This window comes from Nafulsella turpanensis ZLM-10 (assembly GCF_000346615.1).
Classification (GTDB): Bacteria; Bacteroidota; Bacteroidia; order Cytophagales; family Cyclobacteriaceae; genus Nafulsella; species Nafulsella turpanensis.
Genome location: NZ_ANNU01000061.1, coordinates 1 through 42898 on the forward strand (window position 1 = coordinate 1; position 42898 = coordinate 42898).

38 protein-coding genes and 1 pseudogene are annotated in these 42898 nt (G+C 46.8%); 21 read left to right on the forward strand and 18 right to left on the reverse strand.

The genetic code is table 11. From position 1 onward, the window contains the following. Positions 1–1253 (reverse strand): annotated as a pseudogene (locus tag F752_RS27060) (transposase); the annotation flags it as partial. 223 nt (positions 1254–1476) lie between these two features. Between F752_RS27060 and F752_RS0119890 the strand changes: the two are divergent. The 5 genes from F752_RS0119890 to F752_RS0119910 all read left to right on the forward strand — a co-directional run bounded on the left by F752_RS0119890 (position 1477) and on the right by F752_RS0119910 (position 4787). Next, entirely contained in the window at positions 1477–2379 is a 903-nt protein-coding gene (locus F752_RS0119890; RefSeq protein ID WP_017733503.1) for a CPBP family intramembrane glutamic endopeptidase, read from the forward strand. Positions 2380–2510: 131 nt separating this feature from the next. Further along, entirely contained in the window at positions 2511–2810 is a 300-nt protein-coding gene (locus F752_RS0119895) for a hypothetical protein (RefSeq protein WP_017733504.1), read from the forward strand. Between the two features lie 151 nt (positions 2811–2961). Further along, positions 2962–3441, forward strand: coding sequence for an ASCH domain-containing protein (locus F752_RS0119900; RefSeq protein ID WP_017733505.1), 480 nt, complete (start codon positions 2962–2964; stop codon positions 3439–3441). A 152-nt stretch (positions 3442–3593) separates the two neighbouring features. Beyond that, positions 3594–4145, forward strand: coding sequence for a hypothetical protein (locus tag F752_RS0119905; protein WP_017733506.1), 552 nt, complete (start codon positions 3594–3596; stop codon positions 4143–4145). Positions 4146–4175: 30 nt separating this feature from the next. After that, positions 4176–4787, forward strand: coding sequence for a hypothetical protein (locus F752_RS0119910; protein WP_152425228.1), 612 nt, complete (start codon positions 4176–4178; stop codon positions 4785–4787). Between the two features lie 74 nt (positions 4788–4861). Here F752_RS0119910 and F752_RS0119915 read toward each other — a convergent pair whose 3' ends face one another. After that, the gene (locus F752_RS0119915) at positions 4862–5905 is read right to left on the reverse strand and encodes an LLM class flavin-dependent oxidoreductase (protein ID WP_026135866.1); all 1044 of its coding nucleotides are present in this window, start codon (positions 5903–5905) and stop codon (positions 4862–4864) included. Between the two features lie 149 nt (positions 5906–6054). Between F752_RS0119915 and F752_RS0119920 the strand changes: the two genes are divergently transcribed. Then, positions 6055–6969: a pirin family protein gene (locus tag F752_RS0119920; protein WP_026135867.1), complete on the forward strand. Its 915-nt coding sequence runs from the start codon at positions 6055–6057 to the stop codon at positions 6967–6969. A 99-nt stretch (positions 6970–7068) separates the two neighbouring features. On the opposite strand, the gene F752_RS0119925 is transcribed toward F752_RS0119920, so the two are convergent. Next, positions 7069–8046, reverse strand: coding sequence for a lytic transglycosylase domain-containing protein (locus F752_RS0119925; RefSeq protein WP_236614041.1), 978 nt, complete (start codon positions 8044–8046; stop codon positions 7069–7071). Between the two features lie 182 nt (positions 8047–8228). Between F752_RS0119925 and F752_RS25595 the strand changes: the two genes are divergently transcribed. The 5 genes from F752_RS25595 to F752_RS0119945 all read left to right on the forward strand — a co-directional run bounded on the left by F752_RS25595 (position 8229) and on the right by F752_RS0119945 (position 14434). Then, complete coding sequence (locus tag F752_RS25595) at positions 8229–8540, forward strand: flavodoxin family protein (protein WP_017733511.1); 312 nt, start codon at positions 8229–8231, stop codon at positions 8538–8540. Beyond that, on the forward strand, positions 8541–8735 hold the full coding sequence (locus F752_RS25600; RefSeq protein ID WP_017733512.1) for a hypothetical protein: 195 nt from the start codon (positions 8541–8543) through the stop codon (positions 8733–8735). Between the two features lie 300 nt (positions 8736–9035). Continuing rightward, positions 9036–12083, forward strand: coding sequence for an amidohydrolase family protein (locus F752_RS0119935; RefSeq protein WP_026135868.1), 3048 nt, complete (start codon positions 9036–9038; stop codon positions 12081–12083). A 7-nt stretch (positions 12084–12090) separates the two neighbouring features. Continuing rightward, complete coding sequence (locus tag F752_RS0119940) at positions 12091–13395, forward strand: amidohydrolase family protein (RefSeq protein WP_026135869.1); 1305 nt, start codon at positions 12091–12093, stop codon at positions 13393–13395. A gap of 118 nt (positions 13396–13513) precedes the next feature. After that, positions 13514–14434, forward strand: coding sequence for a YihY/virulence factor BrkB family protein (locus F752_RS0119945; protein ID WP_017733515.1), 921 nt, complete (start codon positions 13514–13516; stop codon positions 14432–14434). Here F752_RS0119945 and F752_RS0119950 read toward each other — a convergent pair whose 3' ends face one another. Then, positions 14435–14812, reverse strand: a complete 378-nt coding sequence (locus F752_RS0119950; protein ID WP_017733516.1) for a hypothetical protein — start codon at positions 14810–14812, stop codon at positions 14435–14437. 292 nt (positions 14813–15104) lie between these two features. Here F752_RS0119950 and F752_RS0119955 point away from each other — a divergent pair, with 292 nt between their 5' ends. The 5 genes from F752_RS0119955 (at position 15105) to F752_RS0119985 (ending at position 21646) form a co-directional block, all read left to right on the forward strand. Continuing rightward, entirely contained in the window at positions 15105–17819 is a 2715-nt protein-coding gene (locus F752_RS0119955) for a hypothetical protein (RefSeq protein ID WP_017733517.1), read from the forward strand. Positions 17820–17951: 132 nt separating this feature from the next. Continuing rightward, entirely contained in the window at positions 17952–19091 is a 1140-nt protein-coding gene (locus F752_RS0119965; RefSeq protein ID WP_017733519.1) for a cystathionine gamma-synthase, read from the forward strand. A gap of 228 nt (positions 19092–19319) precedes the next feature. Beyond that, the gene (locus tag F752_RS0119975) at positions 19320–19883 is read left to right on the forward strand and encodes an RNA polymerase sigma factor (protein ID WP_017733521.1); all 564 of its coding nucleotides are present in this window, start codon (positions 19320–19322) and stop codon (positions 19881–19883) included. After that, a complete protein-coding gene (locus tag F752_RS0119980; protein WP_152425229.1) occupies positions 19867–21342 on the forward strand; it encodes a hypothetical protein in 1476 nt (491 codons plus the stop codon). The genes F752_RS0119975 and F752_RS0119980 overlap by 17 nt, the downstream gene beginning before the upstream one ends. A gap of 58 nt (positions 21343–21400) precedes the next feature. Further along, positions 21401–21646, forward strand: a complete 246-nt coding sequence (locus tag F752_RS0119985) for a hypothetical protein (protein ID WP_017733523.1) — start codon at positions 21401–21403, stop codon at positions 21644–21646. A 166-nt stretch (positions 21647–21812) separates the two neighbouring features. On the opposite strand, the gene F752_RS0119990 is transcribed toward F752_RS0119985, so the two are convergent. The 3 genes from F752_RS0119990 to F752_RS0120000 form a co-directional block, all read right to left on the reverse strand. Continuing rightward, the gene (locus F752_RS0119990; protein WP_017733524.1) at positions 21813–22730 is read right to left on the reverse strand and encodes an alpha/beta fold hydrolase; all 918 of its coding nucleotides are present in this window, start codon (positions 22728–22730) and stop codon (positions 21813–21815) included. 12 nt (positions 22731–22742) lie between these two features. Beyond that, entirely contained in the window at positions 22743–23291 is a 549-nt protein-coding gene (locus tag F752_RS25605) for a TetR/AcrR family transcriptional regulator (RefSeq protein WP_017733525.1), read from the reverse strand. A 126-nt stretch (positions 23292–23417) separates the two neighbouring features. After that, positions 23418–24359 (reverse strand): DUF697 domain-containing protein, encoded by a 942-nt coding sequence (locus F752_RS0120000; RefSeq protein ID WP_017733526.1) that lies wholly within the window; start codon positions 24357–24359, stop codon positions 23418–23420. Between the two features lie 236 nt (positions 24360–24595). On the opposite strand from F752_RS0120000, the gene F752_RS0120005 reads away from it, so the two are divergent. Beyond that, the gene (locus tag F752_RS0120005; RefSeq protein WP_017733527.1) at positions 24596–25831 is read left to right on the forward strand and encodes a pyridoxal phosphate-dependent decarboxylase family protein; all 1236 of its coding nucleotides are present in this window, start codon (positions 24596–24598) and stop codon (positions 25829–25831) included. 36 nt (positions 25832–25867) lie between these two features. Here F752_RS0120005 and F752_RS0120010 read toward each other — a convergent pair whose 3' ends face one another. The 3 genes from F752_RS0120010 to F752_RS0120020 form a co-directional block, all read right to left on the reverse strand. Then, the gene (locus F752_RS0120010; RefSeq protein ID WP_017733528.1) at positions 25868–26809 is read right to left on the reverse strand and encodes a hydrogen peroxide-inducible genes activator; all 942 of its coding nucleotides are present in this window, start codon (positions 26807–26809) and stop codon (positions 25868–25870) included. A gap of 414 nt (positions 26810–27223) precedes the next feature. Beyond that, entirely contained in the window at positions 27224–28057 is an 834-nt protein-coding gene (gene yaaA / locus F752_RS0120015) for a peroxide stress protein YaaA (RefSeq protein ID WP_017733529.1), read from the reverse strand. Positions 28058–28108: 51 nt separating this feature from the next. Beyond that, positions 28109–31816 (reverse strand): T9SS type B sorting domain-containing protein, encoded by a 3708-nt coding sequence (locus F752_RS0120020; protein WP_017733530.1) that lies wholly within the window; start codon positions 31814–31816, stop codon positions 28109–28111. A 210-nt stretch (positions 31817–32026) separates the two neighbouring features. On the opposite strand from F752_RS0120020, the gene F752_RS0120025 reads away from it, so the two are divergent. From F752_RS0120025 to F752_RS0120035, 3 genes are all read left to right on the forward strand, one after another. Further along, positions 32027–33094 carry a PorP/SprF family type IX secretion system membrane protein gene (locus F752_RS0120025; RefSeq protein WP_081604619.1) on the forward strand — a complete coding sequence of 356 codons (1068 nt, stop codon included), beginning with the start codon at positions 32027–32029 and terminating at the stop codon, positions 33092–33094. Positions 33095–33234: 140 nt separating this feature from the next. Continuing rightward, the gene (locus tag F752_RS0120030) at positions 33235–34473 is read left to right on the forward strand and encodes a M48 family metallopeptidase (protein WP_017733532.1); all 1239 of its coding nucleotides are present in this window, start codon (positions 33235–33237) and stop codon (positions 34471–34473) included. 42 nt (positions 34474–34515) lie between these two features. Further along, on the forward strand, positions 34516–36837 hold the full coding sequence (locus F752_RS0120035) for an OmpA family protein (protein WP_152425230.1): 2322 nt from the start codon (positions 34516–34518) through the stop codon (positions 36835–36837). 65 nt (positions 36838–36902) lie between these two features. Here the strand turns inward: F752_RS0120035 and F752_RS0120040 are convergent, their stop codons facing one another. From F752_RS0120040 to F752_RS0120070, 7 genes are all read right to left on the reverse strand, one after another. Continuing rightward, positions 36903–37466, reverse strand: coding sequence for a hypothetical protein (locus tag F752_RS0120040; protein WP_017733534.1), 564 nt, complete (start codon positions 37464–37466; stop codon positions 36903–36905). A gap of 85 nt (positions 37467–37551) precedes the next feature. Continuing rightward, a complete protein-coding gene (locus F752_RS0120045) occupies positions 37552–37944 on the reverse strand; it encodes a RidA family protein (protein ID WP_017733535.1) in 393 nt (130 codons plus the stop codon). 10 nt (positions 37945–37954) lie between these two features. Next, positions 37955–38347: a (deoxy)nucleoside triphosphate pyrophosphohydrolase gene (locus F752_RS0120050; RefSeq protein ID WP_017733536.1), complete on the reverse strand. Its 393-nt coding sequence runs from the start codon at positions 38345–38347 to the stop codon at positions 37955–37957. Continuing rightward, positions 38344–38712 carry a DMT family protein gene (locus F752_RS0120055; RefSeq protein ID WP_017733537.1) on the reverse strand — a complete coding sequence of 123 codons (369 nt, stop codon included), beginning with the start codon at positions 38710–38712 and terminating at the stop codon, positions 38344–38346. Before F752_RS0120055 ends, F752_RS0120050 begins: the two co-directional genes overlap by 4 nt. A 194-nt stretch (positions 38713–38906) precedes the next feature. After that, the gene (locus F752_RS0120060; protein WP_017733538.1) at positions 38907–39614 is read right to left on the reverse strand and encodes a hypothetical protein; all 708 of its coding nucleotides are present in this window, start codon (positions 39612–39614) and stop codon (positions 38907–38909) included. Positions 39615–39900: 286 nt separating this feature from the next. Further along, complete coding sequence (locus tag F752_RS26865; protein WP_017733539.1) at positions 39901–40032, reverse strand: hypothetical protein; 132 nt, start codon at positions 40030–40032, stop codon at positions 39901–39903. A 279-nt stretch (positions 40033–40311) separates the two neighbouring features. After that, positions 40312–41499 (reverse strand): phosphoglycerate kinase, encoded by a 1188-nt coding sequence (locus tag F752_RS0120070; RefSeq protein WP_017733540.1) that lies wholly within the window; start codon positions 41497–41499, stop codon positions 40312–40314. 274 nt (positions 41500–41773) lie between these two features. Here F752_RS0120070 and F752_RS0120075 point away from each other — a divergent pair, with 274 nt between their 5' ends. Next, positions 41774–42070 (forward strand): hypothetical protein, encoded by a 297-nt coding sequence (locus F752_RS0120075; RefSeq protein ID WP_017733541.1) that lies wholly within the window; start codon positions 41774–41776, stop codon positions 42068–42070. 37 nt (positions 42071–42107) lie between these two features. Here the strand turns inward: F752_RS0120075 and F752_RS0120080 are convergent, their stop codons facing one another. Further along, positions 42108–42761, reverse strand: a complete 654-nt coding sequence (locus tag F752_RS0120080) for a hypothetical protein (protein WP_017733542.1) — start codon at positions 42759–42761, stop codon at positions 42108–42110. Positions 42762–42898: the final 137 nt, after the last annotated feature.

The window sequence follows — 42898 nt, forward strand, 5'->3', positions numbered from 1 at the left end:
TGCCCCTTGAGGAATTTACCCGCTCAATGGCCCGTGTATATTCATCCATAAAGTAGGTAATGTCGATTCTTTTTTCATGCTGCTTTCCGATGCAGCTTTCCTTAAAAGGACAGCCTTTACAATCACTTCTGCGGGTGAAATACTGCCGCTGCTTTACCATGTTAGCAGCGAACTTAATCTTGTGGAAAGTAACTTTCCTGTTATTCGGACACAGCCAATAATCCTCTTCTCGGTGGTAGGTGAATCCTTCAGGGCCTCCTTTGTAGGTGCCATGCACGGAAATAAAAGGTTCAATCTTTTGCTCTTCCAGTAGGTGAAGATTCTCTCCAGAGCAGTAGCCGGCATCGGCTGCTATGGCCCCGCAGCACAAGCCCAGGTTAGTTAGCCTACCTTTCATTGCTTCGATAATTCGCGGCAGGCACTGGCTATCTTTCTGCTCAGCCAAGTCAGCCTGGGTGTGGGTAATAACATGGTGAGCTGTATCAACAGAGAGCTGATTAAAATAGCACAGCTGACAAGGCTTTCCTGGTTTTACAGCGATACGTGCATCAGGGTCTACAGGGGAGTAGTGGGTTTTATTGCTGGTAAACCTGTGCTCCTTACTACCTGCTCCGGGTCTTTTATCCTTGCTCCACTTCTTTTGCCTGCTGGCTATCTCCTGAAGCTCCTCTTTTCTGGCAGAGATGCTTCGTTGCTGCCTGCTGGATTTATCCTCCCTTGCAGGCCTGTGGGCTGTGCTTAGCTGATGACCCTGCTCCAACTTCTCCTCTGGCACCTTTAGCTCTAAAGAACTCATGGAAGCATTGGCTTTGATGTAGGCTGAATCGATTGCCTGCACGTTTCCTGTTCCACAGCGGCAGCCACCATACCAGCATCTACACAAAGGGAAAGGATGTGAGTGAAGAGTTTATCGAAGAGGTCTTTGCTCAGCCTTTGTCTGGTTCTGGAAACGGTGGAATGCCATGGCAAAGCTTCATCTAAGTTGTAGCCAAGGAAGTAGCGCAGGTCCAGCCTTAGACTGCATACTTCCATCAGCTTCCTGTCGGAGTCGATGTTCTCCAGGTGCTTAATCAGGCAGAGCTTGAAAAAGACCTCAGGGTCTATGCTCTTCTGTCCGCAGCTTTGGTACGTTCAGAAAGGAAATCCAGCCTGAGGAACTCCTTTAGCCGGTAATAGAGGTTGTGTTTTGGAACAGCCTCTGAAAGCGAAAAGCGAAACTGCTTCCGCTCCCGAAAAATCTTCCTGCCCTGCATCGCTTAAAAAGTTGTTCCTTACCTGCTAAACAACTACTTTCAGAAAGTAGTGCAACAGCCACCCCAAGAAATATCAACGGCTGGTTAGTTGGAGTATCTATTTTCCCTGTCCTTTACTACTTTAACGTAGGCGGATAGTTACCTGGCAATTTGCCTCAGCCGATCCTGTTTTTATTAACGCTACTGGTAATTGCTAACAAAATAACGCAACCAATCCTGAATTATGAAAAAAATAAACAGGACAAAATTATTCTTGATAATAGTTTTTGCAATTAGTTTCACAATAGCGGGAATTTACTACTTACTTGAAGGGACTGGCGTCGGTACCATTGGGTTTACAATATTTGGTCTTATTTACATGTATATACCCGCCATTTCGGTGGTCATTGTAAAGAAGTTTTTTTATAGGGAAAAGATTAAATTTGATTTGTTAATTTCTTTTAAAATTAACAAATGGTTCTTTATTGCGTGGCTTCTTGTGCCTGTTATCATTTTTTCAACAATTGTCATCAACCTGATTTTGCCGGATGTTGCATACAATTCCGAAATGTCGGGACTAGATAATCTATTGACTCCAGAACAGATTGAACAAAGGGAGCAGTCATTGAATTCTCTCCCAGTTAACTTACTTTGGCTTACTTTGCTTCAAGGATTGATAGCCGGATTAACTGTGAATGCACTGGCTGCTTTTGGAGAAGAACTTGCTTGGAGAGGGTTTTTCCTTAGGTCGTATGAATACATGAAATTCTTTAAAGCTGCAGTTATTATTGGCTTTATATGGGGAATATGGCATGCTCCATTAGTTTTAATGGGACACAACTATCCCCAGCACCTACAAATAGGTGTATTCATGATGATTATCTTGAGTATCTTACTAACTCCAATTTTCCTGTACATAACTATCAAAGCAAAATCTGTAATTGCGGCATCCATTATGCATGGAACAATGAATGCAATTGCTGGAATATCTATTATGTCTATTACTGGTGGAAATGACCTGACATCAGGAATAACCGGTTTGGCAGGATTTATAACATTGACTATATTTTTAATAGCTCTAATTATTTATGATTATAAAATAAGCAAGGATAAAATATTTATAAGCAAAATAAATAACTACCTGTAACACGAGACTACAATCTATGGCTGGTGCGTACGTGACTGATATTTTTAGCATTTTACTATCTTTATCTTAGGCAGATAGTAAGCTGGTGATTTGCCCAGCCGCTGTTATCTTTATCACCGTTAAAACCCACCATGAAAAGGTATAGCTTCATAATATTCTTACTGATTCTTTTACTGCCGGTTTCTTCATATGGGACGGTGGATTATTTGTCAGTAAATCACGTGACAAAAGAATATTATTGGGGTAACGAAGATAATGAGACAGGATGGATAGGCTGGGAAACCGTTCCAGAGGGACAACTTGATACTGCTGAAGAAGAGTTTGAAGAATTAGGATATACAAGGGCTCTTAATCCATTCAAAATAGAATCAATTCTAATCTTGGCTATAGGGGTTTCTGTATTCGGTATATATTTTTTTGAGAGGAAATAAGAAGAAATTGAGTACCAGATAAAATCGCTACGGCTGGTATGCCGGAAGAGATAATTATGCTGCTCTTTTATTATCTTCACCTAGGTGGAGAGTAACTACCCCTTTTACTTTTAAATCTGTACTGAATTTGGTATTAGCATGTTAAAAAGATATGAGTGAAATAAAAGAGAGTTGTAATTCTGTAGAAACTTTATGGAAAGATTTCCTAAAGGGGAATCCTGATAATAAGGTTAAGGAAACTCCGGTATCTTTTTATTTCTGTGACAATGAAAAAGACGCAAATGAATGTGCGGAATTAGTTGTCAAAGGAATAAAACAAGCTACAGCAACTTCTCTTTGGTGGTTTGAGAAAAACAAGGAGAATTTGCCAGAAGTCGGCAACCAGTACATTATAACTGATTGGAATGGAAATGCCAAAGCAATTATTGAGACTACTAAAGTAGTCCTAACACCCTATAATGAAATTACACCTGAGTTTGCACAAACTGAAGGAGAAGGAGATAAGTCATTAGCGTACTGGAAAAGAGTTCACCAGGCATTTTACACAAGAGAAATGGAGCCTTATGGAGAAGAATTTGATGAAAGTATGATAATTGTGTGTGAATATTTTAAAACGATTTTTAAAAAGTAAAACGCAGTACAGCAATGCGATAGCTTATCGGGCATGTACTGGAAACTCAGGCTTCCAGGCCATTTATAAGCCAAACAGCCAACAGAAACTAAGGTGTCCTTAACTGCCCAACACCCAGTTTGCAAACCGTTAACCCAATAAAATAACCAAGTATGAGAACAAGCTTCTTCCTTCTCTTCTTTTTGTTAAGTGTTCAGTTATTTGCCCAGGAGGTTGATAAACCTTTTGATCTCAGATTTGGGTTAGGTACATCTTTACTTGGGTCTGGCGACATACTTACAATAACTTTAGAGAATGAATTAAACTATAAGCTAACAAAATATTTTACCACTGGTTTGTCATTGAATTATGGTAGAAGCAATAATGGAGTTTATGGAACAACATCATATATACAGGGAAACCTAAATGTATTCATCTCTCCATTTAAGAATACCAGGAAAAATGATTTTAGAATAGGTACAGGTGTATCTTTATATAATGTGTCAGATACTCATTTACTCTATAGGTGGTTTGATTCATCTGGGGAATTGGTGGAGATTAACTATGATGTGGATGTGAGGAAGTCCTATGGGTATAACATCATTCTTGAAGATACTTATTCCATCAATAGTAAACTCCTTTTAGGACTCAGGCTTTTTACTCAACCCTATTTGAACGGAGACATAAATTCCGGAGTATTATTAAAGTTTGGTGTGAAATTATAATAACTGGGGCTAACCGTTGACAGAGGTTGTATGATATTTGGAAGACAAACAAAAGCTGCTATGAAGAACCTTTTCCTACTTGCATGTTTTTTCTTTATAGTGTCATGCTCGAAAGAAGATGACCCAGAATATACTACCCCTATTTCAGGACACTATAAAGTGACATCCATTCAATCAGATATAAGTGCTGATTTGAATAATGATGGTATAAAATCAAATAATATTTTTGAGGAAATTGCCAGCCCCCATTATGGGAAAGATGGAAAGCAGGTTTCTTATTTCAATTTTGATTCTCATGGGAGTTACTTAGAAGTAAGGCCATTGGAATCCAGCCGGAATAATGCGAAAATAATTTCTTTTAAATTTCCAAGCCAGCATATCGAGTACTTCACAAATGGGACTCCTTATCTTGTGATGTATGTAAGAGCTTTCATCCATTATAGATATGAGCTGAATCAGGAAAGTAACTTCTTTCAGCTAATTAATACAAATCCTGACTATGATGAGAATGGAAATTTAAAGTCGCTAGAGCTGCTGGAAAACAAGGATTTGAAATTGCTTTTAACAAAGCAGGTATTCGATTTTGTTGAGATGGATTGGGTTGAATTAAATATGACTGTGATTTATAAAAAAGTAGAATAGCCTCTGCCAACACCAAAAATAACAAAAACCGCTCACTGGAGTAGCAATTTTCACTCATCTCCACCATCCAACTATCATCCAGCCTGTTTTTCCACCTCTTTCTTTACGGCTGGTGCCACTACTGTCCCGAGTAGCTCTATAGCACGCAAAACTTTGGCATGAGGCAGGGTGCCTACACTGATGTGGAACAGGAAACGGGTATTGCCAAAAAGCTCATACTCCCACAGTATCTTGTCAATAACCTGCTGAGGGCTGCCTACCAGCAAGGAGCCCTGCGGAGAGCGCATATAATCATACTGCTCTCTGTTCATGGGAGACCATCCCCGTTCCCGACCAATCTTGCTCATTAAGTAGGCGTAAGGCCCGTAAAATTCGTCAGCTGCCTGCTGCGAATCATCTGCAATATAGCCGTGAGAATTAATAGCCAGCTGAAAATCTGACTGCTGATGACCACTCTCTTTAAAGGTTTTTTTATAAAGCTCTGTAAAAGGCACAAAGCGCTCCGGCATTCCGCCGATAATTGCCAGGGCCATGGGCAGGCCCTTACCGGCAGCCCTTACTACCGATTCGGGTGTGCCTCCCACGGCTATCCACACAGGGAGCTCCTGCTGGTAAGGGCGCGGATAAACGCCCCTGTTGTCAATCGATGGCCGGTGTTTTCCTTTCCAGCTGATTTTCTCATGCTTGTTTAACCGGAGAAGCAGGTCCAGCTTTTCGGCAAAAAGCGTGTCATAGTCTGCCAGGTCATTTCCAAAAAGGGGGAAGGATTCAATAAATGAGCCTCTGCCGGCCATTATTTCAGCCCTGCCTTTCGAAAGCAGGTCTACATGGGCAAAATCCTGGAAAATACGCACCGGATCATCAGAGCTCAGCACCGTTACGGCACTGGAAAGCCGGATGTTGTTGGTTTTAACAGCGGCCGCTGCCAGCACCACCGCCGGGGAAGAAACAATAAAATCGGGCCGGTGATGCTCTCCGATAGAGAAAATATCCAGGCCCAGCTGGTCCGACAGTGCAATTTCTTCCATAAGATTCATCATCCTTTCGTGGGGACTAAGCAGTTGTCCGCTTGCCGGGTCAGGAGTATTTTCTACGAAGGTGGTTATGCCTATTTCCATCATTAATGCTGTTGTTTCTTTCTGTCATAAATAAAGGAAACCTTCTAAATGTTCTAAGGGAGAGGCAAAAGCATTGGGAGAAGGCCTGTTTCTGTAAACCTTTTTCTGGTAGTGCATCTTTAGAGAAAGTAGACATAATAAAAACAGCTATGCTGGACATCGTAATTGGAGCCCGAAAAGCTTCCCTGGGTACTGGAATGGGCGTGCAGCGGATTCTTCCCTTTCGGCTGAGAAGGATGGTGGGTCCCTTTATTTTTATGGATCATGCAGGTCCGGTGGAGGTACAGCCCTCCTTAATTCCGTCCATAGATGTATTGCCGCATCCCCACATTGGCCTGTCTACCGTTAGCTATTTATTTGGCGGGCAGGTAACGCATCGTGACAGCCTTGGGGTGAAGCAGGTCATCCGGCCGGGAGAAGTGAACTGGATGACGGCCGGAAGCGGCATTGCCCATTCCGAACGTTTCGAGGAGCCGGAAGCATTGGCGGGCGGCGCACTGGAAATGATTCAGACCTGGGTGGCCCTTCCGGAGAAGGATGAAGAAGCGGCCCCTTCTTTTGAAAACTATCAGCCTGAACAGCTCCCGGTATTTACCGACAAGGGAATCTGGATGCGGCTGATAGCAGGAGAGGCATTTGGCCTGAAAAACAAGGTAAAAACACATTCTCCTCTGTTTTACCTGCACATTGTGCTGGAGAAGGGAGCCAGCTTTGGCTTGCCGGCCGGCCACACCGAAAGAGGCATATACATAGTCAAAGGGACCCTGGAGGTTTCGGGTCGAATCTATACAGCAGGGCAAATGCTCGTATTTACAAAAGGAGTAGATCCTGCTATAAAAGCTGCCGAAAAATGCACCCTCATGATGCTGGGAGGAGAGCCGCTGGGGGAAAGGTATATCTGGTGGAATTTTGTTTCTTCCAGGAAAGAACGGATAGAACAGGCCAAGGCAGACTGGAAAGAAGGCAGGATTCTTTTGCCCCCTTCAGATAATAGAGAATTCATTCCACTACCGGAAGATCGCTCCAGGCCTGCCGGCAGCCCACCCCCGCAGGCCCTTTCCTGAGATACCTCCCGGCGACCCGGATTACCATTTTAAGGCGGTGCCATGCGTGATTTAAATGAAGGGAGAGGTATAGAAGAGCTATTTTTCCCGGCCTCCACTTTATTCCTGCAGGCTGTCTGCCATAACAAGCGGGAGCCTTAGTTCATAGGCCTTATTCCTTGGAATTTCCAGCTCATATTTAGAGGTGTTATTGAACCATGGATTCAGGATGCGCAGCTCTTTATAGGTGGTGTGGTGCCTTTTAGCAAAATCGACCAGGTTATCAATATCTTCATCCACCACTATGGTAGTAAAGGTATAAGGCTTATATTTTTCCTCCGGTTTCAGGAAGTAGCCATAAGCTTCGGGGTTTTCCAGTATTAGCTTAAGGGCAATAATGCGGTATACATAGCGGGCGGTTTCCTTGTTCAGGTGCAGGTCGAAGAAATTATCCACCTGTTGCTCCTCCAGCAGCTCCTTAATGCCCCTCATACCCCGGTTATAGGAAGCGGCCACCAGTGGCCAGTCATTAAATTCCACATAAGCTTCCCTCAGGTATTTAGTCGCTGCTTCGGTCGCCAGCTTTGGGTCGCGGCGCATATCAACCGAGCGGTCCACCTCCAGGTCGTATTCCTCGGCGGTCGATTTCATAAACTGCCACATGCCCATGGCTCCGGCAAAGGATACAGCATTATTGTCCAGCTCACTTTCTGCCACAGCGAGGTAAAGAAAGTCCACCGGCACCAGGTTATCGTGCAGCGTCTTTTCAATGAGCGGTCGCCAGCGTTCCACCTCCTTCAGGATGGTCATGGTATGGGAGTGGAAAAAAGTATTTACCACCAGTTCATACTCCAGTGCCTCTCTTACATCGTGCCGGTGCAGGGGTATGGTATCACCGGCAAAGGTTACGACCTCAGGTACCGGAGGGGAGCTTACGTACTGTGGCGGGCGCGGATGGGCCGGGGTGCCGGTTTCTACCTCCACCTCCATACTCCTGTCTTCGAAATCCTGTGGTTGCAGGGGAGGGGTCGAAGGCTCTTCGGGGGTACAACTGAAAAGAAAAAGGAGGGAAAGGAATGGAAGAAGTGGGCGTTTCAAAAGAATTAAGTTTTTGAAGGTTATTTTTACAAGTAAACAGGAATATCTGAAACAGCTGGTAATTTGCTGTTTATCAGGTATTCGCAAAAGTAAAGCGGAAAAATGAGCTGATGCCCTTTTCAGGATAAAATATTTTTAGTTTTTGGTTCAGAAATGGAAGGTTCACCCGCCGGAGAAATGATATGGAAGAGAAACCTTTAGCCATACTGAGGAGTGCCCGCAGAGAGGGTGATACCCGTCGCATGGTCCGGCAGCTTTTTAGAGGTGTGGAGGTCGAAGTGGCCGACCTGCTCGGTTACCGCATTGCACCTTATTCCTATAGCGCTGTCTACCCCTCTGCCGACCAGTTTATGGCGCTGGTGGAGCGGATGCTGCGCCACAGGAAAATTGTTTTTGCCACGCCTGTGTACTGGTATGTGATGAGTGACAGCATGAAAATCTTCTTCGACCGCCTGGCCGATTTGGTGACTATTCAAAAGTCGCTGGGCCGATAAATGATGGGAAAGCAGGCCTTCCTGCTCGCAACAGGTTCGGAACCCTTACTGCCCCAGGGGTTTGAAGTACCCATTCGGCGCACGGCCCGGTATTTCGGAATGGAGTGGGGAGCCGTATATTATGGAGTAGCAGGAAAAGAGCAGCAGGTACTTTCGGGCGAAGCCAGTACTTTCCTGGCCAGCTTTAAGGGCTAAAGGGTAAAAACCGCTTGCTCTTTTTCCTATGGCATTAGCCTTTGTCTGAAGTTAACTTCTTTAAACTCTCTTAATCATTCATCTTACGCCCTATGCTAAAACTGGCTTTCTCCCTAATCACTTTTTGATAAAGGACCATTTCTGAAAGCAGGAGATTCCTTATATCCTTAGGGTCAAAGAGACTATCGGTTTAAAGAAATTCCCTTATTTGGAATTATTCGCATTTTTATATTGTAAAGAGAAGTGATTTGCTGTAGATTTATTGCTTCCAACACTATTGTTTAAACATCAAGAATTCATATGAAGAGAAATTCTCTATTGGTACTGGCGTTCCTGCTTTGTGGCCGCTTATGGGCGCAGGAATCCTACCCCATTAACGGGGTGCAGGATAAGCGCCTCCAGCGGCATGCCTTCACCAATGCCAACATTTATGTCGATTACCAGACACAGCTTTCCGATGCCACCCTTTTAATTGAAGATGGCAAAGTGGTAGCAGTGGGAAAGGATTTGAAAATTCCTGCCGGTACTATTGTGGAAGATTTGCAGGGTAAATGGATTTACCCGGGCCTTATCGACCCTTACACCAGCTATGGTATTACTAAACTGGAAGAAAAGGACCGGCCCCGTTATGCCACTCCGCAAATGGAGTCGTCGAAGGAAGGGGCCTATGCATGGAATGAAGCCATTCGTTCTCATTTCGATGCCGTAACTGCCTTCGATGCCAATGAAGGAGCAGCCAAAGAACTGCGGGACCTGGGTTTTGGCGCTGTACTGGCTCACCGGAACGATGGCATTGCCCGTGGTACCGGTACACTGGTAGCCCTGGCCGATGAGGATGCACAGGAAGTAATTCTGCTGCCAAAAGCTTCGGCTCATTTCTCTTTCGATAAAGGTACCTCTAATCAGGAATACCCTAGCTCCCTGATGGGCGCTATTGCATTGCTCCGCCAGACGCACCTCGATTCGCGCTGGTACAACGAGCTGTCGCCGAAGCCTTTTACAGACCAGTCGCTGGGGGCCTTCTATGCCCAGTATGGCATGCCACAGATTTTCGAAGCAGATGAAATGCTCTCTGCCCTTCGGGCCGATAAACTGGGCGATGAATTTGGGGTGCAGTATATCATCCGCGGTAATGGCGATGAATACAAGCGTTTGGGCGAAATTAAGCAAACCGGCGGCGCTTATATTATTCCGCTCGACTTTCCGGAGGCTTATGAAGTAGAAGATCCGCTCGACGAAATGAATGTTTCGCTGTCGCAGATGAAACACTGGGAAATGGCTCCTTATAATCCTGCCTTGCTGGCGAAAGAGGAGGTGCCTTTTGCCATTACCACCGACGGACTCAAAGACAAAAGCAAGTTCTGGCCTAACCTGCGGAAAGCAGTGGATGCCGGCCTGAGCAAGGAGGCAGCCCTTAAAGCACTTACCTATACTCCTGCCAATCTTCTGAATGCCGAAGAAATGGTTGGTAGCCTGGAAAAAGGCCGTCAGGCAAACTTTATTATTACCTCCGGCGATCTGTTTGAAGACGAAACGGTTATTTATCAGAACTGGGTACAGGGAAACCCTTACCAGCTGAACGATATGGCTGTTGCCGATGTAAGAGGCCAGTATAAGCTGCAGGTAGGCGGCGAAAGCTACCCTGTAGAGGTAAGTGGCAAAATGGAGAAACCAGCATTTAAACTGCTGAAGAACGATACGACTAAGTATACGATTAATACCAACCTCAGCGATAACTTAATTACCCTTACTTTTAATCCAAAGCCTGAAGACAGCCTGCAGAACCATGCTATCCGTTTATCGGGCTGGCGCGATGGCCAGAACTGGAAAGGAAGCGGCCGCCTCGCCAACGGGGAAAAAGTAGACTTCAATCTCCTGTACGAAGGAGCTCTTGAGGAAGAGGAGGAAAAGGAGAAGGAAGAGAAAACCGCCGAAGAGGCCAGAGGGCAGATCATCTATCCTTTTGTGGCTTATGGCTATACAGAAATTCCGGAGGCCAAAACCTACCTGATTAAAAATGCCACCGTCTGGACGAACGAAGAAGCCGGTATTGTGGAGAACACTGACGTATTGGTAGAAAATGGCAAAATAAGCAAAATAGGCCAGAACCTAAGTGCCAAAAATGCAGTGGTTATTGACGGTACAGGTAAGCACCTTACCAGTGGCATTATCGATGAGCACTCTCACATTGCCATAGAAGGTGGCGTAAATGAGGGTACACAGGCTGTTACGTCCGAAGTACGAATTGGCGATGTGGTAAGCTCCGAAGATGTAAATATTTACCGCCAGCTGGCAGGTGGCGTTACCGCTTCGCAATTGCTGCACGGTTCTGCCAACCCAATTGGCGGACAGTCGGCGCTTATTAAGCTGCGCTGGGGCAAAACGCCTGAAGAAATGAAAATTGAAGGGGCTGATGAATACATTAAGTTTGCCCTGGGCGAGAACGTAAAGCAATCGAACTGGGGCCCTCATTATGATATACGCTTCCCGCAAAGCCGTATGGGTGTGGAGCAGGTAATGGTCGATGCCTTTAACCGTGCTAAAGCGTATGAGCAGGAGTGGAAAACCTATAACAGCCTTTCTAAAAAGGAAAAGCAGCGGACCGACCCGCCACGCAAAGACCTTGAGCTGGAGGCGCTGGTGGAAATATTAAACGATGATCGTTTTATTACCAGCCACTCTTATGTACAGTCAGAAATTAATATGCTGATGGAAGTGGCTGAAAAGTATGGCTTTAATGTCAATACCTTTACCCACATCCTGGAAGGCTATAAACTGGCCGATAAAATGGCGAAGCATGGAGCAGGTGGCTCTACTTTTGCCGACTGGTGGGTGTATAAAATGGAAGTGCAGGAGGCCATTCCTTATAATGCCGCTTTAATGCATGGAGAAGGCGTGGTAACCGCTATTAACTCGGATGATGCCGAAATGGCCCGCCGCCTGAACCAGGAGGCCGCTAAAACGGTGAAATACGGTGGTGTATCGGAAGAAGAAGCCTGGAAAATGGTTACCCTCAACCCGGCGAAACTGTTGCACCTCGATGACCGCATGGGCAGCGTGAAAGCCGGCAAAGATGCCGACCTGGTGCTCTGGAATAACAATCCGCTTTCTATTTACGCCAAGCCCCTCAAAACCATGGTCGACGGGGTGGTGTACTTCGATATAGAGAAAGATAAGGAAATGCGGGAAGCCATTAGCCAGGAAAGAGCCCGCCTGATCAGCGAAATGCGGGAAGCCAAAGAAGGGGGCGAATCTACCCAAAAAGCCCGTCCGGAGGCACAGCATATCTGGCATTGCGAAGATCTGCACGGATTAAATAAACACATTGAAGAAGTACATAACCGCTGATAGAAACATGCAAAAGATACATTTATATTTAATCGCCCTTATGTTGCTGCTGGCGGTAAGCCCTGCCAGGGCCCAGAACCCGGCACCGGCGCCGGCACAGGAAAAGCCCATCGCGCTGATGAATGGCATCGCCCACCTCGGCAATGGAGAAGTGATTCCGAATGCAGTCATTACTTTTCGCGATGGTAAAATTGAAACCGTTGCCGATGCCACCCGTGTACGCCTGAACCTCGATGGCTATGAAGTCATCTCCATTGAAGGGCAGCATGTGTATCCGGGCTTTATCCTGCCCTATACAAATTTAGGTCTGGTGGAAGTGGATGCTGTTCGCGCCACGATTGACGAAGCAGAGGTAGGAGAATTTAACCCGAATGTTCGCTCTCTAATCGCTTATAATACCGACTCGCAAATCATCCCGACAGTGCGCAGCAATGGAATTTTACTGGCGCAGGTAGCTCCTCGCGGTGGTGTTATTTCGGGCAGCTCTTCGGTAGTACAGCTCGACGCCTGGAACTGGGAAGATGCCGTGGTACAGGAAGATGGCGGAATTTGGCTTAACTGGCCTTCTATTTACCGCCGTACCGGCTGGTGGGCAGAGCCAGGTCCGATAGAGATGAACAAGGAGTACGATAAGCGGGTAGGGGAGATAAAGCAGTTCATGGATGATGCCAAAGCCTATGCGGAAGGAACACCAGCTACCATTAACCTCAAGCTCGAAGCCATGAAGGGGTTGTTCGATGGAAGTAAAAAACTGTATATCAGGGCAGATAATGCCAAGGAAATAGTGGAAGGAATAAAAACTGCCCAGCAGTATTCCATCCCGGAAATTGTGGTGGCAGGGGCCGAAGATGCCTGGCTGGTAAAGGACTTCCTGAAGGATAATAAAATTCCTGTACTGCTGGCCAATGTACACCGGCTGCCCGCCCGCCCTGAAGAAGATATAGACATGCCTTACAAGTTAGCAGGTATGCTGCACGACGAAGGAATACTGGTGGGGCTACTCTATGACGACCTCAAAAGCAACCGAAACCTGCCTTTCTTTGCCGGAACAACGGCGGCCTATGGGCTCGATAAGGAGCAGGCTTTACAGCTGATTACTTCCAACACAGCTAAAATTTTAGGAATTGAAGATGTGGCAGGTACATTGGAGCCGGGTAAAAGTGCTACCCTCTTTATTTCGGAAGGCGATGCGCTCGACATGCGTACCAATAAAGTAACGCAGGCTTTTATTCAGGGAAGAGACGTGAACCTGCATAACAAGCAGAAAGAGCTTTACAAGAAGTATAAAGATAAATACGAGGCAGGGAAATAATACTTTTCTGCATTACTTACCGTAGAAAGGCATCCTTTGCGCAGGCAGGGGATGCCTTTTTTGTATCGATAAAATGGTCCGGTACAGGAACATCCGGCCTGCTATTCGTTGTAAGGGTATGGACCAGCAATTGTGGAACCGAACCAAAAAGGTGATCAGCCAGGCAAGTAACCGTTTTTCGGAAGCCGATCCAATTGTGTACAGCGCGGCTATTGCTTTCTTTACCCTTTTTTCCATGCCTCCCATTTTGCTGATTATTGTGTGGGTGGCAGGCGAAATAATTGGGAAAGGAGCGATTAAAGGCGAAGTATACCGGCAGGTAGCGGAAAAGGTTGGACCGGAAAGCGCCGGACAAATTCAACGCCTGCTGGAAAGGGGGCGCGACCTTGGCGATAACCTGGCGGCCAATATTTTAACCATTGCGCTGCTGGTTTTTACAGCCACGGTAGTGTTTAATTTTGTTAAAAAAGCACTGAACAGCATATGGGGAGTAAAGCCAAAGCCCAAGAAAGGAGTCGTCAAGTTTGTTTTTGACCGTTTTATGTCGCTCCTGCTGATTATTGTGCTGGGTGTTTTTATCGTAGCCAGCTTACTGGCCGATACCCTTATTAATTCTTTTACAGACATACTGGCGGGCGAGCTGCTCGGAATGGCTTCTTACGTCGCCATTATTCTTAATACCATTACTTCCTACCTTTTGGTTACTTTTTCTTTTGCTCTGCTGTTTAAATTCCTACCGGATATTAAAATCCACTGGAAACCTGTTTGGGTAGGTGCCTTTATTACCGGCCTTTTGTTCACGCTGGGAAAATATGTAATAGTTCACATTATCAGCAGCACCAATATCAGTAGCACTTATGGAGCGGCAGGTTCACTGGCTGCCATTCTTTTATGGGTGTTTTACTCCTCTGTTATTGTGCTGATAGGAGCACTCATCACTAAAATCCATTTTCTTCACAAGGGCTATGTAGTTACCCCTAACAGCAATGCTGTAGCCGTAGAGGTAAAAGAAATTGAACGAAATCACTTAAAGAAATAATTATCTTTCCTGTTCCTGTTTAAACCATCCTGCCAGCCAAAGGGCTACCAGGCTGCCTTCGGCCAGGGCATCCAGCAGATACACATTCCATATCCGGTCGATGCCGGCATAATAAATATCGATGGCCGCCATGGAAAGGGCGCTGCCAACGGCCAGCAGAAAAATTTCCAGACTGATACGCCGGTTGTATGCGGCCGACAGAAGAACAAGGCCGATGATGCTGAGCAGAAGGCCTACCGTCCGAACCAGCCAAAGGTCAAACTTTGGCCCACTTATCGCCACAAAGCTTTCCATGTGCAGGAGTGGCCATATTCCGGTAGCAAAGAAATAAAACCCCTGAAGCAGGCATACCCAATACAGAATCGCTGATTTGGCCATTTTAAAGAGATGTTGGGGGTATTTAGTTAAGAATGCAGACGGAAGAAGTGAGAAAAAGTTAGGCAGGCTGGGGTAATGAAAAGCTTCTTTGCCGTTTTAATAATGAAGCTATATGATGGTAAAATACCCGTAGAAGGGATAATAATGGCTTAACCATTCTTTCAAGAAGGAGAAAGTTGAAGCACCTGCACCTTTCATTTGAATGCATCATTGATTTTTTGCAAATTTGAGATTACATAAGTGCATTTGAAAATCCCTGCCTTTTGTTACTATTCTCTAAACCACATTTGCTTTGAAAATTAAGTATGTCTTTTTTTCGATAGTGGCAGCCCTTTTACTGGGTGCGGCTTTTTATTTTTATACCAGCACCACAGGAGAGACAGCTTCCGATGCCTGGGGCTTCGTGCCGGAGCATGCAGTGTGGATATATGAAACGGAACAGCCGCAGGAGGTGTGGGGCCAGCTGCAGCAAAGTCCCATGGGGGAAATACTGGCCGGCCTGCCCTGGTTCGTTGGCCTAAAGAATAATAAGCAACTGCTCGATAGTGCAAGCTCCGGCAAGCTGGCAACATTTTTAGAAGACAGGCACCTTCTTATTTCAGCCCACATCACGGAAAGCAATAATTTTGGTTATCTCTTTTACCTTCCCCTGCAGGGGCTGGAAGATTATGACGCACTGGAACAGGTGTTGCGGCACTTTAAAAATGATTCGCTTTACCGGTACGGGAAGCGAAATTACCAGGGGCTCACCGTCGAGGAGTTCTCTGCTCCCGAAGCAGGAAAACGCTTTTCCTACCTTTTGCACGAAGGCTACCTGCTCGGCAGCTTTGCCCCTTTTCTGGTCGAAGATGTGATCCGGCAGCTGACTTCACCTGAGGAGAAGGGCTTCCGGAAGCACCACGCCAGCCTTTTTCAGTTAAGTGAAAGTGCTGCAGACGAAGGGAATTTATATGTAAACGGACAGGAGTTAGGCAATTACCTGAATATCTTTCTGAAAGAAAACTCCTTCCAGCCGGCACTGCCGTTTGAGGCGAAGCTGGATGTATCGCTTAATGAAGATGGTTTGCTGCTCAATGGTTATCTGCTGCCGGAGGCCAGCCAGGCATCGCCCTACCTCAGCAGCCTGCTGAGTGCCAGCCCACAGACACCAGCCATGACAGGCCTGGTGCCCCTGAATACGGCAACTCTTGAATTTTACGGGTTTAGTAACGGACTTTCATGGCTGGAATCCCTTCAGGCAGCTGGCGCTATTCCCGGCTGGTCGGCCCTGGTAGAAGAATTCCCGGCTGCTGCCGTTTTGCCGGCCAGTATAGGAACTCATCTTGCCCTCGCCCGAATTCCGGCACCCGGGGAGGAGAAGCCTCATCAGCTTCTGTACCTGCATAGTCCACGTGCGGCAGAGCGGGCAGAGGAGTGGGAAGCGCTGGCGGCTACCTTTAGCGAGGCCGGGAGCGATAGCCTTTACCAGGAAGTTTTTAGCGGCCACGCCATCACCCAGCTGGCCTACCCAGAACTGCCCGAAGCCTTCCTGGGTACTGCCTTCCCGGGCTTTGAGGAAACTTTTTTTGTGCAGCTGGATGATTACCTGGTGCTGAGTAACAGTGTGCAGGCCCTTAAATCGCTGTTGCTGGATATTGAGAGTGACCTTACATGGGAAAAATCCCTGCCATTTTACCAGTTCATGGAAAAAACCAACCAGGAAACCAACTGGGGCTATTATGTAAATGTGGAAGAGGTTTGGAAACAGTTGCTGGCAAAGGCGGAGCCGGAGTGGAAGGCACTGCTGGAGCAGCAAGGGCCCTATCTGCGGCAGTTTAGCCGATTAGCTATGCAAATTAGTTCGCTGGAGGAGATGTTTTATGCAAGTCTCTTTCTGCAGGCTCAGCCAGGAAATGTTCAGGAGCTGGAAGGCATCCGGCTTACGACTGTTCATGAAAGCTTCCTGGAGGTCCCGCTCATTAGCGGACCTATGCTGGCCCGTAACCCGGAAGATAAAAGCAGGGAAGTACTGGTGCAGGATACACTTTACCAGCTTCACCTGCTTGATGCACAGGGAGACCTGCAAAAGAAAGATAGCCTTGGTGCCCCACTGGTCGCTGACATCTTTCAGCCGGATGTCCGGAAGAACGGAAAGCCCCATTACCTGGCAGTCACTAAAGAAGGGCTACACTTTTATGATGCCTCTTTTTCCATGAAAGAAGGTTTCCCGCTAAGGCTGCCAGGAGAGGCACCGGCTGCCCAGGCAAATGTCATCGACTATAACGGTAGCAAAATGTACCGTATAATGGTAGCGGCAGAATCGGGCGATATTTTTATGTACGATACCGAGGGCAATAACCTGGAAGGCTGGCAGCCTCGTGTACTGGACGGCGGCCTCAGCGCGGCTCCGGGTCACCTTCGGGTACGGGGAAAAGACTTTATTTATGCTTTTCAGCAGAAAGGGGTTATTCAGCTATTGAACCGCCGGGGAGAACAGTATAAGGGTTTTCCGCTCAACCTGAAAGATAGCCTGCTGGGCCCGGTGCTGATTCGACCTGGCTCCGACTTTAAGAGCACTCGTTTTACCACGGTTACCAAAGGTGGGGAACTGGTTTCCTTTAACCTGAATGGCAGAATTACCGGCCAGGAGCAGCTGTATAAACCCGAGGCAGATACCCGCTTTTTCCTGGTGCCTGACCAGGAAGAGGAAAACTTTCTCATAGCACGCCAAACACGTTATAACCTAAGCCTGCTCGATGAGGAAGGAAAGTTATTATTTGAAAAAGATTACCTCGGTGCTGAAGATGTGGTGGTGCAATACTTCTCTTATGGAGCAGATAAAGAAGTAATTGCCGTTACGGATCCGGTGGAAGCCTTTACTTTTCTCTACGATCGGGAGGGGAAACTGCTGAACATGGAGCCGCTCAACAGCTGCTGCCCGGTGCAATTGTTGTACCAGGAAAACGATGGCAGTTATGAGTTAATCAGGAGCTATGGTAATAAAGTAAGCCTGATGAAAGGAGAATGATCAGGCTTTTAGCCGGTGCTGAATTGGGTGGTGTGCTTCCTGAAGGGCGGAAACAGAGAAAAGGCAAAACGGTTTCTGCTCCGGCAAATTTTCAGTAACTTGCATTTTTAATCATTTAACACCTGTCTTTTTATGAAATTTGGAACCAAAGCCATACATGCAGGCGTAGAGCCGGACCCATCTACCGGCGCCATTATGACGCCTATTTTTCAGACCTCAACCTATGTGCAGACCTCACCAGGGCAGCATAAAGGCTACGAGTATTCCCGTTCCCAGAACCCTACCCGCCATGCGCTTGAAAAAAGCCTGGCAGCGCTGGAGAATGGCAAACACGGACTCTGCTTTTCATCCGGCCTGGGGGCCATCGATGCCGTTATAAAATTATTTTCGCCAGGCGATGAGATTATCAGTACGAATGACCTGTACGGAGGCTCTTACCGGATTTTTACCAAAATTTTCGAAAAGTACGGGCTAAAGTTTCATTTCGTGCCTATGCACGATACAAAGGCGATTGAGGAGAAAATCTCTGATAAAACCAAAATGCTGTGGGTGGAAACCCCTACCAACCCGATGATGAACATCATCGATATAGAAGCCTCTTCCCGTCTGGCGAAGAAGCATAAGCTTGTATTAGCAGTTGACAATACCTTTAGCACTCCATACCTTCAGAATCCGCTCGATTTAGGTGCCGACATTGTTATGCACTCCGTAACGAAATACATTGGCGGCCATTCCGACGTGGTAATGGGAGCACTGGTAGTAAATGATGACAGCCTTCAGGAACGACTGGCCTTTATCCAGAACAGCTGCGGTGCCGTACCTGGTCCGCAGGACTGCTTCCTGGTGCTGAGGGGCATTAAGACCCTGCACATTCGCATGCAGCGCCACAGCGAGAATGGCCGTAAGATAGCAGAGTACCTGAACCAGCACCCGAAGGTAGGAAAAGTATACTGGCCTGGCCTTCCATCGCACCCGAACCATGAAGTGGCTAAAAAGCAAATGCGCGATTTTGGTGGCATGATCTCTTTTACGCTAAAAGGAGATAAGCAGGAAGATGCGATTAAAGTGCTGGAGAAGTTTAAATACTTTACCCTGGCAGAATCGCTTGGTGGAGTAGAATCCCTGAGCGGCCACCCGGCCAGTATGACCCATGCCAGTATTCCAAAGGAGGATCGTGATATTGCCGGTTTAAAAGACTCGCTTATTCGCCTGAGTGTAGGCATCGAAGATGCGGAGGACCTGATTGAAGACCTGAAGCAGGCAATTGGTTAATTCCGGTTTAACGAAAAAATGAGGAGGCTCATCCTGATAAGGGGTGGGCCTTTTTTGTTGAACCAGCTTAGCTTTGATTCAGCAAAGGTTTCTTCTGAACGGAGGAAGCGTTCTGGGGCTTAATGCTTTAGCTAAAAAAATGGCAGGAGCTGGCTTAAAATCAGAAAAAAAATCATACATTAATACAACCGTTCTTTCCGGACGTGTGTCTTTTTACTGATTACTTGAATGCGCTTTATGACGCATACTGAAGAAGAACTTATAGCGGGTTGCCGTAAAGGCGACAGAAAGATGCAACACGAACTTTATCAGCGTTTTGCCGGTAAAATGTTTGTGGTATGTCTGCGCTATGTTCAGGGGCAACTCGAAGCTGAAGATGTTCTGCAGGAAGCGTTTATTAAAGTATTCAATAAACTGGAGCAGTATAGAGCCGAGGCTTCCCTTACCAGCTGGATTAAGAGAATAGTCGTTAATACGGCACTCAACCACCAGCGAGGGAAGTTGTATATGTATCCCATGGTCGATGTGGAAAATATGCATGGCATGGCAGGCCAGGAGCTGACACTCTCCGGGTACCATTTTCAGGATTTGCTCAGGCTTATTCAGGAGCTTCCTTCCGGCTGCAGGGTAATATTTAACCTGTATGCCATTGAAGGTTATAACCATAAGGAAATTGCTGAGCTTTTAAAAATCTCTGAAGGTACATCGAAGTCACAGTATGCAAGGGCGCGACAGCTCTTGCAGAGCCGAATTGTCGCGTTGGAAAAAAATGGATATGAAAAAGTTAAGTGAACGGTCAGAGTTGGAAGAGGAATGGGACTCGGCCTTTAAAGAGGCCTCTCTGCCACCCTCCGACAGCGTTTGGAATAGGATTGACGGAGCACTCACCAAACAGGAGGTACGTAAATACAGGAAGCGTGCTTTCATTTACCAGTGGGTAGCTGCGGCCTCTGTACTGCTGGTGCTGGGGCTTGGCTGGTGGCTGATGCTGGCAGAGCCATTGAGCCGGAATACCGGCCAGCTGGCAGGGGAGGAACAGTTTAGCGCCGAAGGTACTGAAAGGGTGGCAAGTCAGGAAAAACCTACTTCTGAGCAGCAGAAAACTTCCATACCTCAGGCTGCCGCCCTGGCAGAGGAAAGAGCCGTTTCGAGTACACCTAATGGTAAGGCAGGCGGGAATGGCAGGCAGTCAGGCGAGGCGGTATTGGCTGAAGTATCAGCAAGAGAAGGAGAGGATTCTCCGGCTGTAACGAAGCAAAATACCCGTGGATTTTTCCCTCTTATCGTGGATGGCGGCACAAGCCTGGCAGGAGCTATCGTACAAAAAGCATTAAGCAGAGCGGGTTTTGCTGAAAAACAGGAGGAAAATGCCGTTGCTTCTGCAAAGGGGAAAGGTTTTATGGAAGAAGATTTCCTTCCCGGGCAGGTAGGGGTTTCAGTACAGAAAGTATGGGTGGCCTCTCAGATGCTGGAAGAGAAAAAAGAGACTACTTCACCTAAATACTGGCTTGGGGCTTCTATGGCTTCCAACTTTTACGCACCTAACTTTAAAAACGGAGAGTATACCTCTTTCGAAAGCCTGGCAGCAAAAGAAGCAGAACCCACCAAGGGCAGGCAAATATCTACTGCTAGGGTAAGTGAATGGCATGAAGACCAGGAGCAGGAGATTTCTGTTAATGCAGGAGTGCAGGCTGCTGCCTGGTTAGGTAAAAAGTGGGTGCTCCAGGGAGGACTGCAATATGGCAGCTATCGTTCCTCGGCCACGGCTGGAACTTTTGTAGATGGTGCCACCGGAGAAGCTTATCCTCTGCATTTCGCTAACTTCAGCTACGACAAGCTCCAGAAAGCAAGTGTTGACTCACGCTTAGCAGCACCGGTTTCGGCCGTCAATTCTTTCGAATTCATATCAGTGCCCCTGCAGTTGGCCTATGTTGTATTTGACCGTCAATTCGGGCTGATGCTCTCTCCGGGCCTTTCCTCCGAATTCTTTCTCAGGAACCGAATTTCAGATGAAAATGACCGGTTGAATACCTTCACCGTAACCCCCGGCGAAGAGGCTCCATTTAAAAGAGTTCACTTTAAGGCCATTCTGGGAGCCCAGGTTTATTACAGGCTTGGCGACCATTATATTATTTCGCTGGAGCCAAGCTACCAGCAGGCCATTTCTGACTTCAGCAAATCCGATAGTTATTTTAACAGCCGTCCATCGAATATTGGAGTGGCCGCAGGTTTTAGATATATAATTCGATAAGCCTTCCAACCATCTGCTGAAAAGCGGTGTCTTAAAAAAAATGTAAAGCGGAAATACGATGATGAAGACTTCTGATCCGGCCATAAAAGATGGCGTAGGCATTGTGGCCCGGCTGGTTATTATTGCCCTGCTTCTGGGAGTATTGGGTACCATCCTGCAGGGGTGTAATGGAAAAAGCGAGCTGAAAGCTGTTGCGGAAAATAGAGCTTCTTCCGCTGTATTGGCAGACTTTTGCCATGTAGTGGAGGCTGAAAGCTCTCTTAGCCTCTATGAAGCAGCTGAAAATTATCATCTGTCATTTTGATGAGATAAAGCCCATGGTACCGGTTTGTCTTCTTTATAAGGCGCTTCTCAAGCAGACCTGGATAGTAAGAGAACCATTATTCATTATTATTGAACAGAGGGCTTAACTAAAAATATCACCTTTTAAATGCATTTAAAAGGGTGTGAAGAGGAGGAAACACCGGCCGCTAAGCCGGTGTTTCTTTTTGTACAAAAGTTGCTATCGCTGCCTCTATCTGCTCAGCGGCATCTTCCTGGATAAAGTGGCCGGCATCTTGTAGGTATACCGTTTTCGGATCCGCTAACAATTGTTGCCACCTCTCAAGAAAAGTGGGGTTAAAATATTTATCCTTCATTCCCCAGAGCAGCAATACAGGTTTTTCTTTCAGACGCGGGAGCTGCTGTTTCAGCTCCTGGTACCAGGAGGAAGCACCAAGGAGAGAAAGGGCAATCTGGTAGAGGGCGTGCCGCGAAGAGGAGGAGGGAAATACTTTGATGTAGTGCCGGTGAATATCTTTGCTGAACTTGTCTTTTTTTGCAATCCCCTCTTTAAAAAGAACCTTTGGAGAGAGGTTCACCTGCAGGTATAAAAACTTTCCCAGCCAGCTGTTTAGCATCTTATCTGCCTTTCGGAAGGAGGCCTCATGCTCCAGCGACCACAGCCAGCTGTTGGCAATAACCACGCGGGCTATTTTTTCAGGATGCCGAAGGGCATACGAAAGGCCGATGGGGCCGCCAAAATCATGTACGACTAAAGTGATGTCTTTCAGTTCAAGTTGTTGGAGCCACTGTTCCAGCCGTCTGGCATGCGCCTGTGGGCGGTAGTCTGCCTGTGCAGGTTTATCGGAAAGGCCGAAGCCCAAATGGTCAATGGCGAGGCAGCGATGGGTGGCAGAAAACTTTTTAATCAGGTGGCGGTAAAGGAATGACCAGGAAGGGGTACCGTGTATGAAAACGATGGGGTCTCCTTTTCCTTCGTCGATATAGTGCATTCTTCCTTCGTTGGTGCTAAAATAGTGGGAGGTAAAAGGGTACGCTTCTTTGTTAAACCATGACTTGCTTTTCAGCTCGACCGCGGGTGGAGGGGAGGAATAGGGCTTTTTCATCTGGCATTTTGTTTAAGTATATTTCCTGAGTAAAAGGTCCATCATGCGTTGGGCCGGGTAGTCCTTATTGATGAGAAAATGATGCACAATACCATCGAGCGCAGCGAAAAGCAATTGTGCTTCTTCTTTAGGGTTTGGTAGTCGCTCAATTTCCGGGAGCGCCTCCAGCTGTTGAATAATGTAGGCCTGTATCGTTTCCACCTCTTCTTTGAGGAGGTCCAGGATGCTTTGCTGCATCCGGAGAGCGTGCTGGAGACGCCAGAAGGAGCGGTTTTGCTGCACCAGGCGGAGCATATTTTGCATCAGCGCCTGCAGGTTTAATGGATCCTGCCCCCGGCTCTTCATACTTTCCTGAATATCTTCCAGACTTTTGCGCATAATTTCCTGTAAGAGCTGCTCCTTGCTGCTAAAGTAATTGTAGGCCAGACCGGGTGATATGGCCGCTTCCTTTGCTATGTGCCGCATGGAGGTGCCGTTGTAACCCTCCATGCTAAATAACTGCAGGGCGGTCAGCAGGATTTTTTCCTTCATTTCCTCCCGGGCCTTCTCTCTCTGGTTCATTGATTAAACGTTTGTTCAATATAAAAATAATTTTCCTTTTTCCAAAAGAGAAATATGACTTTTAGAGAAAAGAAGCTATAAGTTTAAGACAGCAAACAGGGGAGAGAAAAAAAACTGCAGGTATTCCTAAATGCTGGTTGTTTTCTTCTTAAAGATATTGGTGAACACATCGAAGCGGCTTAAAAATTCTTTTCGTGGCACGGCCAGAATCTTGAGAATCCTTTTTCTGGCCTCGTAAAAGCATTCCTTCCGTAGCGCCTTTCGGTTAATGGCATTTGTAGCGCCGCAGTATTTTTTAGTAATCAGGCCAATGCGCAGGATCATTAATCCGTTAAAAGTGCCCTGCACTACGCTCTCGACCACATTGCCAAGGCCGGGTATCCATTTAGTGGCTCGTGCTCCTACAGAGGCGGTCGTTTCAGCCCCCTGGGCGGCAAGCTCATGAATAAATTCCTCAATATTATCTTCCAGTATTTCATCCAGCTGGTCTTCCACCAGTTTGGCGCCAATCACCATTAGCCCGATATTGCTGTAAAGATTTAAGAGTTGCCTGAGGCTCGTTCGCTGGAAATAAAGGCGAGAAACGCGCCAGAGGGTATTAATGGAAAAGTAAAAAACAATCAGGCTGTCGAAGGCTCCATTCTGCGAAATGGCGGTGCCGGCAAAGGTGCGAATGGTATTGTACTGAATCACCTTATCGGCCTGTGCATCGAGCAGGGGCATGGACTTTCGAACATCTTCAATGGTTTCGATTTGGATTCCCTGTTTTCTTAAATATCCGTTTTTCCTGTATCGCTGAATAAGCGATTGCTGATAGGAAGCCACCGCCTCCGGTTCGTTGCTTTGCGGGGGCAGCATGGCTTTGGGCAGGCGGAGATAGGTGAAAAGTGGAATCAGGAGAAGGGTAGCCACCAGTGCAATCAGGGCCACCAGTAAGATATCACCTAAAAGTGGATCGACCCGGTCGGCCAGGTAAACAAGATTGGCAATTTGCGCAACCAGAAAAAGAACAAAGCCAAGCAGAAAGAGCAGGGCCAGTGGTAGTAAAATAAGCTTTAAACTTCTCATATAATAAAGTAACGAAAACGGGGGTATTTTGGAGGAAAAATGGAATAATTTTTACCGTGATTGTTCTTCCTGCTGGAAGAAGAAGTGTGAAGTCAGTGAGCAATCAAAAGATTAAATTGCTCCTGTTTTTTGATATCGGCCCGATTTTAACCGACTTTTGCAGGAAGTGAAGAGGTTGGTAGCCTGGAAGCCCTTTTTCGCTTCAGGAATTTTTAAACTGCTTAAAGCCGCTTGTCATGTACTGGGAAAAATACGCGCATCATACCATAAAAGAAAAAGTAACGAAAGCTCTCCGGCAAAATCTCGATTACCGCGACAGAGATGTGCTGGGCCTGCCAGCCACCTTTCTCGATCCGAAGGTATTTTATTCCGATGCGCCTTTTCTTAAAGATGCCCCTTACATGCAGACGATGGTGGCCAATCCTAATCATATTGGTTGCCATACCCTCACGGAGGCCGAACCTGCTTTTTCCGGCACCCATGCGATTGAGCGCGACCTGATAAAAATATGTGCCTGCGAGATTTTTAAGAGCAAAGAAGGTGAATATGATGGCTATGTGGCATCGGGCGGTACTGAGGCGAACATTGAGGCCATGTGGATTCTGCGCAATTATTTCCGGAAGGAAAGGGGAGCAAAGCCCGGTGAAATTGCACTGGTGTATTCGCAGGACAGCCACTACTCCATGCCAAAGGGAGCAAACCTGCTGAGCCTCCACTCCATTGTGGTGCCGGTAGCGGAGGAAACCCGCCAGATACAGCCGGAGGCATTGAAAGAAGCGGTACAAGAGGCAAAAGAGGAAGGGTTTAAGTACTTCATCCTGGTAATGAATATGTCTACGACCATGTTTGGTTCTGTGGATGACATCGGGACAGCCACTTCCTGCCTCGATGCGCTGGAAGTGGAATACAGGGTGCATGTCGATGGCGCTTATGGCGGCTTCATCTATCCTTTTGCCTGTAAGGAGGAACACCCCTATACTTTTGAAAATCCAAAGATAGTTTCTTTTTCGCTCGATGCGCATAAGCTGGTGCAGTCGCCTTATGGCACCGGTATTTTCCTGGCCCGGAAGGGGATGATTGAATATGCGCTTACCGAAGAGGCGCAGTATGTAAAAGGGAAGGACTATACTTTAGTAGGAAGCCGCTCGGGCGCAAATGCCGTGGCTGTATGGATGATTCTCCGGACCTATGGATCGGAAGGCTGGGTGGCCAAAACAGCCGATCTCATCGAGCGCACCGACCGCCTGTGTATGAGCCTGGATGAACGGAGTATTCCTTATTACCGCCACCCGAAAATGAATATTGTGGCGATTAAGGGAAGTGCCGTGCCGCAGGAAATCGTGCAGCAATTTATGCTGGTGCCTGATACGCACGAAGGAAAGCCCAGCTGGGTTAAAATTGTAGTAATGGAGCACGTAACCCAGGGCAAGCTCGATAAGTTTTTGTTTGCACTGGATGGGGTGTCTCGTTAACTGCTCCACTCAGAGGGCCGTTGAAGGCAGGACTGTCTACTTCCATTCCACCACCATTCCACGGCTTTTATCCTGCAGGCGGGGCGGAACCGTTTCCTGTAAATGGTTGGATAACAGCTGCAGGAGCCGCTCTTTGGCAAAATGGCGGCTATATACCAGGCTTACTTCCCGCAGGGGACGGGGCTCAGCAAACCTTTTTACCTGGAATTGCCGCTCCTCGGGCAGGTCGATGGTAGCCAGCTCAGGGAGCAGGGTAAAGCCTCCTTCCGCATCAACCAGTTTCCGGAGTGTTTCCAGAGAGCCGCTCTCGAAGCGGAACGGCATGTTTTCCTCATTTTTCCGGTTGTAGGCGCAGAGGTTCAGGACCTGATGGCGGAAGCAATGGCCTTCGGAGAGAAGCCAGAGACCGGGCTGCGCGATATCATCCAGCTGCACAGGTTCCTGCGCAGCAAAAGGATGTTCCTGATGCGTGTATAGCTGTATTTCCTCATAAAACAAAGGCTTTTCTTTCATGGCCGGGTCGTGCAGGGGTGTTACCAGTATGCCTACATCCAATCGATCTTTCTTCAGAAATTCAACGATAGTCTCCGTTTCGTATTCCTGTATGTGCAGGGCTACCTTCGGGTACTTCCGGCAAAAGGGGCCGGCAAAGAGCGGCAGCAGGTAGGCTGAAAGGGTCGGGATGATGCCAATGTGCAGCTCTCCGCTGATGGTATCTTTCAGCTCTTCGGCAAGACCCTCAATTTTCCTGAACTCCTGCACTACCACTCTGGCCTGTTCAATTATGGCTTTACCTGCATCAGTAGGGATGACAGGCTGTTTGCTCCGGTCGAAGATCAGGAACCCCAGCCCTTCCTCCATCTTCTTAATCTGCATGCTAAGGGTGGGCTGGGTTACAAAGCATTTATCTGCGGCGGTGGCAAAATGCCGGTAAGCATCTACTGCCAGCATGTATTCCAGTTGAATTAATGAAATCATAATCTGCCTGAAAAAGGGTGGTTTGTGGTATGGGTAATGACTGCTGCAAAAGAGGAAATGCGTAAAGCCAACGCAATATAGGAAAAACCTATTACTAAATAAATATTATAGATTCGATTTAATTGGTGGCTCATTTACTTTTGCTGCATATCAAAACAGAAAAGGACATCCGGAACAGCAATATGATAGTGTATTAAAGAATCTGCCGCACTTGGTAAGCAGCCTGCTCGAATGGGAACGACCAAAGAGCGAATTTTCGACGCTATCCGTTTATCTTCGGTCCTTACCAGCCTCGGTAAAATTGTGTGCCAGTAAGTTTATTTGTATAGGTTTATTATCGAGATTGATGTAAAAAAGGCACTCCTACAGCTGCAGGAAGTGCCTTTTTTGTTTTAATAGGTAGGAGTAAAAAATTTACCTGACGAACACCCACTCGTTCCCTTTGCTGAGTGAATCGCTGTACTCATAGCCTTCGAGCTGGAAGGTCTTAAGCTTTTCGGGCTGGTCAATTTTATTTTTGATGATAAAATCAGTCATCAGGCCACGGGCTTTTTTGGCAAATATGGCAATGGTGCTGTACTTCCCGTTCTTAAATTCTTTGAAAGCAGGGGTATAAACCGTCGCCTGCAGCTCCTTTTTATGGATAGCTTTAAAATATTCGTTGGAGGCGAGGTTAACCAGCGCCGGATTCTTCTGTGCGGCCAGGGCTGAATTAAGGGAATCTGTAATTCGCTTATCCCAAAAAGTATACAGGTCTTTGCCCCGCTTATTTTTAAGTTTTATTTTCATCTCCAGCCGGTAAGGCTGAATAAGGTCAAGCGGGCGTAGCAGTCCGTACAGGCCCGATAAAATGCGAAGATGATCCTGTGCGAACGTTGCCTCCTTCTTGCCGTAGTGCTGTAGGTCGATGCCTGTATAAACATCTCCTTTAAAAGCATAGAGGGCCTGCTTGGCATTTTCGGGAGAGAAGGGTGTATGGAAAGACTGGAAGCGCTCATAGTTCAGCCCGGCAATTTTATCACTTACCTCCATCAGTTTTGCTATATCCGCGGCAGACTGTTTCTGCAGTTCCTTTACCAGGAGCTCTGATTGTTCAAGCAGTTCCGGCTGAGAGTGCAGTTCCGGTACACCATTCGTTGAAAAATCCTGTGTTTTGGAGGGAGAAATAATCGTTATCATATTTATTTTATGCGTCGTGGGGAGCAATAAGCGAATGATAGAATAATGAGCGGCAGCTGCCTTTTGCATGTTCAAAACACGCTGCTTTTTATGCTATCATTCTATTACTCTACCTTTTCTTTACTTAAGCACTGTAATGCCGCCCTGTTGTTTCTGGAGTTTTTGTTCTTCGCCGAACTGGTTGCGATAGGTAATCAAATAAGCATAAGTGCCGACAATGACAGGTTCACCGTTATTACTGGTGCCCCTCCATTCAAAATGAGGATCGGTGCTTTCCCAGATGACCTGCCCCCAGCGGTTAAAGATTAAGATGCGGAACTCCCGCACGTTTGCCAGCATTCTTTCATTAAGGATGCGGAAGTTATCGTTGCGGCCACCGATAATAATAGCATTCGGCAGGAACAGTTTTGGGGTACAGTCATACACCACCTGGAAAGGAATTGGCTCACAATCATTCACCTGGAGCTGATATTTTCCTTCTGCGCGTAAAATGAAGGTGCCGGTTTCATTAACAATGGTCTGGCCGGTTGTCAGGTTCGTCCAGCGGTAAAGCTGGTAGCCCTCTATCTGAATCGTATCGCTGCTCATTTCTTCAAAAGTCGGGCACAATACGTAAGTAGACTGTAGTTCAAGCTCCGGCTCCAGAACAGGAATTAGTTCTATTTCAGCTGTATCTTTTACATTGCAGCCGGCATTTCTCGTACTAACAACGGCCTGATAGTTTCCACCCTCCAGGTACACCTGAGTTTGGTTGGCAATTTCAATTAACTCCTGTTGAGGGTTTGCCAGGTTATACCACCGGATGTTAAGACTATCGCTATACCCGGTTTGTACAGAAACGGCATAATAAGCTTCCCCACAGGCTCTTTCTGCTTCCAGCTTCAGGTCGGCAAGTGGGTTTTCAAGGTCAATGGTATAAGGCTCTGATGTACTGCTACAGCCGGAGGCATTATCCGTTACGGTAACGGTATATGCTCCGCTCTGGTTGATGCTGATTTGGGCTGTTCCCTGTCCCGAAGCTACGCCCGGGCCCACCCAGTTGTAGGATAAATCTCCGCTGGCTCCTTCAGTTTGGGCACTTAAGGTAGCAGTGCCGCTACAGTTGTTATCAGAAGCGACAATATCGACCAGGGGTGGGCCGGAAATTAATACATTAACCGTATCGCGTTTCCAGCATTCCTGGCCACTGCCTGGGGCAGGTGTTACCTCTACCACAAACTGGTAGGAGCCGGCTGTTTCTGTGTCCAGAATAGAAAGTGGTTGCGAGGTGCCGCTATTATTAAGATTTCGTCCGTTCAGGAACCAGGCGAAGGTAAAATCGCTGGCATTGGTAAAGCCGGCATCCAGCGACTGACTGAGGGTGGTACCCACGCAAACATTCACATCATCCCCTAATTCTGCCTTTGGGCGATTGTCTCGTACTTCTACTTCTACTGTATCGGAACTACAGCCGGTAGTAAAGTCAATTACCACCAGTCCCCAAACACCTGCTGTATCTACTGTTAAAGTGTTGCCGGAAGTCCTAATGTGGTCATTAGGTTGTACCGGGGTAGCAGCCGCTAGCATATCGAGCCACTGAAAACCAAATCTGGTGGTATCGGCACTCTGACTGCCACTGCCTCCTTTTGCAAAGCCTTCGATGGTTACCGACTGTTCATCGCAAAGCAGGAGGTTCTGTCCTTCCGGTACAATCGCTTCCGGTTTGGGGTTGATGATAAATTCTGCAATAATTGGTTCCTCTCCGGGCGCAGGGTAGGTGCCGCAGGGGTTGGTAATGGTCATTTTTACATAATAGGTGCCGGGGCCGTGCTGCTCATACACGCTGAAGGGCAGGCTTGGCGGGTCGGCAGGTGCTCCGGGTATTCCCTGTCCCTGCTGGAGGTTCTGAAAAGCCGTGTGGATGGTGTCGCCTGAAACGGAATTTTTAAAGAAATAGAAGTTTAGCGACATATCATTGCTGTAGCGCTGCTGGCCGAAAACCAGTACATCATCGCCAAAGCAGCTGGGCGTAGCCACCATCACTTCTGCTTCCGGAACGGACATTCCTGCATTTTCGCCAAAGTTAGGGAGGCCGAGGGTGCTTTGGGTTCCAGCTATAAGCTCAAAGTCATAATTTTCATTAATGGGCAGAAGACTGGGAAGGGAGTCGGTGGGCCCTGTAATTTTAAATACCTTGGAAGAACCATTTCTGGCAATATAGAGTGCCTGGTCAGGCCCCAGTTGCAAGGCGCCTAATTCTTCACTAATGGCGCCAGATGCCACCCGCGAAGCTTCAATCGATTCTTTATTCAGGGTAGAGTCGACGGTGTACTGGTACAAGTAAGAGGTGCTGGCTGTCTTGACGGTGGCATACAAGCGGTCTCCGGCGAACTCCAGACCGTAAACAGTACCACCGGAAGGAAAAGGGAGGTCCTCCAGGCGTAGCGGGTTAGTGACTGTACCGGAGTCTGGATGAAAGCGGAACAGTTCAATATAGCTGCTTCCGCCTTCATTTACGGTGGTGGCCAGGATGCCACTATCGGATATGCGCATATAGCCGGTGCCATTGGTATGAGTAGAGCCGACATTGCTTATTACCGGCAGGTCAATTCCATCCTGTGTAACCGGATAGCTTAAAAAGGCATTTGAATTCAGCTCATGGGCTACTACCCATCCCCCGCCGCTGTCGCGGCTGGCGGAGGTAAGCTTTTCCGTTACCTGTTCATGCAGTGCAATATCGTTCAGGAGCCTTTCTTCAGCAGAAACAGCCACACCCGGAAGGGTGTCTGTCTTCAAGTCTAGGGTGCTAAAGGCCAGTTCTCCCGCCTCATCGATGGTAAAAAGGTAAAAGAGCGTTTCATCTCCCGCAAAATCGACGAAGAGCGAATTCTGGCTTACTTCCCTGCTGCCGCCTACCGCATCGCCATTCATGGCCGGTTTTACTTCATTGCCATACCAAAGCGTTTCCCCATTGGTTAAGAACAGCACATCGGCATTGGCATCGCCTACAATGGCATTGCCCTGAACGGCGGCCTCACCTCCGGCCATGGCACCGGTACTAATGGCCATACCGGTTTTAAAATCGATACCGGCACCATCTCCAAAATACCAGCGGCTGTTATTCTGGTCTTCTTCATTATAAATGACGACTCTAAAGCTCTGGTAAATAGGGCAGCCGCCTTCATTATAAACCACAAAATAGGTTCCGGCATCTTTGTATTTTCCATCGGCAGTAGTATCCGTTCCGATGGTGATTTCCGTTGCACTCACCACCGGGTTATCACCATCAGCACTTTGGGGCCTGAACCAGTTAACCTCTGCAGGGGTTCCACCCTGCTGGCCACCACCTCCTCCGCTACCGCCGCCACTGGCAGCCTGGACCTGGGCCTGCAATGTTCGGGTATCGCCCGGGCAGAGAACTAACTCACCTGATACTGCCTTTGGTTCGCCGGAAGGATCATCCTGGTCCATAATCTGGAGCTGCTGTTCATTCTGCTGGATAGGGGCGAGGGTGGGGATGGTATCGCTGATGCCGTCATTCCATACCACGAGCTGAACAGGGTAATTTCCGGCCTGCGGAAAGGTTACAATTGGCTGCAACTGCCGGGAGGTAAGCGAGTCTCCGGTGTTGGGGTCAACAGTGCCAAAATTCCAGAGTACGCTATCGGGTGTGGTGGGGTAGCGGGCAAAGAATTTAGTAGAGGCTGTGCTCCCTTGCTGGGGATTTGCCGGCAAACAAGTACCCAGAACGTCAATCTCGATATCGGGTGGCGTTTGAGCCCATGCCAGGGCAGGAAGCATCCACAACAGGCACAGGTAAAATATGGAAATGAGCGATCTTTTACGCATTAAATGAAGCAATTAGTGGAGCACAAGCTTTCAGCTGCTCTTTTGTAAAAAGCCGCCTAATTGGTAAAGATAGAACAAACAAAGTAAAACATTTATTGTTGAATATAACAAAAATACACTTCTTTTAAGTCCAGCGTCCGCGAACATTAAATAATTTTTTAGTATAATCGTTGTTAATACATATTATATTTACGCCTACACTCTATGCCTATGGCCAGCCAATATACAATTGTTAAGCGTTTTCTATCAGTAGGTAGTTTTTTGCTGCTTTACTTCTTTTTTGCTGCCCCGGCGCAGGCGCAGGATCCGCAGTTTTCGCAGTTCTATGCGAATCCGCTTTACCTGAACCCTGGCCTGGTAGGGAACGTGGAGAATGCGCGTGTGGGTGTAAACTTCCGGCACCAGTGGCCCGCCATCGATGCCAGTTTTACCACCTTTACTGCTTACTTCGATTATTTTCTGGAAGATTTTAACAGCGGGGTTGGGGTGTTGCTGATGCGCGACCAGCAGGGCCTGGCCGGGCTTAATTCCACCAGCCTGCAGTTGCAGTATGCTTACCAGCTTCCGTTAACGGAAAAGCTGAGCTTTCGCCCGGGTATTACCATAGGGGGTATCCAGCGGAGCATTAATAAAGATAAGCTTCAGTTTGCCGACCAGTTTAATGGGACAGGCTTTGATCCTGTCGGCCAGAGTGGAGAAGATCTTTCTAACCTAAGGTCTATTTACCAGTTCGACCTTGGGCTGGGAGGGGTATTGTATATGCCTAACGCCTACCTGGGTGCATCGGTAAGTCATATTAACCAGCCGGCTTTTACCTTCTTCGGTGGTGAAGATAATGTTTCCTATCTCCCTTATAAATTATCAGTACACGGAGGATATGTGTTTTACCTGCAGGCCGATGCTCTCCGTCGTGGCTTCGACCAGTTTGGCCGGGAGCGCAGCATTACTCCTACCTTCGAGTATAAAAGCCAGGGCGATTTCCGGCAAATGAGCCTGGGAGCCTACCTTACCTACGAGCCGGTAGTGTTTGGGGTGTGGTACCGCGGACTTCCTGTCGGTGGCCTGGAAGGAGTGGAAAATAACAATGAAGCAGCCATCTTCCTGCTTGGCCTAAAAACAGGCGATCTTAATATTGGCTACAGCTTCGACTATACCCTTTCCGACCTTACCATCAATACCGGTGGGGCACATGAGCTAAGTGCCAGCTATAATTTCAGGCTTACCAACAGCCGCCGGCCACCTAAAAATGTGCGGCTTATTCCCTGTCCGGAATTTTAAACATAAAGTTTTCATAGAAAGGCTGGTATACTTACCGGCCTTTTTTGTTTCGGGCAACCTCTTTCCATTGCAACGTCCTCTTTCTTTTGGGCATAAGCCGTACATTTGGTGCAGTTAAACTGTAGCGAAAATTACCTTTTATGTCACCCGAAGAAATTCTTTACCTGATTTGCGGTCTGCTGATAGCGGACTTTTTATTCGACCAGTGGCTCAATTACCTGAACCTTCGCCATGGCCGCAGCGGGCTGCCTGAACCACTCCGCGGTATATATCCGGAAGAAGAGTATCACCGTTCGATCAGCTATCAGCGGGAGCGACAGCGCTTCTCCCTGTGGCAAAGCAGCTTCAGCTTTGTGCTGCTGCTGGTCATGCTCCTGAGCGGGGCCTTTGGCTGGCTCGATGGCTGGTTGCGCTTATACTTCGAAAATCCGCTTATTCTGGCGCTGGCCTTCTTTGGTGTCTTGTTTGTGGCTTCCGACCTGCTGAGCATTCCATTTCAGTGGTACAGTACTTTTGTAATAGAAGAGAAGTGGGGCTTCAATAAAACTACTCCTGCTACTTTCATAAAAGATAAGCTTAAGGGCTACCTCTTAGGAATGCTGATAGGAGGAGGAATACTGGCTGTGCTGCTGTATCTTATTCTTTTTATTGGTCCTTCTTTCTGGCTTTATTTCTGGGCTGTAATGGCCTTATTCTCCTTGGGGGCTAATATGTTTTATAGTTCGCTAATACTGCCTCTCTTCAATAAGCTTTCTCCGCTGCCGGAGGGAGAATTAAAGGAGGCCATACTGGCATATAGCCGGAAGGTTAATTTCCCGGTAGAAAACATGTATGTAATAGATGGCTCGAAAAGAAGCAGTAAAGCAAATGCTTTTTTCTCAGGTTTGGGGAAGAAAAAGAAAATCGTCTTATTCGATACGCTCATTGACAATCATAGCACCGAAGAGCTGGTGGCGGTGTTGGCGCATGAAGCCGGGCATTATAAGAAAAAGCACATTGTGAAGGGCTTTGTTCTTTCTCTGCTGCAAAGCGGACTGATGTTGTTTCTCCTCTCGTTGCTGGTGTTTTATGCTCCGCTTTCGGCGGCACTGGGCGGTTCTGAATGGGCCATGCACCTGAATTTACTGGCTTTTGGATTGTTGTTTTCGCCGGTATCTCTGCTCATTAGTCTGTTTACGAATAAAATGAGCCGGAAGCATGAGTATGAGGCCGATGCCTTTGCGGCAGAAACTTATGGTGCCATTCCTTTGCAGGAGGCACTCAAAAAACTATCGGTGCGGAATTTGACCAACCTGTGGCCACATCCTTTGTATGTGCGGGTGCATTATTCTCATCCGCCCCTGCTCAGGCGGCTAAAGGCCTTAGAGAAGTATGTTTAATCATTTAGTGTAAGTTATAGCGTTTGTTTTACCCAATTGAATATGATGTTGAAAAAACGTGCCGGATTATTACTGGCTTTCCTGTTTGTGAGCCTGCTGGTTTACGGACAGGGGCGCCCCTCGCAAACCCTGTATCGTGCAGAGAAGCTGTTTGAGATTGGAAATTACGATGATGCCCTCAGTAGCTATTTAAAGGTTTTGGAGGAAGGTGAAAGTGTTCCTTATGTGCAGTACATGGCCGGTCGCTGCTATCTCCTGTCTGCATCATTTGCGGAAAAGTTAAAGGCCATTCCTCTCTTAAAGGCAGCTGTAGCGGGAGCCGATGAGAGCATGCCTGCCGAACTCTACCTGTATATGGGCGATGCTTTATATCTGGAAGGAAATATGTTTCAGGCCCTGAGCAGCTACGATCGCTATAAAGCTGCCGTAGGCAAAGAAGCGGCTAAAGTAAAGGCAGTAGAGGCACGGATCGCGAAAACCCATAAGACCCAGGAAATAATGGGTAAGCCTAAAGATATACAGCTTCGTAGCTTGTCCAAAGGAGTAAACTCTGCCTATACCGAGTATAACCCTGTGGTGGCAGCCGATGAGAGCCTGATGGCCTATACCGTTTTAAAGCCAGCAGATAGCCGCTCAAGTCAGGAGTTTGTAGAGCAAATTATGGTTCTGAAGCGCCAGGGGCAGGAATGGGGCACACCACAACCGCTCAATATCGGGTCGGGCTTTATGGCAGGTACAGCCGGCCTTTCGGCCGATGGCCAGCAAATGATTATTTACCTGAACAGTGGTAGTAAAGGAGGTGAATTATATATGATGTGGCGGAAAGGTGATAGCTGGGGCTCTCCCCAGGAGCTGGTAGGCGATATTAACTCCCGTTACCAGGAAAGCACTGCCAGCATTGTTCCCGATGGTCGTACCATTTATTTTGCCAGCAACCGCCCGGGTGGTTTTGGAGGTATGGATATCTACAAGACTGAGCTTCAGTCAAATGGTGCCTGGGGCAGAGCAGAAAATCTGGGCGCTACGGTAAATACAGCCGCCGATGAGGATGCTCCCTTTATTCACCCCGACGGTCGTACCCTGTTCTTTACCTCCAACGGGCACCAGTCGATGGGAGGAAATGATGTATTCCGTACCCACTTCCTGGCCGGCAAGTGGAGCATCCCGGAAAATATGGGCTACCCCATTAACACAGTGGCTAACGACAACTACTTTACACTTACTGCCGACGGAAGCCGTGCCTATTTCTCTTCCGATCGCCCTGGCGGGCAGGGAGCACAGGATATCTATACCTTCGATATGCCGAAAGAAGACCGTAATATTCCGCTCACCATGGTAAAAGGTCGGGTTCTGGCTGGTGAAAATGAACGTCCGGTCAATACGGTTATTAAGGTTGTGGACAATGAAACAGGTAAAAAGATCGATTATGTATACAATCCTGACCCTGAGACAGGCAATTACCTAATTATTTTCCCTCCCGGCCATAATTATGATATGATTATTCAGGCAGAAGGCTACCTTCCATATGCCATTAATATCAATATTCCGGATCAGGATTACTTCTATGAATTATATCAGCAGGTATTCCTTCGCCCGGTAAAGCAGTTCGATGTGGTGGTAGGCCAGGAAGTAGAAGTGAAGAATGCCTTCTACAATGCTGCAGAGCCAATGCACAGTGATTTAAGAAAAGCCAAGGAAAGCATGCTGGTACAGGAAGATAGTATTGACCTGTACGAAATGATGGAAACCATTATTGGTGCAGAGGACAAAGCGGCCTACGACTACCTGCTGGACCTGATGTATGCCACCAATCCTATCGATGAAGTGGATTTTAGTGCTGCCAACGGCGAAAATGTTGAATCGGCTGAAGTGGTGTACTACTACGAAGAGAATGACAAAACAAAGCTGGAGGCTAAAAAAGTAGGAAATGAAGTAATTTATACGCTTCCTACCTTCTATGTGGCTGAGGAGGCGAAAAAGCAGGCAAAAAAGAAAGAACAGGTCGCTTCTGTCGACCAGAGTTTATTAAAGCCTGTGTACAAGATCTACTTTGGACCGGATGCTAAAAGCCTGAAAGCCGAAGATGAGAAATTACTGGAAGAAATACTGGCCAAATTTAAAGACCACAGCGGACTCGGAGTAGAGATATCGGGTTATGCCTCGGAAGACGGCGATGCGGAATACAACCGCCAGTTGTCGAACGACAGGGCCATAACCGTACTGAACTATTTTAATGAGCGGGGCATTGGTCGCCGCCGTGTGGTAGCTAAAGGTTATGGCGCTACAGAAGGCAGCGAAGGAAATGTGCAGGAAAGCCGCCGGGTCGAGGTAAGAATTATTGACCTGAGCAGGGCCAGCCGTTAGAGAATAATACGTTTTGAAGATCAGGAAAAGGCAGCTCCAAAGTGTTGGGGCTGCCTTTTATGTTTTTACCAGCGGAAAATGGTTTTTTCCTTATCGCCTTTTCTGGAAAAGAGCCTGGTATGGTAGGGAATAAGATAGCTGAGCGAAAGGTACAGTTTGTTGGCTGCTATCTCCGGATTGCTCAGCAGTATGTTATAGCCTGCCTGTCCGTGAAAACCCAGCAAACGGAAACCTACGGATGGTCCTATGCTAAGACTGCCCTGATCAAAATCAGTAAAATAGCCTGCATGGCCACCATAGGTAAGCTTAAGCCGCCCATGTCTTTGCCAGTAAGCGACTTTCATACCTAAAACATTTTCCCAGAAGTTATACTCCACAAAACCATCGACCGCCCTGGTAACCGGTTTGCTCAACCTGATTTTCTTCCAGTTGTAGCCATAGCCTAGCTGGAAATAATCGTTCCGGCCTTTTTCATAGCCAAGCAGGAGGCCATTGGTGCTCTGGAAAATTTTCCGCCTTTCCTTTTTAGATTTTTTGTCATCTTCCTCTTTCTTGCCGAAAAGCTGTGCTTCTGCAACAGCAGGGCTTATCAGGAGGAGCATCAGCACAAGGCCTGTCCAATACTTCATTTACTAATAGTTTGTTGTCTAACGGCAGCGATTCGGCCATTAGTATAGATGATGATGTGCTGCTGATCAATTTAAAAGGACCTGCTTAGGAAGGAAGAACGGCGGTAGCCTCAATCTCTACCAGAAGGTCTGGCCGGATAAGGCGGGGTACCTCTACAAAAGTAGTAACAGGCCGTATATCCTTAAAAACCTCCGCATGGGCGCGTGCTGCCTCTTCCCAGAGGTTAATGTCGGTAAGGTATATACGGGTGCGGATTACGTGCTCAAGGCTGCCTCCGGCCTCCTGCAGTACCTTGCTTATTTTCTTCTGAAGAATAAAAAGAGTTTGGTTATACATATTTCCCTGACCAGATACTTTATTTTTCTCGAGGGCAGTGGTACCGGCTACTTCAATAATGTTTCCCACCCTTACTGCTCTGGAATAGGCAGCGGTGGCTTCCCAGGGGTTGCCTGATGATATACATGTTCTGTTGCTCATGCTTTTGTTTTTATAATCCTGCTAAAAATGTCTTTACTACGGGTATATCGGCCGGGCACCAGTCCAGCGATAAAAGTTCCTGCGGAAGCAACCACCGGTAATTTCGGTGTTCGAACAGCTGTAGGCTTCCGCTTTCCCACCGGCAAACAAAAGGAGCCAGCTGAATTGTCTTTTTGTCGCCGGTAAAAGGTGGAGGCAGTTCGAGTTGTTGCAGAATGCTTATTTTTATGCCTAACTCTTCCTTTATTTCGCGCACGATGCACTCCTGCGCCGATTCGCCTTCTTCAACTTTGCCACCGGGAAACTCCCATTGCAAAGGCTGGTGCATATGGCTGTTTCGTTGTACAACCAGTATTTTGCCCTGCTGTTCGATAACTGCACAACTTACCGCCAGGTGCTTCATTTTTTAAAGATAAAATAAACCGCCAGTATCAGCAGCCCAAAGCCAATAAGGTGGTTAAGCCGAAAGTTTTCATTCCTGAATACCACAGTCGTAAAAATAACGAATACCACCAGGGTAATCACCTCCTGAATTATCTTTAGCTGAAGCAGCGAAAAAGGACCTCCGTTTTCCCGGAAACCGATGCGGTTGGCGGGAACCTGGAAAAAATATTCAAAAAGGGCAATGCCCCAGCTAATGAGTACGACGGAAATCAGCCCCAGATTTTCGAACCATTTCATCTCTTTAAACTTGAGGTGCCCATACCAGGCAATGGTCATGAAGGTATTGGAAAGCAGGAGTAAAATGATGGTGGTGAAGGCTTTCATGTTCAACGGGTATGGCTGTAAAGGTAAGCAGAAGCGCTGAACCTATGGGGTTTAGCAAATAATAATTTTGTGCTTCCGTTGCCGGTGAAGTGGCCGGAACGAAAGTGGACAAAAGAGTCTGCTTCTCCATGTATTCAGACAGTTAAGTTTCACCTGATGCCATGCCTCTTACCTTCGCCTGGGTAGTGTCTGGGCTAAATTTCCGTTTCGGCATCCTTCAGGTGTACCTTGTAGAGGTATTCTGCCAGAAAGAATGCACCCACTCCGCTGAAAATATGCCAGAGGAAATGAGTTCCCATGGGTAATACATCCTGTTCCCAGCTGTCCAGTTTTCTGAAGATAAGGCTGGTGATAAAGAAAACAGCAGAAACGATAATAAACGAGCTGTGCGCCATTCGGGTCCTGTACAGTAAAATAATGGTAGGAATAAAAATAAGGCTTCCTGTTACGGCATAAGTAATGTTGATGGCAAGGTCCAGGGGCAGATAATACCTCGCCCAGAACCTCCATAAAAGACTGGCCGCCACAATAGGAATAACCCACCACCACTTTGGCAATATCTTTACCCAGAAGTAAATAGCCAGCGAAAGCATTAAGATGGCTGTAGGGGTTACATCCAGCAGTAGCAGGAGGCGAGAATTACGTAACGCATGAAAAAGGGTGCTGCCTAATCCTCCTAAAAACAGCAGTGGGATGCAAAAAGTAATGAAAGGGTATTCCCTGTAGCGCCCCCGGAGCTTCCAGGCCCAGTAAACAGCCGGAAGCAGAATGGAAAGCGAAGAAATGGCATTCCATGGTTCAGCTAAGTAGTCGCCTCCCGGTATGGTTTCCCGATAAATAGTGCCTCCATCAGTGGGTAATTGTGTAGTAATGAAATACGCAATCAGGAGTAGAAAGTGCATAGGCTTTTTAATGCTTAATAGCGCAGCTCCTTAAAAGTTTAGTAAAAGGCAGCTTAAATCTGTTCAGGATCCAGGTAATGGACAACTACGAAAAAACGGATGTGGCTCTATACCCGCCGCGGTTCACCGCCAGTTGCAGGTGTATTTTGTTTAAGACTCAGCCCGGAAGGCCTTCTGCTGAGTAGTCAGAATCAGAGCACAGAAAAGGTTCATAAAAGAATCTCCTCATGAGGTTGAGAAGGGCGGGAGGAGAGGAAGAGATTACTGCCAGAGCAGTACTTTACATCTAAAAGATGGAGCCCATAAAAATGACTGAAAGGATAAGAATTAGGTAGTAGAGGCGGTACAGGTCCATTTTTTTGCCTTTAACATAATCAGTGAAGCCGTACTTAAATCTTTTTTCATAACGTGTTTTCATAGCTATCTCCTTTGTTAAGTAAATGTTAAAAAATTATTGCATTTCCGTTAAAATTGATTTTAAAGCTGGAGAGGCCCTGCTTCGAGAGGGGACCGAAGCTCCAAATATGCTTTTAAACTGCACAGGGGCAGTTTGAGCATTTTTATAAAATCTTAAAATGGGAAAGAGTAATACATTAACGTATAAACCAGTAGCAGGGTTACAAAGGAATAAAAAAATCCCTGCCTGGCTCATGGGGAGGCCGCGCAGGGATGAATAGAAAAGGTGTGATGAGTAATGTTAAGATTCGAGTGCTTTTACACCTGGCAGCGTTTTTCCTTCCATGTACTCCAGCAGTGCACCGCCGCCGGTAGAAACATAGCTGACCTCATCGCCAAAGCCCATCTGGTTAACCGCCGCAGCACTGTCGCCGCCGCCAATCAGGCTGAAAGCGCCGTTCCTGGTCGCTTCCACCACTGCTTCGGCAATTGTTTTGGTACCCAGAGCAAAATTTTCCATTTCAAAAACACCCATGGGTCCGTTCCAGAGAATAGTTTTCGATTCTCTAATGGTGCGCTTAAAAATTTCCTGTGCTTCAGGCCCAATGTCCAGTCCCATCCAGCCATCCGGTATGGCATGGTTACTGGCAATTTTTGTCTGGGCGTTATTATCGAACTTGTCGGCAATAACAGAGTCGATAGGAAGCTTGATCTCGACATTTTTGGCTTTGGCTTTTTTAATCAGCTCGTCTGCCAGCTTAATTTTATCTTCCTCCACAAGAGAGTTGCCTGTGTGGCCTCCCATTGCCTTAAAAAAGGTATAGGACATGCCACCGCCAATAATCAGGTTATCGACCCTGTCGAGTAACTGCTCGATTACTTCTATTTTGTCCGAAATTTTGGCGCCTCCCATGATGGCGGTAAAAGGTCTTTTCGCATCTTTCAACACCTTTTCGGCATTTTCCAGCTCTGCCTGCAGTACATAGCCGGCCACCTTATCGTCGAGGTACTGAGCCATTACGGCGGTAGAGGCGTGGGCGCGGTGGGCAGTTCCAAAGGCATCCATTACCCACACATTTCCCAGTTCGGCCAGTTTCCTGGCAAAGTTTTCGTCTCCTTTGGTTTCTTCCGGGTGAAAACGCAGGTTTTCAAGGAGCAGGACCTGCCCGGCTTTCAACTGCTGAGCTTTTTCGCGTGCTTCTTCACCTACACAATCACTGGCAAACTGCACGTCGGTATTCAGCTCTTTTTTTAAGTATGGGATGAGATGCTTTAAGGAATATTTATTTTCAGGACCATTTTTTGGGCGGCCCAGGTGCGACATCAGAATAACGGCACCACCATCGTCTATTATTTTTCTGATGGAAGGTAATGCGGCTTTCAGGCGGGTGTCGTCGGTAATTTCGTGCTGCTCATTAAGAGGAACGTTAAAATCGACCCGCATTACAGCTCGTTTCCCGGAAAAGTTATAGTTGTCAAGAGTTTTCATATTGTTTTAACTATTTAAAAATCAATCAATTAAGTTGTCAAAAGCTTAGTTTTAGTAAAAAATCAGTAAAAAAATCAGCTTGTTATATTCTCTTACAAGCATTTTACTAATATCTGTTTGATGTCTAAAATTAATATAATTCCTGATTGTTATCAATTCAAGCAAAATAAAGAAGGGAAACTGTTACTTCGTTTTTTGTTCTTATATTGATCATACATTTAATCTGGCTTACACAACTTTTCCTTTCTGCTGTGTATAATCAAAAAGCACAGAAATGGGAATAAACGATATAATAAAGGATTATGTAGAAGAGCGACTGTTGGAAATGGAAGATGAAACAGGTATAAACTTTCAGCTTTGCTGTCAATCCTCTTATGGCACTTTACATGCCTGTTTGAGCCGAATCGTTTGTGAGAATGAAGGTTTGGATGATAAGGAAATCGAATCGGTAGTCGGCAAGTACTTCACTATTGAATCTTGCCATTTTGGCGAAATTTATTTTAACCTTTTACAGGTGGATTGGGATAAGCTACAGAGGAAATTGAAGATACAGTTGATACTGGAAGAATAAAAGAAGAGCTGCCAGTTTTCATTTGGCAGCTCTTCTTTTATTTATCATCATAAAGATAATCCAGTTCTCCACTTTCAGATAAACCATCGATAAATGATCTGAAAGACATAACGCTGGTTTCTCCATAATTTTCAGCTCGCTGCTCGTCTGGCAATTCATTTTTGGAATAGAAGGAAATAGCAACTCTTGCAGAAATGGGAAAATATAAATCATGTTCATTTTCAAAGTTGGTAAATAGGACATTAATGCTTGTATTCCGATTTTCAGCCTTAATAAGAGTAATAAATTCGAAAATTTGTATAGAATAATCGTCTAAACTTTCCACCACCAAAGTAATTGGAGAATTACCATATAGCACTTCGACAATCTCTACATAGAACATCCCATCTTTCACATAAAACTCACGTGGTTCTGGAAGGATTGGGATGTGTTCTTTTGCTTCAAAATTTACACTAACTTTTGCATCAGAAGTAATCTGGTATCCATAGCTATCTGTGGTGACTAATTTTACATAAATATAAAAATCATCGAGGTTTGGGAGCCTTGAAATATGTTCAAGCATTGTCATTTGTAGATCATCTACATCTACGAAATAAGAAAATGTAGTTGTAGGATTAACATCCATCAGCTCAACAGAAACATGGTAAACATGCGTGGTCGTGTATCCAGTGAAATGTGGATTAATTTCCATCTTTTCCACCCTCCTGTTGTAGTAGCTGCTTTCTTAGAAAATCCAGTGAATAAGTAATGATCTCTCCTTTCGAGAATGACAATCTTTTAGTGGACCCCAAGCTTAGGACAGCTTTCTTTGAATTTTAATTGAATTAA

What these genes read in the sequence shown, in the direction of transcription:
- F752_RS0119890 (WP_017733503.1), top strand. Translation starts at nt 1,477, where the DNA reads ATGAAAAAAATAAACAGGACAAAATTATTCTTGATAATAGTTTTTGCA.
- F752_RS0119895 (WP_017733504.1), top strand. Translation starts at nt 2,511, where the DNA reads ATGAAAAGGTATAGCTTCATAATATTCTTACTGATTCTTTTACTGCCG.
- F752_RS0119900 (WP_017733505.1), top strand. Translation starts at nt 2,962, where the DNA reads ATGAGTGAAATAAAAGAGAGTTGTAATTCTGTAGAAACTTTATGGAAA.
- F752_RS0119905 (WP_017733506.1), top strand. Translation starts at nt 3,594, where the DNA reads ATGAGAACAAGCTTCTTCCTTCTCTTCTTTTTGTTAAGTGTTCAGTTA.
- F752_RS0119910 (WP_152425228.1), top strand. Translation starts at nt 4,176, where the DNA reads ATGATATTTGGAAGACAAACAAAAGCTGCTATGAAGAACCTTTTCCTA.
- F752_RS0119915 (WP_026135866.1), bottom strand. Translation starts at nt 5,905, where the DNA reads ATGGAAATAGGCATAACCACCTTCGTAGAAAATACTCCTGACCCGGCA.
- F752_RS0119920 (WP_026135867.1), top strand. Translation starts at nt 6,055, where the DNA reads ATGCTGGACATCGTAATTGGAGCCCGAAAAGCTTCCCTGGGTACTGGA.
- F752_RS25595 (WP_017733511.1), top strand. Translation starts at nt 8,229, where the DNA reads ATGGAAGAGAAACCTTTAGCCATACTGAGGAGTGCCCGCAGAGAGGGT.
- F752_RS25600 (WP_017733512.1), top strand. Translation starts at nt 8,541, where the DNA reads ATGATGGGAAAGCAGGCCTTCCTGCTCGCAACAGGTTCGGAACCCTTA.
- F752_RS0119935 (WP_026135868.1), top strand. Translation starts at nt 9,036, where the DNA reads ATGAAGAGAAATTCTCTATTGGTACTGGCGTTCCTGCTTTGTGGCCGC.
- F752_RS0119940 (WP_026135869.1), top strand. Translation starts at nt 12,091, where the DNA reads ATGCAAAAGATACATTTATATTTAATCGCCCTTATGTTGCTGCTGGCG.
- F752_RS0119945 (WP_017733515.1), top strand. Translation starts at nt 13,514, where the DNA reads ATGGACCAGCAATTGTGGAACCGAACCAAAAAGGTGATCAGCCAGGCA.
- F752_RS0119950 (WP_017733516.1), bottom strand. Translation starts at nt 14,812, where the DNA reads ATGGCCAAATCAGCGATTCTGTATTGGGTATGCCTGCTTCAGGGGTTT.
- F752_RS0119965 (WP_017733519.1), top strand. Translation starts at nt 17,952, where the DNA reads ATGAAATTTGGAACCAAAGCCATACATGCAGGCGTAGAGCCGGACCCA.
- F752_RS0119975 (WP_017733521.1), top strand. Translation starts at nt 19,320, where the DNA reads ATGCGCTTTATGACGCATACTGAAGAAGAACTTATAGCGGGTTGCCGT.
- F752_RS0119980 (WP_152425229.1), top strand. Translation starts at nt 19,867, where the DNA reads ATGAAAAAGTTAAGTGAACGGTCAGAGTTGGAAGAGGAATGGGACTCG.
- F752_RS0119985 (WP_017733523.1), top strand. Translation starts at nt 21,401, where the DNA reads ATGATGAAGACTTCTGATCCGGCCATAAAAGATGGCGTAGGCATTGTG.
- F752_RS0119990 (WP_017733524.1), bottom strand. Translation starts at nt 22,730, where the DNA reads ATGAAAAAGCCCTATTCCTCCCCTCCACCCGCGGTCGAGCTGAAAAGC.
- F752_RS25605 (WP_017733525.1), bottom strand. Translation starts at nt 23,291, where the DNA reads ATGAACCAGAGAGAGAAGGCCCGGGAGGAAATGAAGGAAAAAATCCTG.
- F752_RS0120000 (WP_017733526.1), bottom strand. Translation starts at nt 24,359, where the DNA reads ATGAGAAGTTTAAAGCTTATTTTACTACCACTGGCCCTGCTCTTTCTG.
- F752_RS0120005 (WP_017733527.1), top strand. Translation starts at nt 24,596, where the DNA reads ATGTACTGGGAAAAATACGCGCATCATACCATAAAAGAAAAAGTAACG.
- F752_RS0120010 (WP_017733528.1), bottom strand. Translation starts at nt 26,809, where the DNA reads ATGATTTCATTAATTCAACTGGAATACATGCTGGCAGTAGATGCTTAC.
- yaaA (WP_017733529.1), bottom strand. Translation starts at nt 28,057, where the DNA reads ATGCAAAAGGCAGCTGCCGCTCATTATTCTATCATTCGCTTATTGCTC.
- F752_RS0120020 (WP_017733530.1), bottom strand. Translation starts at nt 31,816, where the DNA reads ATGCGTAAAAGATCGCTCATTTCCATATTTTACCTGTGCCTGTTGTGG.
- F752_RS0120025 (WP_081604619.1), top strand. Translation starts at nt 32,027, where the DNA reads ATGGCCAGCCAATATACAATTGTTAAGCGTTTTCTATCAGTAGGTAGT.
- F752_RS0120030 (WP_017733532.1), top strand. Translation starts at nt 33,235, where the DNA reads ATGTCACCCGAAGAAATTCTTTACCTGATTTGCGGTCTGCTGATAGCG.
- F752_RS0120035 (WP_152425230.1), top strand. Translation starts at nt 34,516, where the DNA reads ATGATGTTGAAAAAACGTGCCGGATTATTACTGGCTTTCCTGTTTGTG.
- F752_RS0120040 (WP_017733534.1), bottom strand. Translation starts at nt 37,466, where the DNA reads ATGAAGTATTGGACAGGCCTTGTGCTGATGCTCCTCCTGATAAGCCCT.
- F752_RS0120045 (WP_017733535.1), bottom strand. Translation starts at nt 37,944, where the DNA reads ATGAGCAACAGAACATGTATATCATCAGGCAACCCCTGGGAAGCCACC.
- F752_RS0120050 (WP_017733536.1), bottom strand. Translation starts at nt 38,347, where the DNA reads ATGAAGCACCTGGCGGTAAGTTGTGCAGTTATCGAACAGCAGGGCAAA.
- F752_RS0120055 (WP_017733537.1), bottom strand. Translation starts at nt 38,712, where the DNA reads ATGAAAGCCTTCACCACCATCATTTTACTCCTGCTTTCCAATACCTTC.
- F752_RS0120060 (WP_017733538.1), bottom strand. Translation starts at nt 39,614, where the DNA reads ATGCACTTTCTACTCCTGATTGCGTATTTCATTACTACACAATTACCC.
- F752_RS26865 (WP_017733539.1), bottom strand. Translation starts at nt 40,032, where the DNA reads ATGAAAACACGTTATGAAAAAAGATTTAAGTACGGCTTCACTGATTAT.
- F752_RS0120070 (WP_017733540.1), bottom strand. Translation starts at nt 41,499, where the DNA reads ATGAAAACTCTTGACAACTATAACTTTTCCGGGAAACGAGCTGTAATG.
- F752_RS0120075 (WP_017733541.1), top strand. Translation starts at nt 41,774, where the DNA reads ATGGGAATAAACGATATAATAAAGGATTATGTAGAAGAGCGACTGTTG.
- F752_RS0120080 (WP_017733542.1), bottom strand. Translation starts at nt 42,761, where the DNA reads ATGGAAATTAATCCACATTTCACTGGATACACGACCACGCATGTTTAC.